At 46.2% G+C, this 57,671-nt stretch carries 55 protein-coding genes and 1 CRISPR repeat array (2 of these 56 only partly in view); of the genes, 51 read left to right on the top strand and 4 right to left on the bottom strand.

Annotation, left to right across the window (positions count from 1 at the left end):
• From cutD to L3Q72_RS10685, 10 genes are all read left to right on the top strand, one after another.
• Window positions 1–506: the 3' portion of a choline TMA-lyase-activating enzyme gene (gene cutD, locus L3Q72_RS10730; protein WP_275129944.1), read on the top strand. 421 nt of this gene lie to the left of the window's left edge; only the last 506 of its 927 coding nucleotides appear in the window; the start codon falls outside the window, past its left edge; it ends in the stop codon at window positions 504–506.
• 29 nt (window positions 507–535) lie between these two features.
• A complete protein-coding gene (locus tag L3Q72_RS10725; protein WP_275129943.1) occupies window positions 536–1,111 on the top strand; it encodes a BMC domain-containing protein in 576 nt (191 codons plus the stop codon).
• On the top strand, window positions 1,111–3,126 hold the full coding sequence (locus L3Q72_RS10720) for an acetaldehyde dehydrogenase (acetylating) (protein ID WP_275129942.1): 2,016 nt from the start codon (window positions 1,111–1,113) through the stop codon (window positions 3,124–3,126). The genes L3Q72_RS10725 and L3Q72_RS10720 overlap by 1 nt, the downstream gene beginning before the upstream one ends.
• Window positions 3,127–3,149: 23 nt before the next feature.
• The gene (locus L3Q72_RS10715) at window positions 3,150–3,752 is read left to right on the top strand and encodes a hypothetical protein (RefSeq protein WP_275129941.1); all 603 of its coding nucleotides are present in this window, start codon (window positions 3,150–3,152) and stop codon (window positions 3,750–3,752) included.
• An 11-nt stretch (window positions 3,753–3,763) separates the two neighbouring features.
• Entirely contained in the window at window positions 3,764–4,036 is a 273-nt protein-coding gene (locus L3Q72_RS10710) for a EutN/CcmL family microcompartment protein (RefSeq protein WP_275129940.1), read from the top strand.
• A 3-nt stretch (window positions 4,037–4,039) separates the two neighbouring features.
• Complete coding sequence (locus L3Q72_RS10705; RefSeq protein WP_275129939.1) at window positions 4,040–4,582, top strand: BMC domain-containing protein; 543 nt, start codon at window positions 4,040–4,042, stop codon at window positions 4,580–4,582.
• 2 nt (window positions 4,583–4,584) lie between these two features.
• Window positions 4,585–4,926 (top strand): hypothetical protein, encoded by a 342-nt coding sequence (locus L3Q72_RS10700; RefSeq protein WP_275129938.1) that lies wholly within the window; start codon window positions 4,585–4,587, stop codon window positions 4,924–4,926.
• Window positions 4,927–4,977: 51 nt separating this feature from the next.
• Window positions 4,978–5,253: a propanediol utilization microcompartment protein PduA gene (gene pduA / locus L3Q72_RS10695; RefSeq protein WP_275129937.1), complete on the top strand. Its 276-nt coding sequence runs from the start codon at window positions 4,978–4,980 to the stop codon at window positions 5,251–5,253.
• 136 nt (window positions 5,254–5,389) lie between these two features.
• Window positions 5,390–6,496 (top strand): 1-propanol dehydrogenase PduQ, encoded by a 1,107-nt coding sequence (locus tag L3Q72_RS10690; RefSeq protein ID WP_275129936.1) that lies wholly within the window; start codon window positions 5,390–5,392, stop codon window positions 6,494–6,496.
• 235 nt (window positions 6,497–6,731) lie between these two features.
• Window positions 6,732–8,702 (top strand): methyl-accepting chemotaxis protein, encoded by a 1,971-nt coding sequence (locus L3Q72_RS10685; protein ID WP_275129935.1) that lies wholly within the window; start codon window positions 6,732–6,734, stop codon window positions 8,700–8,702.
• Window positions 8,703–8,765: 63 nt separating this feature from the next.
• Here L3Q72_RS10685 and L3Q72_RS10680 read toward each other — a convergent pair whose 3' ends face one another.
• Window positions 8,766–9,902, bottom strand: coding sequence for a flagellar assembly protein FlgT (locus tag L3Q72_RS10680; protein ID WP_275129934.1), 1,137 nt, complete (start codon window positions 9,900–9,902; stop codon window positions 8,766–8,768).
• A 169-nt stretch (window positions 9,903–10,071) separates the two neighbouring features.
• Here L3Q72_RS10680 and L3Q72_RS10675 point away from each other — a divergent pair, with 169 nt between their 5' ends.
• Together L3Q72_RS10675 and flgP are read left to right on the top strand one after the other, a co-directional pair.
• Window positions 10,072–10,707, top strand: coding sequence for a FlgO family outer membrane protein (locus L3Q72_RS10675; RefSeq protein ID WP_275129933.1), 636 nt, complete (start codon window positions 10,072–10,074; stop codon window positions 10,705–10,707).
• A 19-nt stretch (window positions 10,708–10,726) separates the two neighbouring features.
• On the top strand, window positions 10,727–11,158 hold the full coding sequence (flgP, locus tag L3Q72_RS10670; protein ID WP_275129932.1) for a flagellar assembly lipoprotein FlgP: 432 nt from the start codon (window positions 10,727–10,729) through the stop codon (window positions 11,156–11,158).
• A 65-nt stretch (window positions 11,159–11,223) separates the two neighbouring features.
• Here flgP and flgN read toward each other — a convergent pair whose 3' ends face one another.
• The 3 genes from flgN to flgA all read right to left on the bottom strand — a co-directional run bounded on the left by flgN (window position 11,224) and on the right by flgA (window position 12,761).
• Window positions 11,224–11,649, bottom strand: coding sequence for a flagellar export chaperone FlgN (gene flgN, locus L3Q72_RS10665; RefSeq protein ID WP_275129931.1), 426 nt, complete (start codon window positions 11,647–11,649; stop codon window positions 11,224–11,226).
• A gap of 18 nt (window positions 11,650–11,667) precedes the next feature.
• Window positions 11,668–11,982 carry a flagellar biosynthesis anti-sigma factor FlgM gene (gene flgM, locus L3Q72_RS10660; RefSeq protein WP_275129930.1) on the bottom strand — a complete coding sequence of 105 codons (315 nt, stop codon included), beginning with the start codon at window positions 11,980–11,982 and terminating at the stop codon, window positions 11,668–11,670.
• A 128-nt stretch (window positions 11,983–12,110) separates the two neighbouring features.
• Window positions 12,111–12,761, bottom strand: coding sequence for a flagellar basal body P-ring formation chaperone FlgA (gene flgA, locus L3Q72_RS10655; protein ID WP_342752128.1), 651 nt, complete (start codon window positions 12,759–12,761; stop codon window positions 12,111–12,113).
• 173 nt (window positions 12,762–12,934) lie between these two features.
• Here flgA and L3Q72_RS10650 point away from each other — a divergent pair, with 173 nt between their 5' ends.
• The 39 genes from L3Q72_RS10650 to fliM form a co-directional block, all read left to right on the top strand.
• Window positions 12,935–13,867 (top strand): chemotaxis protein CheV, encoded by a 933-nt coding sequence (locus L3Q72_RS10650; RefSeq protein ID WP_275129928.1) that lies wholly within the window; start codon window positions 12,935–12,937, stop codon window positions 13,865–13,867.
• A gap of 15 nt (window positions 13,868–13,882) precedes the next feature.
• On the top strand, window positions 13,883–14,710 hold the full coding sequence (locus tag L3Q72_RS10645; protein ID WP_275129927.1) for a protein-glutamate O-methyltransferase: 828 nt from the start codon (window positions 13,883–13,885) through the stop codon (window positions 14,708–14,710).
• 346 nt (window positions 14,711–15,056) lie between these two features.
• Window positions 15,057–15,452 carry a flagellar basal body rod protein FlgB gene (gene flgB, locus L3Q72_RS10640; RefSeq protein WP_275129926.1) on the top strand — a complete coding sequence of 132 codons (396 nt, stop codon included), beginning with the start codon at window positions 15,057–15,059 and terminating at the stop codon, window positions 15,450–15,452.
• 4 nt (window positions 15,453–15,456) lie between these two features.
• Window positions 15,457–15,873, top strand: a complete 417-nt coding sequence (gene flgC / locus L3Q72_RS10635; RefSeq protein ID WP_275129925.1) for a flagellar basal body rod protein FlgC — start codon at window positions 15,457–15,459, stop codon at window positions 15,871–15,873.
• Window positions 15,874–15,885: 12 nt separating this feature from the next.
• A complete protein-coding gene (locus tag L3Q72_RS10630; protein ID WP_275129924.1) occupies window positions 15,886–16,593 on the top strand; it encodes a flagellar hook assembly protein FlgD in 708 nt (235 codons plus the stop codon).
• A 31-nt stretch (window positions 16,594–16,624) separates the two neighbouring features.
• Window positions 16,625–17,929, top strand: a complete 1,305-nt coding sequence (flgE, locus tag L3Q72_RS10625; protein WP_275129923.1) for a flagellar hook protein FlgE — start codon at window positions 16,625–16,627, stop codon at window positions 17,927–17,929.
• A 239-nt stretch (window positions 17,930–18,168) separates the two neighbouring features.
• Window positions 18,169–18,918: a flagellar basal body rod protein FlgF gene (locus L3Q72_RS10620; protein WP_275129922.1), complete on the top strand. Its 750-nt coding sequence runs from the start codon at window positions 18,169–18,171 to the stop codon at window positions 18,916–18,918.
• Window positions 18,919–18,934: 16 nt separating this feature from the next.
• Window positions 18,935–19,723 (top strand): flagellar basal-body rod protein FlgG, encoded by a 789-nt coding sequence (gene flgG, locus L3Q72_RS10615; protein WP_275129921.1) that lies wholly within the window; start codon window positions 18,935–18,937, stop codon window positions 19,721–19,723.
• A gap of 51 nt (window positions 19,724–19,774) precedes the next feature.
• Entirely contained in the window at window positions 19,775–20,560 is a 786-nt protein-coding gene (gene flgH / locus L3Q72_RS10610) for a flagellar basal body L-ring protein FlgH (protein ID WP_275129920.1), read from the top strand.
• Between the two features lie 47 nt (window positions 20,561–20,607).
• A complete protein-coding gene (locus tag L3Q72_RS10605) occupies window positions 20,608–21,699 on the top strand; it encodes a flagellar basal body P-ring protein FlgI (protein WP_275129919.1) in 1,092 nt (363 codons plus the stop codon).
• 11 nt (window positions 21,700–21,710) lie between these two features.
• Window positions 21,711–22,637: a flagellar assembly peptidoglycan hydrolase FlgJ gene (gene flgJ / locus L3Q72_RS10600; RefSeq protein WP_275129918.1), complete on the top strand. Its 927-nt coding sequence runs from the start codon at window positions 21,711–21,713 to the stop codon at window positions 22,635–22,637.
• 257 nt (window positions 22,638–22,894) lie between these two features.
• Complete coding sequence (gene flgK, locus L3Q72_RS10595; protein WP_275129917.1) at window positions 22,895–24,769, top strand: flagellar hook-associated protein FlgK; 1,875 nt, start codon at window positions 22,895–22,897, stop codon at window positions 24,767–24,769.
• 9 nt (window positions 24,770–24,778) lie between these two features.
• Window positions 24,779–25,972: a flagellar hook-associated protein FlgL gene (flgL, locus tag L3Q72_RS10590; protein WP_275129916.1), complete on the top strand. Its 1,194-nt coding sequence runs from the start codon at window positions 24,779–24,781 to the stop codon at window positions 25,970–25,972.
• A gap of 403 nt (window positions 25,973–26,375) precedes the next feature.
• On the top strand, window positions 26,376–27,530 hold the full coding sequence (locus L3Q72_RS10585; RefSeq protein ID WP_275129915.1) for a flagellin: 1,155 nt from the start codon (window positions 26,376–26,378) through the stop codon (window positions 27,528–27,530).
• 781 nt (window positions 27,531–28,311) lie between these two features.
• Window positions 28,312–32,505 carry a type II-B CRISPR-associated RNA-guided endonuclease Cas9/Csx12 gene (gene cas9, locus L3Q72_RS10580; RefSeq protein ID WP_275129914.1) on the top strand — a complete coding sequence of 1,398 codons (4,194 nt, stop codon included), beginning with the start codon at window positions 28,312–28,314 and terminating at the stop codon, window positions 32,503–32,505.
• A 5-nt stretch (window positions 32,506–32,510) separates the two neighbouring features.
• A complete protein-coding gene (cas1, locus tag L3Q72_RS10575) occupies window positions 32,511–33,503 on the top strand; it encodes a CRISPR-associated endonuclease Cas1 (RefSeq protein WP_275129913.1) in 993 nt (330 codons plus the stop codon).
• 2 nt (window positions 33,504–33,505) lie between these two features.
• The gene (gene cas2, locus L3Q72_RS10570; RefSeq protein ID WP_275129912.1) at window positions 33,506–33,805 is read left to right on the top strand and encodes a CRISPR-associated endonuclease Cas2; all 300 of its coding nucleotides are present in this window, start codon (window positions 33,506–33,508) and stop codon (window positions 33,803–33,805) included.
• Complete coding sequence (cas4, locus tag L3Q72_RS10565) at window positions 33,802–34,374, top strand: CRISPR-associated protein Cas4 (protein ID WP_275129911.1); 573 nt, start codon at window positions 33,802–33,804, stop codon at window positions 34,372–34,374. Before cas2 ends, cas4 begins: the two co-directional genes overlap by 4 nt.
• A 232-nt stretch (window positions 34,375–34,606) precedes the next feature.
• Window positions 34,607–36,567: direct repeats of the CRISPR family, unit length 37 nt; unit sequence CCTTCAATACTGTATCAGACATATGCAGCAATGAAAC.
• 162 nt (window positions 36,568–36,729) lie between these two features.
• Window positions 36,730–36,978 (top strand): type II toxin-antitoxin system HicA family toxin, encoded by a 249-nt coding sequence (locus tag L3Q72_RS10560; protein WP_275129910.1) that lies wholly within the window; start codon window positions 36,730–36,732, stop codon window positions 36,976–36,978.
• Window positions 36,978–37,439, top strand: coding sequence for a type II toxin-antitoxin system HicB family antitoxin (locus L3Q72_RS10555; RefSeq protein ID WP_275129909.1), 462 nt, complete (start codon window positions 36,978–36,980; stop codon window positions 37,437–37,439). Before L3Q72_RS10560 ends, L3Q72_RS10555 begins: the two co-directional genes overlap by 1 nt.
• Window positions 37,440–37,451: 12 nt before the next feature.
• Window positions 37,452–37,889, top strand: coding sequence for a hypothetical protein (locus L3Q72_RS10550; RefSeq protein WP_275129908.1), 438 nt, complete (start codon window positions 37,452–37,454; stop codon window positions 37,887–37,889).
• Window positions 37,890–38,144: 255 nt separating this feature from the next.
• Window positions 38,145–39,275, top strand: a complete 1,131-nt coding sequence (locus L3Q72_RS10545) for a flagellin (protein ID WP_275129907.1) — start codon at window positions 38,145–38,147, stop codon at window positions 39,273–39,275.
• Between the two features lie 261 nt (window positions 39,276–39,536).
• A complete protein-coding gene (locus L3Q72_RS10540; RefSeq protein WP_275129906.1) occupies window positions 39,537–40,673 on the top strand; it encodes a flagellin in 1,137 nt (378 codons plus the stop codon).
• A gap of 76 nt (window positions 40,674–40,749) precedes the next feature.
• On the top strand, window positions 40,750–41,187 hold the full coding sequence (flaG, locus tag L3Q72_RS10535; protein WP_275129905.1) for a flagellar protein FlaG: 438 nt from the start codon (window positions 40,750–40,752) through the stop codon (window positions 41,185–41,187).
• Between the two features lie 20 nt (window positions 41,188–41,207).
• A complete protein-coding gene (gene fliD, locus L3Q72_RS10530) occupies window positions 41,208–43,217 on the top strand; it encodes a flagellar filament capping protein FliD (RefSeq protein ID WP_275129904.1) in 2,010 nt (669 codons plus the stop codon).
• Between the two features lie 5 nt (window positions 43,218–43,222).
• Window positions 43,223–43,528, top strand: coding sequence for a flagellar protein FliT (locus tag L3Q72_RS10525; protein WP_275129903.1), 306 nt, complete (start codon window positions 43,223–43,225; stop codon window positions 43,526–43,528).
• A gap of 13 nt (window positions 43,529–43,541) precedes the next feature.
• Window positions 43,542–43,952, top strand: a complete 411-nt coding sequence (gene fliS, locus L3Q72_RS10520; RefSeq protein ID WP_275129902.1) for a flagellar export chaperone FliS — start codon at window positions 43,542–43,544, stop codon at window positions 43,950–43,952.
• A 294-nt stretch (window positions 43,953–44,246) separates the two neighbouring features.
• Window positions 44,247–45,707 carry a sigma-54 dependent transcriptional regulator gene (locus L3Q72_RS10515; RefSeq protein ID WP_275129901.1) on the top strand — a complete coding sequence of 487 codons (1,461 nt, stop codon included), beginning with the start codon at window positions 44,247–44,249 and terminating at the stop codon, window positions 45,705–45,707.
• Window positions 45,708–45,816: 109 nt separating this feature from the next.
• Window positions 45,817–46,857 (top strand): ATP-binding protein, encoded by a 1,041-nt coding sequence (locus L3Q72_RS10510; protein ID WP_275129900.1) that lies wholly within the window; start codon window positions 45,817–45,819, stop codon window positions 46,855–46,857.
• Window positions 46,857–48,290: a sigma-54 dependent transcriptional regulator gene (locus L3Q72_RS10505; protein ID WP_275129899.1), complete on the top strand. Its 1,434-nt coding sequence runs from the start codon at window positions 46,857–46,859 to the stop codon at window positions 48,288–48,290. The genes L3Q72_RS10510 and L3Q72_RS10505 overlap by 1 nt, the downstream gene beginning before the upstream one ends.
• A 103-nt stretch (window positions 48,291–48,393) precedes the next feature.
• Window positions 48,394–48,705, top strand: a complete 312-nt coding sequence (gene fliE, locus L3Q72_RS10500; protein WP_275129898.1) for a flagellar hook-basal body complex protein FliE — start codon at window positions 48,394–48,396, stop codon at window positions 48,703–48,705.
• Window positions 48,706–48,717: 12 nt separating this feature from the next.
• Window positions 48,718–50,466, top strand: a complete 1,749-nt coding sequence (gene fliF, locus L3Q72_RS10495; RefSeq protein ID WP_275129897.1) for a flagellar basal-body MS-ring/collar protein FliF — start codon at window positions 48,718–48,720, stop codon at window positions 50,464–50,466.
• Window positions 50,459–51,523 (top strand): flagellar motor switch protein FliG, encoded by a 1,065-nt coding sequence (gene fliG / locus L3Q72_RS10490; RefSeq protein ID WP_275129896.1) that lies wholly within the window; start codon window positions 50,459–50,461, stop codon window positions 51,521–51,523. The genes fliF and fliG overlap by 8 nt, the downstream gene beginning before the upstream one ends.
• A 21-nt stretch (window positions 51,524–51,544) precedes the next feature.
• On the top strand, window positions 51,545–52,348 hold the full coding sequence (gene fliH, locus L3Q72_RS10485) for a flagellar assembly protein FliH (RefSeq protein ID WP_275129895.1): 804 nt from the start codon (window positions 51,545–51,547) through the stop codon (window positions 52,346–52,348).
• The gene (gene fliI, locus L3Q72_RS10480; protein ID WP_275129894.1) at window positions 52,348–53,673 is read left to right on the top strand and encodes a flagellar protein export ATPase FliI; all 1,326 of its coding nucleotides are present in this window, start codon (window positions 52,348–52,350) and stop codon (window positions 53,671–53,673) included. Before fliH ends, fliI begins: the two co-directional genes overlap by 1 nt.
• 6 nt (window positions 53,674–53,679) lie before the next feature.
• A complete protein-coding gene (fliJ, locus tag L3Q72_RS10475; RefSeq protein ID WP_275129893.1) occupies window positions 53,680–54,123 on the top strand; it encodes a flagellar export protein FliJ in 444 nt (147 codons plus the stop codon).
• A 393-nt stretch (window positions 54,124–54,516) separates the two neighbouring features.
• Complete coding sequence (locus tag L3Q72_RS10470; RefSeq protein WP_275129892.1) at window positions 54,517–56,535, top strand: flagellar hook-length control protein FliK; 2,019 nt, start codon at window positions 54,517–54,519, stop codon at window positions 56,533–56,535.
• A gap of 105 nt (window positions 56,536–56,640) precedes the next feature.
• Entirely contained in the window at window positions 56,641–57,150 is a 510-nt protein-coding gene (gene fliL / locus L3Q72_RS10465) for a flagellar basal body-associated protein FliL (protein WP_275129891.1), read from the top strand.
• A gap of 7 nt (window positions 57,151–57,157) precedes the next feature.
• Window positions 57,158–57,671, top strand: the beginning of a protein-coding gene (gene fliM / locus L3Q72_RS10460) for a flagellar motor switch protein FliM (RefSeq protein ID WP_275129890.1). It continues 539 nt past the right edge of the window; 514 of the gene's 1,053 nt are visible here — the first part of the coding sequence; its start codon is at window positions 57,158–57,160; the stop codon falls past the right edge of the window.

The following is a 57,671-nucleotide window of genomic DNA, read 5'->3' as shown; positions in this document are numbered from 1 at the left end:
CGCAGCCAGAAGCCGCGATTAACTTGCTCGCGATGTGTAAATATTCAGGTATCAATACAGCTATTGAGACGTGTGGTTACGCAAAAAGAGAAGTAATCGAGAAAGTGGCTGAACATACAGATCTGTTTCTGTATGACATTAAACATATGGTATCCGAAGAGCATTATCGTTTTACCGGTGTTCACAATGAGTTGATATTGGACAACTTGAGGTGGCTTCTGGATAACAAGCAAAACGTAAAGGTTCGATTCCCCTTAATTAAAGGCGTAAATGATAGCGAAGAAAACTTACGCTTATTAGTTGAGCTTTTATCTCCTTATAAAGATTTTAAAAATTTCCAAGGAATAGATTTATTACCTTATCACAAGATGGGCGTACATAAATATGCTCAATTGGGCCGGGAATATGCTTTCGATGACTATTCCAGATTAACACAAGAAGAATTAGTAAAAGTAGAGCGCTATTTGCAACAGAGTGCTATCCCTGTGTCGATTATTGCGCACTAACGACCAAGTAAGCCTTAAAGGAAAGAGTGATGAATGCTATCGGAATGATTGAAACAAAGGGATTTTTGGCAGCGGTTGAAGGTGCCGACTCTATGCTCAAAGCTGCGGATGTCGCTTTGTTGAATAAGAGTTCTGCAACTGGTGGTCTGATTACGATTACCGTTACTGGCGAAGTATCCGCAGTCCAGACGGCCGTTGAGGTTGCAGCAAATTCAATTTGTCGACTTGGACAAAACTTATTGATATCAAATCATGTTATTGCCAGACCGAGCTCGACATTAGAAACTATCATTCCATCAGTAATACAAGCCGACAACATAGAAGACATTGAGCAGTCACTTTCTCCTGTAGTGGAAACACTTGCTGCAGAACCATCTATTGCAGAAGAAACAGAGGTGAAAGATGAAACATCAGAACCGAAATCTGTTGAAGAAACGCAGCCTAACTATAGCGAATCCAGATTAAAAAGGATGAAGCTAAATCATCTGCGAAAGATAGTTAGTGAACTGCCAGATACAAATATAAATATAGATTTAGAAAAAGCGACGAAAAAAGAATTAATTAAGGCTATCTGTGATAGCCAAATAATAAAAGGGCATAAATAATGGTAGATAAAGATCTATTATCAATTCAAGAAGCGAGAGCGTTAGTTCACTCTGCTCGCTCCGCTCAAAATGAATTTGCTCAGCTAAGCCAGGAGCGTGTAGATAGTATTATTAAAGCCATTGCTGAAGCAGCGACTAAAAAAGCGAACGAACTCGCTCAACTGGCTGTTGAGGAAACCGGGTTTGGTAAGGTAGAAGATAAAACCACTAAAAACTTGTTGGCAAGTGAAAAACTGTACGAAGCCATCAAAGATATGAAAACTATCGGGGTTATCAACAACGATATCTCTAAGAAAATAATTGAAATCGCAGTCCCTACCGGGGTTATTGCCGGTATTGTTCCTTCAACAAACCCGACGTCTACAACTATTTATAAGTCGCTGATTTCATTGAAATCAGGAAATGCCATCGTATTTACCCCTCACCCTAGTGCAAGCAAATGTATAGGGAAAACCGTCACTCTTATCCGTGAAACTCTCCGTTCATGCGGAGTGAACGAAGACATGGTTAGCGTCATGAATATCCCTACTATTGAAGGCAGCGGTGAACTGATGCGAAAAGTGGACCTTATTCTGGCAACCGGTGGCCCTGGTATGGTTAAAGCCGCCTACAGCTCAGGAACTCCGGCTCTTGGAGTGGGCGCTGGTAATGTTCCTGTTTATATCGAATGCACAGCGGATATCAATGACGCAGTAACCAAAATCATGGCAAGCAAGACGTTTGATAACGGGACAATTTGTGCCTCTGAGCAAGCCATTATTACCGATAAGGTGATTGATGCCGAGGTGAGAGCAACTCTGAAAGCTCAAGGCGGATATTTCCTTCAAAAGGCTGAACTTGAGAGCGTGAAGAGAGTCATGGAACGCCCTAACGGCTCTATGAACCCGGCTATCGTGGGCAGAGATGCGAAGTATATTGCGGATTTAGCGGGTATTACGGTGCCATCTGACACTCGTCTTATTATAGGAGAAGAGTCTGGTGTGGGTCCCTCCTATCCATTCTCTAAAGAAAAGCTTACCGCTTTAATCGGATACTACATCGTAGAAGATTGGAATGAAGCGTGTGAGCTATCGATTCAGCTCCTTCATAACGGTGGCGTAGGTCACTCTTTAGCGATTCACTCTAAGGATGAGTCAGTTATCTGTGCTTTTGGCCTGAAGAAGCCGGTTTCGCGTATGTTGGTGAACACACCTTCAACGCACGGGGCCGTGGGCCTGTCCACGAATCTCTTCCCGTCCTTTACTTTAGGTTGTGGCGCTGTTGGTGGAAGCTCTACTTCAGACAATGTTACACCAGAGCATCTTTTTGATATTCGGCGTGTAGCCTACGATACAGAACAACTGCTTCATAAAGCGATACAGGCTCATTCTCCGTCAGCATCCTCCCTATTCATGCACGACGCATCGGTATCAACAATTAACAGCGTTGATACTATCCCTGTCGAAATTTCGGCAAGACACGTTCATTTAAGCGAACAGGATGCCCAGGCACTCTTTGGAGGACCTTTAACGAAGGTACGTGAACTATCTCAGCCCGGGCAATTCTTATGTAAAGAACGTATCCGTCTAATTGGACCAAAAGGCGTTATCGACAACGTTGCTGTTCTTGGCCCGAGCCGAAACAGTTCACAAGTTGAGATCTCGAAAGCAGATGCTCGTATTTTAGGAATCAAAACACCTCTTCGTCAGTCTGGTGATACGGAAGGTACCCCGGGAATTATTCTCGCATCACAGAACAATATCGTAGGCCTTGAAGAAGGGGTCATTATTGCCGCTCGTCATATCCATATGCATACCAAAGATGCAGAACGTTTTGGTGTTGTTGATAAAGACGTAGTGAGTGTTCACCTTCAGGGAGAGCGCGCATTAATACTGGAAGAGGTTCTGGTACGTGTAAACGATGATTTTGCGCTATCCATGCATATTGATATTGATGAAGGAAATAGCGTGTGTTGGAACAAAGACACAACTGGTCGAATTGTCGCTAAAAAAGCAAGTCAGTCAAGTGTGCATTAACGGTATCACCACAAGGCAATGTTATGGATCCAGATACTTTAATACAAACGATTGTTGAACGTGTAATTACTCAGCTGCAAGAAAGCTCCAATAAAAACACCACCCAGGTTCTGGTTTTTGGCGCTTACTCTCAGCAGGTGGAACAGCACATTCTCAAGTGTGTTTGCGCCACAGATGTCGAACTTTGTTATTGGGATACCAATGACCAGTACAAGGAAGCAGAGCGTTACATCATACCCCAGTTGTCATGTAGAGATATGGCTGATCTCGCATTGGGCAAAGCAAAAGGACCAATGGCTGAAATGGTCTTACGTCTCCTACTTGAAGGAAAGGCTGTTGAAGTTATTGATTATGAGTACAAAGCGTATGAAAAAACCGCTTCGCCAGCTTTATATAAGTTGTATCTGCAACATGAAAGCACATTGAGTTCGTTTGGTCTGAAGTGTCTCAAACCAGATCCAGAACCCGTTCTTCGATTCTGGCAGAAACTGATTACTGAGAAAGATGTGGAGCGAGCAGCACAAAATAGTGTGAAAGAAATACAGGTGGCAAAAGACTGTGTGATAACCCCCCTCGCTGCGGATCAAGCAAAGTCTAACCGTATTGATATCAAAAAAGAGCTATAAGCGAGTTCATTATGATTGTAGGTAAAGTGATTGGTAATGTTTGGGCTACTCGAAAAGAGAATACGCTAAGCGGCCTCAAGTTTATGGTTGTTCGATATCAAGACCCGGTTGCAGCAGAAAACAAAAATAGCTTTGTGGCTGTTGATTGCGTTGGTGCTGGTATTGGTGAGCAAGTGCTGGTGGTTACCGGGAGCTCTGCACGTATGGCGATACAAAATGCAGATGCCCCTGTAGACGCAGCAATTGTTGGCATCGTTGATGAAGTGCAAGTGAGTGCGGAGTGATAGATGGATACGCTTGGGGTCGTTGAAACAAAAACTATTGCATCAGGTGTAAAACTCGCTGATGAGATGCTCAAGATTGCAGACGTAACACTTGTTAGAGCCTCCACTATTTGCTCCGGCAGGTATCTGATTTTTGTATCGGGTACGCAATCTGATGTTGATATGGCTGTGGGTCATGCTCGTTTAACAAATAAATTAACCGGAAATTTTGTGATTTCCGGTATTTCACCAGAGCTGGTTGCGGTTCTGAAAAAAAGGCTATCAGTCAAAACTGTTCAGGCTATAGGTCTGGTTGAATCGAGTACGGTTTCTTCTGGTGTTGCAGCAGCGGATATTGCCGTAAAAAGTGCTGATATTGACTTGATTCGCTTTATTAGCGGGTTGGGAATATGCGGAAAATCTTATTTTATATTCAGTGGTGAGTTAGCTGCCGTTGAAGAGGCCAGCAAGATGGCCAAAGAATTTTTGGGGACGAAATACATCGAATCAACAGTGATTGCACGCCCGGAACATGACGTGGTTAAAGCAATAATAGGTGTGAGATAAATATGAAAAAAACACTGGTAGAAGTAAAGACTCTCGACAAGCATATTTGTGTCAAGGATAACGCTATCTATCTGGATGGGAGCATCATTTTAACGCCAAGTGCGAGAGATGAGTTAAACAAACGAGGTGTATCTATTTTACATGGTTCACCAGCGGAGTCCGAAGTGGTCGAGTGCGCTGCAGATTGCACGTGTGAAGCTTGTATTGAGCAGGCTGCGACAGGTAGTACAGAAAAGTTCTTTTACTCTGTAGCCGCGATATTGAAACAAGATTTTGGTGTTGAAGATATTAAACAGCTGCAAGAGATGAGCTGTCGAATAGTAAAAGCTATCAACAAACAATGATATAGAAAATATTTGCCACAGTCCGGCAAATAATATGATGGAGATAGAAATATGAACGCATTAGGTATGGTTGAAACAAAAGGTCTGGTTGGCGCAATTGAAGCGGCTGATGCAATGGTTAAATCTGCAAATGTTGAGCTGGTTGGTCGTGAGCAAGTTGGCAGTGGCCTGGTGACTGTAATGGTACGCGGTGATGTAGGTGCAGTAAAAGCCGCAACGGACGCAGGTGCTGCGGCGGCTGGTAATGTTGGTGAGGTTGTTAGTGTGCACGTTATTCCACGACCACATCATGAAGTGGAAAACGTACTGCCTAAAGTTAATAAGTAATTTTGGTAATTGCCTAGCCGATATCATTTAAGCTACGACGGTTTATATTGTCTTAAGACTGTTTGTCCTTCCACGATGGATATGCAGTCTTTATTTTCATATTTGCATTCCGTCAGAGAAGTTTTGGGAACAATGTATGACACAGTTTTATGGAAAAACAAAAGTTTGCTACGGCAAAAATGCCATGGATAACCTTCATAAGTTACCAGGAAAAGATGTTTTTATTGTCACAGATGGTTTTATCGCTAAAACAGGCTTTGTTGATCAGGTAAAAAGTCACTTATCAAAAGGTGTTACAAGCACGATTTTCGATAAAGTTGAAGCTGATCCTTCCTTAGATACGATAACAGCTGCTACACATCTCTTTATGAAAAGTGGCTCAAATGCAATTATTGCTATCGGTGGAGGCTCTGCGATTGATGCAGCTAAAGCGGTTGCTTACTTTGCAACTCAGGCCGATTCGGTACGTCAACCGCCTTACCTTGTTGCTATTCCTACGACGAGTGGTACAGGTTCAGAAGTGACCTCAATTTCTGTTGTCACGGACAAAAAAAAAGGTATCAAAATCCCTCTTCAGGATGAAACTCTTACCCCTGATCTTGCCATTTTAGATGCGCGGTTTACACGAACAATGCCACCGTCTATTACCGCAGCAACAGGTATGGATGTGTTAACTCATGCAATTGAAGCATACGTCTCAAACCGGGCAAATCTCTTTACCTCGATTTATGCGGAAAATGCCATCAAGATTGTTTTCAAGTATTTGCCTCGTGCCTATGCAAGCGGCGAAGATATGGAAGCACGTGAGCAACTGCTTCTGGCTTCCTGTATGGCAGGAATGGCCTTTAATAATAGTGGATTAGGAATAACTCATAGTGTTGCTCATAGCCTTGGAGGTCTATTTCATATTCCTCATGGCATTGCAAATGCGGTGTTATTGCCTTCTGTTATCGAGTTCAACAGCTTTGATGCATGTATACAATATCAAAAGCTTGCGAGCTTTTTAGGGCTACCGGCTTCATCGATGGATGAAGGTACGAGTTCATTTTTAGAGGCGATACGTCAACTTAATGCATCTTTGGATATTCCATGTCGAATCAGCGGATTGGATATTAATGAAAATGAATATGTTAGCAATATACCAACGATGACCAATAATATTCTTCATGATATCTGTACAGTAACTAATCCTAAAAAAGCTTCCTATGACGACGTGATTCAGTTGTTAAGAAAAGCGTGGTGACGAATTCTTATACGTGAAATCTCAGTATTGGCATAAATAGTCTAAACTGTGACTAAGGTGCTGACGTTACTACCAAAGTATTATGGGTGTGCACTTTTGAGTAAATTATAATTTTCGCCTGATTTTTCCTGTTTTATACAAAATGGACGACGCTGCTGATGGTTGTAAGTATGCACTTATCAAGGATGAAAATTAAATCGATATGTGATGATAATTTCCTGAATAAAGGTGCCATATGCAACTGAGTGTCAGACAAAAGCTGCTTGCTGTTGTACTTCCTTTGCTTGTTACACTTCTCTATTTTTCCGGTAGCCTGATTTATGATTCGCTGAATAAGAAAACGTCAGCGCAGTCTATTTATCAGTTCGTGGAGCTGTCGGCCTATAACAGCCGGCTGGTTCATGAGCTTCAGAAAGAACGGGGTATGTCGGCTGGATATTTAGGCTCCAAAGGTAAAAAATTTAAGGACAAGCTGAGTCAGCAGAGAAAGCAGACCGATAGCCGCCTTGCCGATCTTAAAAAATACCTTTCAGAACATGGTGAGACCCTTGAGAAGTACCCTGAACTCTGGATAGTGATTGATACAGCAAACAATATGCTGAAAAAAATTACGTCAATGAGGCAGGGGATTACCACCCAAATTACCCCTCTGGGCGAGGCGTTGAAATACTATACGACACTGAACGGACATCTGTTATCCGTTCCCGGGCTGGCGGTAAGTGTTTCCGAGGTGGCGGATATCAGCCGCTCGCTTGCGGCATACTATGAATATTTGCAGGGCAAAGAGAGGGCCGGTATTGAGCGGGCAGTATTAAGCAATACATTCGGTGGTGGTAAATTTGGACCGGGCATGTTTAAGAAGTTTGTCACTCTGGTGAGTGAGCAGAACAGTTACTTCTCTACTTTTCAGGTTTATGCCTTCGCTGATCAGGTTGCTTCTTATACCAGGATGATCCAGCAGGCTCCTTTTTCTGAAGTGGATGGATACAGACAAAAAGCCTTTTCAGGTGATTTAAATCAGAATGCGGAAGAGTGGTTTGCCGCATCAACCCGGCGGATTAATCTTCTGAAAGAGAAGGAAGAGATTCTGACTGAGCAGATTCTGTCTCTTTCGTCCGGCATAGTATCAAAGCAGCAGACGGCATTTTTATGTTATTTGTCGATTTCTGTTGCCCTTCTTATTGCTACCGGATTGTTAAGTTACAGGCTGATTCGCGGGGTCAGTGCCCAGGTGGAAGAGCTTAATGACACCATGAAACTTGCGTCCAATAAGATTCTGACCTCTCGCTGCAGCGTTGTAAGCCAGGATGAGCTTGGTGATATAGCGAATAACCTGAACCGCATGCTTGATGAATTTACGCTTGCGATACAGGTGATTTCTCAGTCCAGTGAGCAGCTCGCCACTGCATCTGAAGAATCAACGCTTACGGTGAAAGCGAGCGCCGACCAGCTAAAATCCGAACAGGCTCAGGTACTTCAGGTAGTGGCTGCGATAGAACAGATGAGCGCTTCGGTTAAAGAAGTGGCCGGCCACATTCAGGCGACATCAGATGAAGCCGGCAACGCAAATCAGCTGGTGTCGGAAAGCAGTAGCTCAGTAGATGACTCTGCTGTTGCCATTGATACGGTTTCCAGAACGATTGAGTCCACATCCGGAACAATTAGCGACCTTCATGAAAGCAGTGGCAAGATCTCCGGATTTGTTGGTGTGATACAGGGAATTGCTGAGCAGACTAATTTGTTGGCCCTGAATGCTGCCATCGAAGCGGCAAGGGCAGGAGATGCGGGACGGGGTTTTGCCGTTGTGGCTGATGAAGTCCGCTCGCTTGCACAGAGAACGCAGGAGTCGACGCAGGAAATTGAGAATATGGTAGGCAAGTTACAGGAATACAGTAACAGCGCCTATGCTCAGGTTAATGATGCAAAATCTCTGGCCTTTGACAGTGTGGGAAAAACACAGGATGTAAAGGCGAAGCTTGAGGATGTTGTTTCGGCAATAGACAATATTTCACGAATGGCGGTTCAGATAGCCGCGGCGGCAGAGCAGCAGGTTGCGGCAACACAGGAAATTTCGTCCAATGCTCAGGGTATTAGTGACAGTGTGAAGACCTCTGCCGAAAGTGGCGAGCAAATTGCGATAGCAGCGCAGGAGCAGGCAGGACTTGCGGATAAACTTCAGAACCTGGCTGCTGAGTTTAAAGTTTGATTACTCACTGTTTTCAATGAAAAACGGGGATGCAATTGCATCCCCGTTTTGATCTTAAGTCTGCTAATAAATCTCTTTATGCAGCACATCGCCAATCTGTACGCTGCTGGCAAGGTGCGGCTGGTCAATCACAAGCTCTGACTCCTGATCATAGGTTCTGGTCACAGTGTAAGTCACTTCACTCTGAGAAACCTTATTCCTTGGTATGCCGTGCTGGTCAATAAAAGAACCTGTGTGCCAGAGTTGCAGCTTATCGCCGACTTTGACGCCATGAATACGGCCAAGGTCTATGGTGACCATATCGCCATGAACGGCAACCACTTCCGGCAGCGTAATTTTGCACGACAGCTCTGTTTCCATATCCAGCATAATATTGCGGCTGACTCTTAACAGCATCTCACCGTATGTGGAAGCCCAGAAACGGGCGCTTCGGGTATCAACCTTACTGGTCTTCGGAAACGGCCAGTTAGCCACTTCACGGTAGGCCCGGCTATAAACCTCATGGCCGGTCTTGCCGTCATAAATCTGCATTTCCAGCGCAAACTGTCGGTTGATGGAGTCTTTACCCAGAACTTTCTGCTCTATAGTTGCTGTCATATCGGTAATTACGCCGCCGATGATGTACTGGGCGTTGGTATCTTCAGCGATCATCTGCAGCGTGGCAGGCTGATTTCTGTCAATCTGGTAATCGGTTGTACCCACGGAGACAAAGCTGACCGATTCCTGATCCAACTGACGGTTAACGACATGGCTAAAGTCATCGCCAATGCTGTAAATCTGTCCCATTACCGCCTGCTGAGGAGAGGCAAGGTCAACATTACCGACCAGAAATGTCTTCTTATACTGGTCCACATGGCAACCTCTTGCCGACGGGTAAATATCCATCTGGGCTCTGAGCGTCATTTTTCCATCACTTGCATTGGATTCTACAACCCGGATGTAGCGGACCTCATGGTTGGTGAACTGGTATTCAGACTTGGCCACGCTAAGAAAGGGGCTAAGATTGCTAATGGTGCCAATATCGGCACCTGAATACTTCATCGCCTTATATAGCGCATCTTCCAGAGCGTGTACCCTTGCCGTCTCTTCTGATGAAACATAGGTTGTGCTGCCAGTGACTTCGTACCATTCAGAATGTGCTAAGGCACTGAATAGTAGCGAAAACAGAGCTGGAATTAATGTGAAAATCATTTTTTTCATTGATGCCTTACCATTTGGGTATAGTTTTTGCTTCGATATCGGGTAACTGATTCAGGTGTTGTTTTTCCGTTTAGTGCATTTACAGAAAAGCAAAGATTGTTCCAACACGGTAAAAGAGAGATTACCAAATGGAGCAGTAACACCGAAAGTATATCTGGAGATCAAACTAATGAAAAAATGGTTTATAGCTGCAATGACGATGTTTCTGGCATCCTGCGCTTATTCCCCGATTTATAACGGTAAAGAGCCGTATGAGGGAAGCCGCTTTATGCTGTATGAGAATCCGCGCCATACACTGGACTTCTTTATTGAAAGTATGACCGAGGACCTTATCGTCACCAATACCAGCGTATCCGCCAGAACACCCATTGCTGTTACCTCGTTTGTCGATGTACAGCATATGGATTCGACTAACTGGCTGGGTAACTCTGTATCAGAAGCTTTTATTCACCAGCTGCAGCAGCGTGGATTTAAGGTGGTTGATTTTAAAACCACCGGCTCAATCCGTGTAACCCAGCAGGGCGACTTTGCTATCAGTCGCGACTGGAGCGATTTGATGCAGGAGCAGGAAATTCAGTATGTGCTGACAGGCACTATGCTGCGTCAGGAAGGCGGCGTTATTGTTAATGCACGAGTTGTTGGCCTGAGAAGCCGCGTGGTAGTAGCTACGGCGCAGGGTTTCCTTCCGGCTGACCGCATTGGTCTGGATCTGGATACTATGAATACCATCAGAACTCAGGATGGACTGATTATCCGCTCTGATCCGAGCAAAACATCCCGCAATACCATTATTTTGCGTCAGTAATTTCGCAGGAGTGAGAGTGATGAAAAAACTACTAGTACTGGCATTTGTTTTAATTGCCGCGGGATGTCAGCCACTTCAGACGATTGAAGAAGACACCGTGTTAAGAGCCGTTGGTTATGCAAGCATCAGCGAACAGAAAGGCAGCAACGACGAAGAGAAGCGTGTCCGCGCCATGAGAGCGTCAAAAATCGACGCTTACCGTGAACTGGCTGAGCAAATCTACGGAATGCGGGTAAGTGGTCGTGCAGACCTTCAGGACCAGCGTCTGGGCCTTGAATCAACAACGGGTGCCGTTGACGGTGTTATCCGTGGTGCAGAAGTGGTTCGCAGCTACCCGGTTGGTGACAGCTATGTGACTGAGCTGGAGCTGGACATCAACAAAATGGACAGGCTACGCAACTACGGTGAAGTTCAGCAGGTGCCTTCTAAGAGGCAGCAGACACTGTTCTAAACTTCTCCCTGATCTCCAGAACGAAAAAAGCGGCAAATATTGCCGCTTTTTCTATTCTTGTCTTTCTATGCCTTGATGTCAGTACCAAGGGTTGAGACAGAGGTCGTCTGACCGCCGGCATTATATGTCATGCCAAACTTACCACGGCTTTGCTGCATCAGGTTATTCAGCTTGTTGTAGCTTAACTGAGCTCTCTGCAGAGCCTGACCGTTAATTTCATTTGCCTGTTTGCAATCGTGCATCACAGAGCGTATCTGGGTAACAATTTCTTTCAGCTGCTCATCTTCTTCAAGAAGCTTTGTATCGTGATTTTCCGCAATTCGCTGATCGGTCTGCTGCAACTGAGTGATCAGTGTCAGCTTCTCTTTCGCTAAAGCTTCAATATCAGAAGATACACGCTTAGCAATCGCCACTTTCTCCTTTTCCAGCAGATCGGAAAGAGAGCGTGCGTTTTTTAACTGAAATTCCAGTAAGTCAACAAGTTTTGCCATGGTACAAGTTGCAGTCTGTTAAGACAGACCGCCTAATTCATCTTCAAACTTCATCATGTTGTCAGCCAGTTTTTCGGCATCAACACGGTATGAACCGTTTGCAATTGCTTCCTTGATAGCGGCGACCTTAGCGCTGTCAAAGCTTGGCTGTGAAGCCATTGTCTGTTGCAGTTGTCCCATAGCTTTACCCTGCTGGCTCAAAGATACAGAATCAGAACTGGTTTTTGACCCGGATACAGAGCCTGAATCAGGTTTGGTGTTCGATTCTGTACGCGCCTGGCTGCGACTTGTTGTCATAGTCTGACCAGTGCGAATATTATCAATGCCTGCCATAATAAAAGCCTTTTCGCTTATAAAGTGAACTTCGTACCCAAAGTATCGACTGAAGGGGTCATTACTTTAGAGCTTTTTCACATAATTTCTAAAAAATTTCTCTTCCAGTTAGTTTGCGTTAAAAAAGATTAAAAATACACTGTTATTTCAGCTACGCCGGTCACAATGCCCTCAACAATTCGCTTGGATTTGTCGTTTTTTACTCTGATTTGCTCCCCTCTGGAGCCGTCGGTTAGTGCCGTCCCTTTGGTTGTGATCGTCATTTCTCCTTTTACGGCTTTAATGACAACTTTTTCGTTTCGGCAAACGACGCAGACATCATTACGTTCCAGCACTTCACCGACACGAATGTTCTTTTTCAGCTTTGCTCCGATAACGTGTTCCGGCTGGGTAAAGCCCTCTCTGCGGTACGCGTTTTGTTCAATCATGGAAAGAGTCAGGTCCTGTCTGCTAATAATTTCTCCTCTGGTGAGTGAAATGCGGGCAGTGACCAGAGGAAGTGAAAGAGTTGTTCTTACGGGAACATACACTCGCCAGTTATCTTCGCTACACTCTATAAGGACGGTAACATTGCTGGTGCGTTTTCCCTTGGATGATGAAGAGGCAAGCAGAGGAGAAGGGCAGCTGGTGACTTTTAATCGTGAGTCTAAATTGGCGGCATGTGCAATCAGTTCACCACCTTGCGGAACTTCGATTATACTTTTTACGTGAGCTTCCGCCGCTTTTTGAATAATTTCAAGCTGCTCTTGTGTTGCGGCATGGCAACATAAAGAAAACAAAAATATGAAAAAACCGATAGATTTATCAAGTTTTTTATATAAAGCTTTATACTTAGAGTTAAAATACATATTTGGTACAACCTGTAGTATGAAGCACATTTTGTGCGACCTCTTTAACATAGCCTAGTAAGGTTATCATTTTTTATACAGAAGTTTGAGATGGAGTTGAAGTTATGACCGGTATTCTGGATTCAGTTAACCAGCGAACGCAACTGGTAGGTCAAAACAGACTAGAGCTGTTAACATTTCGTCTGATGGGGCGTCAGCGTTATGGGATTAACGTATTTAAAGTAAAAGAAGTGCTTCAGTGTCCTCAATTAACTTCTATGCCTAACTTGAATCCAATGGTTATTGGCGTAGCGCATATTCGCGGACAAACTATTTCGGTTATCGATTTAAGCCTGGCTATCGGTGGCAGACCAACGCCTAACCCGGAAAACTGCTTTGTGGTTATTTCTGAGTTTAACCGTACCGTTCAGGGCTTTTTGGTGACATCGGTTGAAAGAATCGTGAACATGCACTGGGAATCTATTCTTCCGCCACCGGAAGGTACAGGTAAGGCAAACTACCTGACAGCCGTTACCAATATTGATAACGAGCTGGTAGAAATTCTGGATGTAGAAAAGATCCTTGCTGAGATCGCACCAGTTGAAGAGCAGATGAGCACAGAGATCGCAGAAGAGATTGCCGTCGTTGAACAAGAGAAAGAAAAGCCGATTGTTCGTACTATTCTGATTGCTGATGATTCCACCGTTGCCCGTAAACAGGTTCAAAGAGCTATTGAATCCATCGGATTTGAAGGTATCCTAGTTAAGGATGGTAAGGAAGCATACGATAAACTGGTGGAACTGGCTGCCGACGGAAGTATCTTCGACCACATTTCTTTGGTGATATCAGATATCGAAATGCCCGAGATGGACGGGTATACTCTTACTGCAGAGATCCGTCGTAACCCGGATCTGAAAGATTTACACGTTATTTTGCATACTTCCCTGAGTGGGGTATTCAACCAGGCCATGGTTGAGCGGGTAGGCGCTAACGAGTTTATCGCGAAGTTTAACCCGGATGAACTGGGTGCTGCTGTAAAAGCTGCGGTAAGTAAATAATAAAAAGAGAGTTGAATGACAGCTATCACAATAAATGATCAGGAATACAGAGAGTTTTGTCGCTTCCTGGAGTCTCAATGCGGAATTGTTCTTGGAGACAGCAAACAGTACTTAGTACGCAGTCGCCTGAGCCCGCTTGTTAGCAAATATAAGCTGACCTCACTTTCTGATCTGTTAAAAACCGTTGTAAGTGGACGCAACCGTGACCTTAGGGTCGCGGCAGTGGACGCTATGACAACGAATGAAACCCTGTGGTTTCGTGATAGCTACCCTTTCACTGTGCTTGCCGACAAACTATTGCCGGAAATGGCGGCAAAGAAACGCCCGATAAAAATCTGGTCAGCGGCAAGCTCCTCCGGTCAGGAGCCATATTCAATGGCAATGACCATTCTGGAAACTCAGTCTAAAAAGCCGGGCATGCTGCCTGGCGTGTCTATTACCGCGACAGATATCTCCTCCAGCATGCTTGATATGTGCCGTGCCGGTGTCTATGACAACCTGGCTCTTGGCCGTGGTCTTTCTCCTGAACGCCGCCGTATCTTCTTTGAAGATGCAGGAGACGGCAAAATGAAGGTAAAAGACAATGTTAAGCGCCTGGTCAATTTCCGCCCTCAGAACCTGATGGAAAGTTACGCTCTGCTGGGTAAGTTCGATATCGTTTTCTGCCGCAACGTACTGATTTACTTCTCACCTGATATGAAATCTCAGGTACTGAACTCTATCGCTAACACTCTGAACCCAGGCGGATATTTGCTTCTGGGCGCTTCCGAATCTTTAACTGGCCTGACGGACAAGTTTGAAATGGTGCGGTGTAATCCGGGGATTATATATAAGCTGAAATAAGGGATATGGTTATGGGACGGACTTCGTCCTTGAGGGAAATAAGGCTATGGGGAAAAGCTAAAAAAGCTTGACATCATGTGCAATCGAATCAAATCTTGCATAACCCCATAACCCCATAACCCCATAACCCCATAACCCCATAACCCCATAACCCCATAACCCCATACCGTGCATTTCCCCCCCATCTAAGCTAAGATCAACCCGACACTTTAAATCCTATTCCTTCATGGCGTAGATATTGCAAACAAACCAAGGACAACAAAGTAATCCGAAGTTCGTGAGAAGTTGGCACACAGATTGCTTTGTTTATCTTAGTAAGTCACTTAAGAAGTAATTGAGGCAGCATATGGCCATTTCTTTCAACAATGCTTTAGGAATCCACCAGCACACGGTGGGACTGCGTGAGCGCAATGCAGAGACTATCTCTACTAACATTGCGCAGGCGAACACTCCTGGGTTTAAGGCGAAGGGAATGGACTTTCAAAGAGCGCTACAGGCGGCAACGTCGGAGGCAAACTTTGGGCTACGTCGTACCAATGATCGGCATATTGCTGCCGCTGCTTCTGTGACCGGGGAAAGTATGTACCGCCTCCCGACTCAGCCGGATACCGGTGATGGCAATACGGTAGATGTGGATCTGGAGCGTAACCTGTTTATGCAAAACCAGATTCGTCATCAGGCATCACTGGATTTCTTAGGAAGTAAATTCAAAAACTTAACTAAGGCAATCAAAGGGGAATAATTAGATGAGCTTATTTAATGTATTCAATGTAACTGGTTCTGCGATGAGTGCTGAATCTGTTCGTCTAAATACCACTTCGAGCAACCTGGCAAATGCCGAAAGTGTGAGTGGTTCCGCTAAGGAAACCTACAAAGCTCGCCATGCAGTATTCGGAGCCGAGTTAAGTAAAGCGAAGTACAACCAGGATCATAACATTCCGGTAAAAGTAATGGGGATTGTCGAGAGTGATAAACCTCTGCAGGCGGAATATAACCCGGATCACCCACTCGCTAACGAAGAGGGTTATATCTATAAGCCGAACGTTAACGTGATGGAAGAGATGGCTAACATGATTTCTGCTTCCCGTTCATATCAGACGAATGTTCAGGTAGCGGATGCGAGTAAACAAATGCTGCTGCGTACGCTGCAGATGGGTCGATAAGGAGATAGCGTAATGGCAATCAACAACGTTGGTCAGAGCGGTTTATCTTACCTTGATCAGCTTAAAGAGCTGCAAAAAGAGCAAACCCAGCCTAGTGAAACCACAGGTAAGCAGGATCTTAAACAAGAAGACTTCTTATCTCTGCTCACTAAGCAACTTGCTCAGCAGGACCCTTTTAAGCCGGTCAGTAATGACCAGATGATTGCGCAAATGGCTTCATTTGCGACCGTTGACGGCATCAACAAGATGAACGGGCAGTTTGAAAGCCTTAACTCATCGATGACCTCAAATCAGGCTCTTCAGGCATCTTCGCTTGTTGGACGTGATGTGCTGGTTCCTGGTGCCGCAGGCATTAAAGCCGATAACGCAGGTATGGCTGCTATGGTTAAGCTTCCTCAAAATGTCGACAACCTGTTTGTCCGTGTTGAAGACCAGCTTGGTCAGCTTGTTCGGACCCTTGATATGGGTGCGAAGCCTTCCGGTGATAATCGGATTGAATGGGACGGAAAAGATGAAAACGGTAATCCATTGCCGGCTGGCAAATATAATGTAAAAGCTGCTGGCCTGCTTGACGGACAAAGCACAGAGTTTGAAGTTTCGACTTATGCGAATGTGAACAGCGTCCTTCTTGGTAAAGGTGATGGTAATGTACTGCTCAATCTGGCTGGTTTTGATTCACCAGTTCGACTTGCTGAAGTACTAGAAGTTGGCAAAGCGTAATTAATTCGCTGGCTGGATTAGGAGATTTAAAATGTCATATGTAGCTTTAAGTGGTCTTTCTGCCGCGCAGTTGGACTTGAACACAACCAGTAACAACATTGCTAACGCCAACACGTACGGCTTTAAAGAGTCCCGTGCTGAGTTTGGTGATGTTTACTCAAGCTCGATTTTTACTAACGCGAAGACCACTCCTGGTGGTGGTGCGCAGGCAAGTAAAGTCGCGCAGCAGTTCCATGAAGGTTCCAGTATTTATACCAACAACCCAATGGATTTGCGTATCGGTGGTACGGGCTTCTTTGCAGTATCTAAAGACCGTATGGTACCTCAGCAGAACGAACTAACCCGTAATGGTGCGTTCCATCTGAACAAAGATAACTACATGGTTACTTCTAACGATGAGTTCCTGCTTGGTTACCAGATGAACCCGGATACCGGTGAAGTGCTTTCCTATGAACCAACACCTCTGAGCGTTCCGCCTGAGTTTGGTAAGCCAAAGCAGACGGCAAATATTGATGTTGGCGTAAACTTGCCGGCAAATGGTGACCTGAAGGATCCGGCTCTGTTTGACTTTACAGACCAGGAAACATACAACCGTTCGACTTCGTCAACGATTTATGACTCCATGGGTCAGTCTTACAAGATGACCACTTATTACCTGAAGGATATGACTCAGCCAAACACCTGGCAGACTTATTACACAGTGACGGATGAAGCTGGTGAGAAACCACTTAACATCACTGGCGGTGATGCAACTAATGCAACCGGTCATATTGGTCATACTCTGAAGTTTAACAACGACGGTACACTGGCAAGCCTGAACAGCGGCAACCCAATCGTATCTGACCAGCTGGGTGCGGGTACACCACCAATCGATCTGAATGGTGCCGATCCGACTCAGATGGTAAGTATTAAACTGGATGGCGCAACTCAGTTTGCCGCACCATTTGAATTGGTTAAGTTTGATGAAGACGGTGCTACAACCGGTTTCCTGACTAAGCTGGACTTTGATGAGAATGGTACTGTTCTGGGTACTTATTCAAACGGTGAAAACGTATCGCTTGGCCGTGTTGCTCTGGTTCGTGTTGCTAACGAGCAGGGACTGGACAAGAAAGGCGGAACACAGTGGGATTCGACTCAGTTCTCCGGTGCGAAAATTTGGGGTGAATCTAACAAAGGTTCCTTCGGTGGCATCACCAACGGTACGCTTGAGCAGTCAAACATTGATATGACTCAGGAGCTGGTGGACCTGATTTCAGCGCAGCGTAACTTCCAGGCGAACTCACGTTCACTTGAAGTTCACAACCAGACTCAGCAGACTATTCTGCAGATTCGCTAAATTACATATGACATTTTAATCTCGCAATCATCTGAGATACCAGGCTGTGGTTTGCCGTATTACATTGCCGCAGTCTGGTCTTATTGCCGCCTTAACCGGCAATCTCTCCCTTCAAAAAATTGCCGCCTGGGCAAAACGCTTGCTGTGACAAGTGCTATCCTCCTGTTTTTCATATTGTTCTAAAAACTGGCACGCAGATTGCTTTAACTGATCCAGAAGAGTTTTTTGGAGCAAATGTTATGGATCGTGCACTGTTTCTTGCCATGAGTGGCGCTAAACAAAATATGCAAGAGATGCAGCTAAGAGCGAACAACCTGGCGAACGTAAGTACCACAGGTTTCCGCGCTGACCTTGCACAAGCCCGCTCAATGCAGGCTTATGGTGAAGGTTTGCCATCGCGCGTATTTAGCATGACAGAGCGTCCGGGCCATAGCTTTGCTCAGGGAAGTGTGATCACCACCGGCCGTGATTTAGATATCACAGTAGAAGGCGAAGGCTGGATTTCCGTGTTGGATAAAACCGGGGCTGAAGGTCTGACCCGAAACGGCAACCTGCATATTGATGAAACAGGGCTTTTATCAAATGGCAGCGGCCATCTGATTCTGGATGACCGGGGTGCACCGATAACACTTCCGGTTCCTTTGGCAAAAGTCGAAATCGGCCGTGACGGTACTATCTCCGTGTTGCCGCAGGGTGCGCCTGCAGAGGCAATGGAAGAGGTAGGGCGCATTAAGCTGTCCCGTCCGGATAACCGTTCACTGTTTAAAGACACCAATGGTCTGTTCCGCTCCAAGAATCCGGACCAGGGCTTCGAGGCTGATGCCGGCGTGCGTATTATGACGGGCGCAATGGAAGGCAGTAACGTGAACGCCATTGGTGAAATGACAAGTTTAATTGATTTACAGCGCCAGTTTGAAATGCAAGTCAAACTGATGAGCAGTGCAGAAGAGATGGACAAATCGTCCGATTCGCTGCTGAGAATGAGCTAAGAGAAGGGGATTATTTATGCATCCGGCACTATGGGTAAGTAAAACAGGTTTAGATGCTCAGCAGACCAATATTGCGACCATCTCCAACAACCTGGCGAACGCATCGACAGTGGGCTACAAAAAAAGCCGCGCTGTTTTTGAAGACCTTTTTTATCAGAATATTAACCAGGCGGGTGGTCAGTCATCCCAGAACACCGAACTGCCAAGCGGCCTGATGCTGGGTGCCGGTTCGAAAGTGGTGGCAACCCAGAAAATCCACACCAATGGTAACGCGCAGACAACCAGTAACAGTCTGGACATGATGATCGAAGGTGACGGTTTCTTCCAGATTATGCTGCCGGACGGCAATATCGGTTATAGCCGCAACGGTCAGTTCACCCTGAACGATGAAGGTGTGATTGTTACTTCAGGTTCGGGTTACGCACTTGAGCCGGAAATTGCCATCCCTGATGACGCAATCTCAGTGACTATTGGTACTGACGGTGAAGTGTCAGTACGTGTTCGTGGCCAGACTGATAACCAGGTAGTTGGTGCTATCACAACGGTAGACTTTATTAACCCGGGCGGTCTTGAGCCGATTGGTCAGAACCTTTACCTGCCGACGGGCGCAAGTGGTGAACCGACAGAAGGGGTTCCGGGGTTAGAAGGTTTAGGCCAGATTCGCCAGTCTATGCTGGAAACATCAAATGTGAACGTAACAGAAGAGCTGGTCAATATGATTGAAGCTCAGCGCGTTTACGAGATGAATTCTAAAGTCATTTCAGCGGTTGATAAGATGCAGTCATTCGTTAACCAGCAGCTTTAACTGAGATAGTTGCGTAAGTGAGCTAGTTGCATAAGTGAGAGAGTGAGAGCTATGAAACGTATATTTGGAGTTTTGCTGGTATCGGTTATGTCGGGTTGCACAATGCTGACTGAGCCTGTAACTGAAACCACTGATATTGAAGCGGCAACCACGATTGTAGATGCGGTAGAAGGTGACCGCTCTGAGGTGGAAGATACCAGTCCTATTACAGATACACTTCGTAACCGCGTGGACCCGGTAGCGGATGATCCTGCGTGGGCGCCTATCCATCCGGCACAAAAGCCTCAGCATTACGCTGCGGCAACCGGTTCACTCTTTAACTCGAATGCGACTAACGATCTGTATAACGACTCAAAACCGCGCGGTGTGGGTGACATCATCACAGTCACTCTGGATGAAAGTACCAATGCAACGAAAAGTGCCGATGCGGACCTGTCTAAGACTAACGATGCCACCATGGATCCACTGGCTGTCGGTGGCCAGAACCTGAACCTTGGTGATTACGATTTCTCTTACAACCTGAGCAACGACAATAAATTCTCAGGCAACTCCAGCGCTAACCAGAGCAACAGCCTGTCTGGTTCCATTACCGTTGAAGTGGTAGAGGTACTGGCAAACGGCAACCTGGTGATCCGTGGTGAAAAATGGCTGACCCTGAATACCGGTGACGAGTATATCCGCCTGAGCGGCACGATTCGTCCGGATGATATTGCCTTTGACAACACCATTGCTTCAAATCGTGTATCTAATGCCAGAATCCGCTACTCAGGTACGGGAACTCAGCAGGATATGCAAGAGCCTGGATTCTTGGCACGATTCTTTAATGTATCTCTGTAAGCAAACATAATTGTCGATGTTTTGACGAGTGAAAGAAGGCCTGTGTAATGAAGAAATTAATGGTGTTGATATTCTCTGCTGTAGCGCTGATAAGCAGTGCACAGGCGGCAAGAATCAAAGATGTTGCAGAAGTTGCCGGTGTTCGTAGTAACCAGTTAGTGGGTTATGGATTGGTAACCGGTCTGCCGGGCACAGGTGAGTCAACACCATTCACCGAGCAGAGCTTTAACGCCATGCTGCAGAACTTTGGTATTCAGTTGCCGCAGGGCACCAAGCCAAAAACCAAAAACGTGGCCGCAGTGATTGTTACCGCAGAGCTACCGCCATTTTCCAAGCAGGGTCAAAAAGTCGACGTTACGGTCTCTTCTATCGGTTCAGCGAAAAGCCTGAGAGGCGGCACACTGCTTCAGACATTCCTGAAAGGTCTGGATGGTGAGATTTATGCCGTTGCTCAGGGGAATCTTGTAGTCAGCGGATTTTCAGCAGAAGGTGCTGACGGCTCTAAGCTGGTTGGTAACAACCCGACCGTTGGCCTGATCTCCAGCGGTGCTATGGTGGAAAGAGAAATCCCAAGCCCGTTCACCCGTGGCGACTATATTACCTTTAATTTGATTGAGTCCGATTTCACTACTGCTCAGCGCATGGCGGATGCAATAAATAATTTCCTTGGCCCACAGATGGCAAATGCTACCGATATGACCTCTGTAAAGGTCAGAGCGCCGCGTGATGCCAGTCAGCGTGTGGCATTTCTTTCTGCTATCGAAAACCTGGAATTTAACCCGGCTGATGGTGCGGCAAAAATCATTGTTAACTCGCGTACCGGTACCATTGTTGTGGGTCAGCATGTAAAACTGAAACCGGCTGCAGTTACTCATGGTGGTATGACTGTGGCGATCAAAGAGAATTTAAGCGTCAGCCAGCCAAATGCGTTCGCTGGTGGCGAAACGGTTGTTGTGCCTGATACGGATATTCAGGTAACCGAAGAAGACGGTAAGATGTTTAAGTTTGAACCAGGCCTGACATTAGACGATCTGGTTCGGGCGGTAAACGAAGTGGGCGCGGCTCCTTCAGATTTAATGGCAATTTTGCAGGCTCTTAAGCAGGCAGGTGCCATCGAAGGTCAGTTGATCATTATCTAAGGAGTAAAGCTGTGATTAATAACGGAAATGACATCGGCTTTATTCATGATATCGCCAGCCTGGATAACCTGCGTAAAGACGCAGTGGGCGGCGATGACAGTGATCAGAAGGCAGCGCTTAAGGCTGCGGCAAAGCAGTTTGAATCTATCTTTACCAATATGTTGTTCAAGTCCATGCGTGATGCTAATGCCACGTTTGAATCGGATTTGATGAAGAGTCAGAATCAGGACTTCTATCGTCAGATGTTGGATGAGCAGATGGCCAGTGAGCTTAGTTCCTCTGGATCATTGGGACTCGCCGACATGATAGTCGCCCAGCTAAGTGCCGGTACCGATATGCAGGATGATACTGAAGTGGTGATGCGTAATGCCGCCATGGATACCTCTCTGCGCCTGCCGGTTGACCAGTCCAAAGCGAGAAAAGTAGCAGACGATGCCATTAACGTTATGGCTGCTAACAAGGTGAAAGAGCCTTCAACCTTTGAAAGCCCTGAGCAGTTTGTTGAGTCCATGAAGCCGTATGCAGAACGTGCAGCCAAAGCCCTTGGCATTGAGCCGTCACTGCTTATTGCTCAGGCCGCACTGGAAACCGGCTGGGGTAAAAAGGTTATCAAGAACTCGCTGGGCAGCAGCAACAACCTGTTTAACATCAAAGCCGACAGAAGCTGGAAAGGCGATAAAGTGGCAACCCAGACCCTGGAATTCCACGATAACGTCCCTGTTAAAGAAAATGCTTCTTTCCGTGCCTACAACAGCTACGAAGAGAGCTTCAGCGACTTCGTCCGCTTCCTGAACCAGAACCCGAGATACCACGAAACCCTGGCACAGAACAGCGGTTCTGAGTCCTTTATCCACGGGATTCATAAGGCGGGATATGCGACGGATCCTAAGTACGCGGAGAAGGTGCTGGATGTTAAGGCGCGGATAGATAGGATGTGATTTTGGATTTTGGATTTTGGATTTTGGGGCCCTGGGTTTCTAGGCCCTGGGCCCTGGGAAGAGCGGCAATAATCCTTAATTAACTTGATTAAACATAGATAAGTAAGACCAATAACCTGGCTTTCTGTTTTTTTTCTACCTAAAAACCCAGGGCCCTTTCTACCCAAATCAACCATTTACCCCTAGCGTTAACTTCCTGGCACACAACTTGCAACTATTCCCCCGAGTCTATTTTTTAAGTTTTCCCCGGGGGCATTATGGCATCGGATTTGTTGAATGTTGGTACTCAGAGCGTTTTGACCGCTCAGAGACAACTCAACACCACAGGTCATAACATTTCGAATGCTAATACTGAAGGTTATAGCCGTCAGTCTGTCATTCAGGGGACTAATATGCCTCGCCAATATGGCGGCGAAACCTACGGCATGGGCGTGCATGTGGAAAATGTTCGCCGCTCCTGGGATCAGTTTGCCGTTCGTGAACTGAATGTTTCTGAAACTAATCTGTCAAACAGCGCGGAAATAGAAGAGAGCCTTGAAACTCTGACAGGAATGCTTTCTTCTCTGGCTTCTAAGAAAATCCCTGAAAACCTGAATGAATGGTTTGATTCAGTTAAGACTCTGGCGGACTCACCCAACGATATGGGCGCGAGAAAGGTTGTACTGGAAAAAGCAGGCCTTATCAGCCAGAACCTGAATACCTTCTACGAAACCGTTCGGCAGCAGTCATCCAATGTGAATAAGAAGCTGGACCTTGCCGTTGAGCGCATGAACGAAATTGCCGTTGAGATCCGCGACCTTCACCGCCTGATGATGAAAACACCGGGGCCGCATAACGATTTGATGGATACCCATGAAAGACTGGTTAAAGAGCTTTCAGAGTACACAAAAGTGACGGTAACACCACGTAAGAACAACGAAGGCTTTAACGTTCATATCGGCAATGGTCACACTCTGGTTTCAGGTACTGAAGCAAGTACTCTGGTTATGGTTGACGGTGAGCCGGATGCCCAGCAACGCCAACTTGCCATGATCGAAGGTAAAGGTCTTAAACAGATTAAACATGACGGCATTGACGGCAAAATGGCTGCTCTGTTCAGAACCCGTGATGAACTGGTTCCCAATGTGCAGGATGAACTTGGCCGCCTGGCAACAGCTTTCTCATACGAAATTAACGAGCTTCAGGCGCACGGTCTGGATCTTCGCGGCGATGTGGGTGCCGATATCTTTACCGATGTGAATTCTGAGCGAATTGCTAAATCACGCGTTATCACCGGCAACAACTCACAGGCCGACCTGGCTGCATTTATTGAAGACACCAGCCAGCTACAGGGTGGCGATTATCATCTCCGTTATGATGGCAGTGATTACACCTTTATTAAGCCGGATGGCGAGATGGTGAAAGTGCCGGTTGAGGACTCATCGCTTTATATCGATGGTATGCGTATTGAGCTGAGAACGGCTCCGCAAGCCGGTGACAAAATCATTATCCGTCCGGTACGCCTTGGTGCTGAGCAGATCAAAGTGGTCATGGACGATGCGGCAAAAATTACCGCACAGAGCTATGAAAGCTCACTGACATCAGAAAACGGCGATGCGGACTTCAGAGTCCTGGTTGCCGGTGAATTGAAAGAGTTTCAGGTACTGGTTTCTCCTACCGGCGACAAGTTTGCCGTGCTGGATACAAAAGGTAATGTGCTGCTTCAGCCACAGGAATATCCGCCTTCAGGCCCGGTAACTGTTCAGGGAACCACATTCAGCCTGAGCGCCGGAGCGGCAGCCGATGACCGCTTTGCCGCGAACCTGACTCCGGCAGAAGGTGATAACGGCAACCTGAGAAAAATGCAGGATCTGCAGACAGAAAGAAAACTGGACGACGGCAACTCCAGCCTTCTTGAGGTTTACCATAACCTGAATACGGATATGGGGCTGAAAATGTCCACGGCTATCCGCCTGACAGATGTTGCCCGTCTTGAGAACGAAGCTTCTCTTGAGCGTGTTGCCTCCGTGTCCGGAGTTAACATGGATGAAGAAGCGGCGAATATGATGAAGTTCCAGCAGGCATATATGGCTTCATCCCGAATCATGCAAGTGGCGAACGACACGTTCGACACTATTCTGGCTTTAAGGTAGGAGGCGTAAATGGTTAGTCGTATTTCAAGCTTCCACAATTACCAGTCGGTTCAGAATGATCTGAGAAGACAAGAAGCCAAAGTTATTCACAATCAGGCCCAACTGGCATCAGGTAAAAAACTGATGAAGTCCAGTGATGACCCGCTGGCGACACACTATATCCAGTCGATTGGTCAGCAGAGCGAACAGCTTAGCCAGTATATGGATGCCATTGTTCTGGTGAGAAACCGTCTTGAGCATCATGAAGTTCTGATTGCGAACTCTGAAGAATACGTTGATGAAGCAAAACGAACCGTTATGGAAATGATCAACGGTTCGCACTCCCAGGCTGACCGCGAGGCAAAAGCACGCGAGCTGCAGGAAGTTTTCGCCAATCTGCTTAATCTGGCCAACAGCCAGGATGAGTCCGGCAACTATATCTTTGCCGGTACCAAGCCAAAGAATCAGCCGTTTTTCAGAGACAACGCGGGTAACGTGACTTATGCCGGTGACAGCTACCACCGTAAGATGAAGATTTCTAATCAGCTGGAAATGCCGATTAACGATCCCGGTAATCAGGTGTATACCGAGATTGAAAACCCGTTTGGAGATTACTCTCCGACTTATCAGCTTCAGGAAGCGTCTGAGCTGCTTCTGGAGCGGGCAAATAACACGGATTACTTTGACGAGTCAGTTTATAAGATCACCTTTGTTGATATGGGGGCCGGCAACTACGGGTATCAGCTTGAGCAGAACGGCAGTGTGGTTGCCGCTCAGGAGTTTGACCCTAAAGTTGGTATTCAGTACGAAGGGCTAAACATCGATATTAAGGGGCAGATTACTGCCGGTGACAGTATCACGCTTGAACCTCAGAAGACTATCAGCGTTTTTGACAGCTTTAAGAACGCCATTGCGCTGCAGGAAAAGCCGGTTTCTGATGCTGATGCCACGGCCTTTTTGCACCGAATCACCAAAGAGTTTAATGCGGCGTTTATCCATCTTGGCAAAACCCGTACAGATGTGGGTGCCAGACTGGAAACCCTGGATATCCAGGAAGATCTGCACGAAGACTTTAAGCTGACACTGGCAAAATCAAAGAGTGCCTTTGAAGATCTGGATTATTCCCAGGCTGTCATCGATTTTAATGAGAATTCATTAGCGCTGGAGGCTTCACAAAAAGCCTTCGGTAAAGTGAAAGACCTGACTCTGTTTAACTACCTGTAAATTAGCCAACGCCTTATGTGCCTATGCCATATGTGCGGTTAATTTGACGGCAATTTATACAAAGCAGGCAATACGGAAAAAAGCGGCAACGGCAATTGGCGCCTTGCCACCCGGTAATTGCCGGATTTTCCGGAAAAATCTCTTAGAGATTTAAATGAGGAAAAAGTCTTAGCGATTTAACCTTATGTAATTTAAAGAGTTATAAGTTTTTTTTAGAAAATGGTATTGAGTTGTAAAAAGTTGGCACGTTGCTTGTATACATAATAAGTAGAGAATGAATTATGTTTTGAACCAGGTGATTACACCAGGTTCTGCAAGTGACACCACGGTCAGTGCTTATCCAAATGAGACCTAAGCTGGCCGCTTCGCAAAGAGCTTGCGAACTCAACAGGAGAGCAAAAAGATGGCTGTAACAGTAAGTACTAACGTCGCGGCAATGACGTCTCAGCGTTACCTTAATAAGGCAACAGATAACCTGAATACCTCAATGGAGCGTTTGTCTTCAGGTCACAAGATTAACAGTGCGAAAGATGATGCTGCAGGTATGCAGATCTCTAACCGATTAAACGCACAGTCTCGTGGTCTGGACGTGGCAATGCGAAACGCTAACGATGGTATTTCGATTGCACAAACCGCTGAAGGTGCAATGAACGAGTCCACTGCCATACTTGTACGTATGCGTGACCTGTCCTTGCAGTCAGCTAACGGTTCAAACTCAATGTCTGAACGTCAGGCGATTCATGAAGAGGTTACCGCTCTTCAGGACGAGCTAAACCGTATTGCAGAAACCACTTCCTTCGGTGGACGCAGACTACTAAACGGAACCTTCGGTGAAGCGGCATTCCAGATTGGTGCTAACTCAGGTGAAGCCATGATTATGGGCCTGACCAGTATCCGTGCCGATGATTACCGCATGGGTGGCGAGACATACTACTCTGAGCTTCCGGAAGGTCAGTCAATTGGTAAAGACTGGGGTGTACCAGCTGATGCCAACACCATGACCCTGACACTTAAGGGTGTTAATGAAGGTGAAGACGAGATCATCAACATCAACGCAAAAGCGGGTGATGATATCGAAGAGCTGGCAACCTACATTAACGGTCAGACAGATATGCTGACAGCATCAGTCGGCGAGAACGGTCTGCTACAGATATTCGTTGCAGAGCCTAATGCCGGAGACGGTCTTGATATCGCAGGTCCTTTGGCTGGTCAGATTGGTCTTGGCGGTGCAGAAGCTGTGAATACAACCGCTCAGGATATTGACGTAAGATCGGTGAAAGGCGCTCAGAACGCGGTAGGTATCCTTGATGCTGCATTGAAATATGTAGACAGTCAGCGAGCAGACCTTGGTGCGAAGCAAAACCGTCTAAGTCACAGTATTAACAACCTGGCGAACATCCAGGAAAACGTTGAATCCTCGAAGAGCCGTATCAAAGATACCGACTTTGCGAAGGAAACAACCGAACTTACCAAAAACCAGATTTTGCAACAGGCAGGTACTTCCATTCTTGCTCAAGCAAAACAATTGCCGAACTCTGCGATGTCATTACTTCAGTAATCGATATAACAGAATTAGCGCCACGCTGCATTAGCCGGTTCAGACGTGAATTAATGCAGCACGGCGTTAAATTGGCAATCGCATTTTTAACCGGAAGGCCCGAGGCTCTCTCACTCTCACTGCCAAAGGTCGGAAAGTTTAAAATGCACGCTCAGCCGGTTATGTGATCATTTCTCTCGATCTCCGCATGGCATCTGGCTAGCAACCAGCCCCAGTTCTCTCAAAGGATAGGGGCTTTTTCTTTTCTGTTGAAAAGTAATTAAAAACCTCTTTTCAAAACTATTTCCCAACGCTCTGATACATGTGCATTAAAGCCGCAGTCTCGTTTTGTTGCTCAAAATTTCTTGGATTAAATACTTCCGTTCTGAACATATGTGAATGAGGCGGCAAGAAGGGTAATAACTCAATGTACTGCAACAGAAGGCAGCCCACTAACGAAGTAGTTATTCTTTACCGCAAGCTGATCGTAGTTTGGTCAGCAGTTTTGTGCAAGCATTATCTGGTTAAGTTCTTTACGAGTTATGTAAACCAGTAGGGTGGACGTCCCAATCCGGTTCGAAATCTATTTATCTGTTCTATAACAAGTTTTGTGAACTACTTCTAATAAAATTTTATAAAAATCGTATCATATGAAGGAACGCAATCAGAAAAGCGACCTAAAATGTAAAAGATGCTTCTGTGCTTGAAGAATTGTCTTTCAATCAGAGTATTTAAGAACGGCTAGGTAAATGGTTGGCCTTATATGATGGCTTTCCTAAATAATAATTATGAGAATTAACTTATGAAAACAATATCGCCAATTGCGCTTGATATGGGGGCTAAATATACCGGGGTTTATCTTTCTCAGTATCAGCAGGGAGATACCCCGGAATGTGCAGAAAAAACAGGTATGGTCGTGATGCATAGCGATGCCATGACCTATTCTCAGGTTGACCGTACAGCCAGAAGACATCAGAGCAGAACGGCTAAGCGAAGAAAGATGGCAAAACGTCTTTTATGGCTGTTACTGGACAAATGTTATCAGATCCAATTCCATTCTCTGGGACGTACAGAGCGTGAAGCAATAAACAGTTTGCTTAACCGGCGGGGATTTACCTACCTGTCGGAAAACGTGGATGAAGCTTTGTTAGCAGTATTACCTGCTGAACCTTATGCTCTTTACTATCATGCAGACTTACCAAGAACAGGTAATTTATTGGAAGCTTATCAGGTTATTACTTCTGTGGTAGATACAGCCAAAGCGTTCAAGAATTCAGAGCAGTATAGTTTGAATGCAAAAGAGTTTGAGAAAGTTTTGCCTGATGATTACAAAGAAAACAAGAAACAGCTTTCAAATGGTTTAAAAGCCTTGAGGCAAGGAGTTGATAGCTTTATCAAGGCTGAGTTGGACGGGCATAAAATCCGTTCTGCTTATCTGGATAACATTCGTGCAGATATTGTTAATCATGCTGATTACCAGTTTCTACGTGACCTTTTGCCAGTACCACCTGAACAGTTTGCAAACCTGGTAGGACATATCAGCAATATGCAACTTCGTGTGCTTCGCCGTTACTTTAACGATGAAGCAATGAAAACAAATGATATTTGGTTGCCTGAAAAACTGCACAAAGTTTTCTATCGAAATTTAAGTGCCTTTCATTGCAAAACAGAGCTAGATAAAGCCAATCAGATCGCTCTATTTGAAAAGCGTTCCATACCCATTCTCACACTATTTGAAACCGTGGTTCCCGCGTTGTCGATTCCTCCCTTTGAAGATCAAAATAATCGTCGCCCGCCAAAATGTCAGAGTCTTTTGATATCAGTTGACGCAATGGAGGCGCACCTTCCTTTATGGTCTGCCATTGTTTCTAAACTGGCGGATGAATTGGAGCGTCAAGGTGTAGTTGTCAAAAAAGGACTGGAGTTAGCGAACATTCAAAATAAAGAAGCATGGGCACAAGTACTGCAAAGAATACTGGAGCTTAGCCGCGCTCATGACCCATTTCAGCTAAGGGCCTGGATAGCTAAAGAAGAGAAGAGTGGTGAGTTTATCCAGCGAAGTAAAGATGCTTTAGGAAGGGTTATTCAGGGGCAAGCTTTGGAGTCCTTCATTCAATTTGCCATTAAGTTCTATCAAGAAACAGCAGATGCCCGTCATGCACTATGGTTTGAAGCCCCGGGTCGGATATTAAAAGTGTGTGGTCAAAAACCTCCTCATAAAGCTAACCAGCTTCGCGAACTGTTGTCCGGTGCATTTAGCCATAACTTGACAGAAGGGCAGGAGGAGAGCTTTAAATACTTATGGAGAGAAAACCCTCGAATTGGCAGGCGAGGTATCAAGGGGTGGTGTCAGCTTGCAGCAGAGTCACAGAAAGAGTTTGGCAATGCGCTTAATCACCATATTCAGCGCAATGTATGGCTAAAAGAACAAGGTAAAAAAGTTGAAGATAAGAACCTTATTGAGATTAGTGAGGTAGTACCAAAGGTTGCCGAGAGTATTGCGAAGCAGCTTGGTATCCCTGCACAGAGATTCAGCAATGTTTTTGATTTAGCTAAGCTCTATAACCTGATGGAGCAGGATCAGAAAGGCTTTAGTCGTAACTGCCGTAGCTGTACCAAAGAGAACAACTGGCGCGGCGAAATCGTGCCGGACAGAGAAGATAATGAGGCTGCAGTTGGACTTCGATTACCTGCGGATACCACTCGTCCATTTGATGGTCTGCTTGCCCGCCTGTTGGATAAGCAAGCCTATCAGATTGCCTTGGCTAAAATTCAGCAACTGCCAAAGGAGAAGCAGGAAGAAGGAATTTCTATACCAATTATTGTGGAAGAGAACCGCTTTCGGTTCACTGCATCGCTAAGTGAGATAAAGCGAAATGCCAAAAGCAAGAATGACAATCTGAAGAGGGCAGAACGAGCAGAAGCGCAATGGCTGGATAAAGACGAAAGAATAAAAGTGGCGTCAAAAGGTATATGTCCTTACACCGGAGAGGTTTTGGAATTAGGCGGAGAGATTGACCATATCATTCCAAGAGCAGAATCAAAAGGACGCAATAAAGGGGTATTTAACCATGAAGCGAACCTGATTTACTGCTCTTCAACAGGGAACAGCACAAAAGATCGCAGCTTTTATACACTGCAAAACCTGCATCCCGCCTATCTTGAGACTCAGTTCGGTCATAGTGACAGAGATGCGATTAAACAGGAACTTATCCGACTTTGTAGCGCTTTTATAGAAAAGGGAAGCTTAATCAGTTTTACTGAAATAGAAGCTCCTGAGCTGAGGCAAGCTATCCGGCACGGGTTGTTTGTTGAAGAGCTCAGATTCGATCTTATGCGTTTGCTTTATCAGTCAACCAAAACAAGAGTAAACGGAACGCAGGCTTATCTTGCAAAGTTGATCATGCAGAAAATTCGACAGAACTACACAGTGAATACGGTAGATTTTTCTGTCGGGTATATTGAAGCAGAAAAAGGGCAGTCACAGCGTTCCCGGTTAGCAGAGAAACATCCTCAGTTTGCCAAAGTCGAATATCAACCAGTTGCCAGCCATATGGTTGATGCTGCTATGGTAATGGCAGAAGCTCTAAGGCAACCTCATACCAGAGATATGTTACAAACGGCCGGACTGGATGATTCTGACTGGCTGTTCTCCATTTTGCCAAAAGAGGCTCAGATAAAACGAATTGAGCCTAAACTAAAATTCGAAAAAGCGTCGGTTCAAAGTCAGCGCCTGTTTAAAGATGGTTTGTATGCGGAGCATTTTATTCCACTGATCGTGACTCAAGACAAGCTGGGTGTTGGGTTTAACAATAGGAACGTAATATGGGTGGATGGTCAGGCTCAGGCCCACGAGTTGTGGTGGCAGGCACTAAGGCCATATCTGAACGGTGCGCGTGATAAGACTATTTATGATGTAAAGCAACAGGCCGGAACGAGCTTTAAGGCTTATAGCATTAATAAACCAGCGGCATTTGAGTTATTACACAGAGTGGCAAAAGAGAACTGCAGTGATGAAGATCATCTTGCTGCAGATCTACTTGAATCCCTTCACTACGCCACTCAGAAGGTGAGTTTACGTTCGGCGCTGTTTAATGATCAGACAAAAACCTTTACAGCCAACAGTAAGTTGCTGGATGAAAAAGGTTTTAGTATCAAAGTGGAAGTAAAGAGCCGATTTTTAAAAGCCAAGCAAAGAAAGTTGGACGGTAAGCAGTTGCAGTACCCAGGCAGGCATCAGTGGTTAAAGTTAACAGAGCATGAGTTTGTATGCCAGAATCAGGGGCGAAAACTTGGGAAAGAGGAGTTTTTTGATGAGTCTGGATATCAGTCTATGCTGGAAGAACTCTTTCCCCGGCACATTACAAATACCCGTCAGCATAAAAAGGTAAGGAAAGAATGGTCGTTACCAAAAATAGACTCACCATCAGGTGGTTATCGGGTAAAACGTAAAAATGCAGACAAAAGTGATGTGTGGCAACTATTTGGTGTGGAGGGTTTATCTGCTTCAGGCTTTAAGAGAAGTGGTGAAGAAATTGATTTCTCTGAAGATGTGCCTATTCAGGGTATTGAACAGAGCAGGAATCTTATTGCTGTTGGTTCCAGGCACCAAGTTAAGGCCGATGCAGAGTGTTTTAATAATTGGCGTAAAGTTCCGGCTGAATTACTTGGTGATGTTCCTGTGCAGGGCTTAATGCTATCTCCCAACTCAAAATCCCGATTCAGACATAGAGTATTCGTATCGGTTAAAGATTTTATGGAAAACGTTATTCCTCTTGTTCAGGGAGGAGAGGAGATAAAGCACTGGAGCCAATTACCTGCAGAAATTAAGTTAATAACGCCTAAGAGCTGGTTAGAATTATTTGGAGACTTGTTTGGTAAGCCTCGTTCTAATCTATTTGTAACTCAGGTCGGTGATGTAGTTTCGCTGGAGTATATTGTTGAAAGCTCAAATAAAGCGATGAGGCAGGTTTATCAGTTAGGGGAGCCAGTCTAGGATATATGAAGCATATTACCGTCAATGAGTTCGGCCATTTTATTGGTGTTACCAGTGAGCGGTTGACCGTCAAGGAGGATGGTCAACTTATTGCTGAGTATCCGTTAAGCCGGATTAAAACGGTCACTATTACAAAAAAGGGTGTGAGCTTTTCGAGTAATGTAATAGTTCAGTGTGCGATGCGTGGGATTAAGTTTTTCGTGCTTGATCCTTATACTCATACTATGGCGTGTATCAGCGGCGGTCAGCTTCATGCTGTAAGTAAGGTCAGGGAGCAGCAGTTTCAATTTCTCCAAACTCAAGAAGCAACAGTGTTAGCCCGAAAATTAGTCGTTGGTAAACTGAAGAATCAAAGAGTTATTCTCAACTACTTTTCTAAATACCAGAAGCGACCGGATCAATCCTATCAGTGCCAACTGGCATCAAAAGATCTTAAATTACATATTGATAAAGTGCAGCGTTTGCGAATAGAAAATTACTCTGATTGGCGTGAAGTTTTATTAGGTTATGAAGGAAGTGGAGCGGCAATTTACTGGAAGTGTTTATATCAGTCAGGGCTATTTCCTGAAACCTTTCCGGGCAGAAGTGGTCGGGGAGCAAAAGACCCGATAAATTCAGCGTTGAATTATGGTTATAGCATCCTCAGCACCTATGTATGGCATTGTCTGATTAATGCTGGGCTTGAGATTTATCAGGGATTTTTACATACACAGCGAGCGGGAAAACCTTCACTGGTTTTGGATATTATGGAAATATACCGGGCGTGGACAGTTGACCGGAACGTAATAAAAATTGCCGATAAGCTGCATAAGGCCGGAGAGTTAACCCCGAAATTAAAGAAACAACTGATAGCGTCTATCCATAAAACCTTCTCAACGCACTACTTGTACAAAGGGAAGCGCCTGCGCCTGGAAACAATTCTCCAGCGTCAAATTTACAGATTGTCAGGAAGCTTTTATGGTGAAAAAAACTACAAACCTTATATATTCCGGTGGTAACTATGAACCGAGAGCTTAGATATGAAGTACTGGTTGCTTACGATGTGGAAGATAACAAGCAGCGGAAAAAACTGTTTGAGCAATTGAAGGATATCGGGTTGGATCCGATTCAAAAATCTGTTTTTTGGGGTTTTGTAAACCGGGCTGAGGAGCGTGCAGTTTACCGGTTGTTTTCGAAACTTGATAAAGAGTCGGATAAAGCTTTTCTGGTCAGGGCAAAACTGGGGGACATTATTGCCCGGTATGGATTTGGCTATAAAGCAGAAGAGTTTAAAAGACCTGAACGTTTTGAGGTTCTATGACTGTACCCGCCAGTTTATTTCGTCAGTACTGTTTTTGCCCTCGAATTGTTTTTTATCAATATGTTCTGGGATTAAAAGTACCTTCTCCTTTATGGGTCAAACAGGGGCTTGAATACCATCAGCGTGAGACTATGCTGAGTCAGTCCAGAACCTTGAGCAGATATAAGGCTTCTGAGGGAAAGCTACAGTTCGATGTTGTTTTAAAGTCAGAAAAAATGGGTATTCATGGCTTAGCTGATGCTGTATTGTTTTGTCAGGATCAAAGTTATGTTGTGGAATTTAAGCTGGATTGCATTAAGCCAACTCGGGGACAAATCCTGCAATTAACGGCTTATGCATCGATGGTCGAGGAATTCTTTGGAGTTACTGTCTCTAAAGGTTTTATTTCTTACGGTACTAAAGGGAAGGTTCATCAGATAAATTTTGCGCCTGAAAATTACAGGCAATTGAAAGTCGCGCTAGAACACATTCAGCAAATGCAGAACACACAACTAATGCCTGACACCAGTGCCAGCTACGCGCAGTGCGAACAGTGTGAATATCTTAACTTTTGCAATGACAGAGGCTAAAAAACACTAAAAGCCTCAAAAAGAGGCTATTAGTGTGAAATAATCGCCCATGTTAACACAGAGGGACAACCAATCTTGATTTTTGATGATTTCATTACATCATATGTCTGATAATATTCAGCGTAGTGTCTTTTCGAAAAAATACAACGTTTCTGAGGCGTTGGTATATTTTCGAGAATTCACAATTTTGAACTGTATCACAAGCCACACCCCACCTGGGATTTGAGAGTGACCTTCAATACTGTATCAGACATATGCAGCAATGAAACTGCATCTGTTGGCCTTGGTTCATTGGCTGGCCGCCCTTCAATACTGTATCAGACATATGCAGCAATGAAACTAGTGTCCTCGATATGGAACACGTGCGATTGAGCCTTCAATACTGTATCAGACATATGCAGCAATGAAACAAATAATTGTTCGCTAGTTGAAGTGATCATAAGGGCCTTCAATACTGTATCAGACATATGCAGCAATGAAACGTCTGCTCTTATCGTTCCATGTCCGGGAATTAACCTTCAATACTGTATCAGACATATGCAGCAATGAAACTCCAGCTTGTCATCTCTATTATTTATCTGATCTTCCTTCAATACTGTATCAGACATATGCAGCAATGAAACACCAAACAGCAACAGTGCTTGAGAATCCAGTGCTCCTTCAATACTGTATCAGACATATGCAGCAATGAAACACATCAACCATGCCAGGACAGTTATTAGTGATCCTTCAATACTGTATCAGACATATGCAGCAATGAAACAGAAGAAGTTGAGTCCGATGAAAAAGAGTCTGACCCTTCAATACTGTATCAGACATATGCAGCAATGAAACAGCTGGCCCTTCTTTATCTTCCGGCGCTCTTGGGCCTTCAATACTGTATCAGACATATGCAGCAATGAAACATTAGATAAAGTAATAATCTCCTGCTCAACTTGACCTTCAATACTGTATCAGACATATGCAGCAATGAAACTCTACTAGGCCGTCTGTGGTTTCAACAATTCTAACCTTCAATACTGTATCAGACATATGCAGCAATGAAACAGTACTCGCCGGGATTAGGAGTTGGCTTACTCATGCCTTCAATACTGTATCAGACATATGCAGCAATGAAACTTAACGCTTCTGAACTTCCCTCATTTGAATCCAACCTTCAATACTGTATCAGACATATGCAGCAATGAAACATAAACCCAACGCCAAAGACGGCTGGCCGCATTCTACCTTCAATACTGTATCAGACATATGCAGCAATGAAACGGGGAAATTAGGCGCGGTACGGAAGCCTTCGAACACCTTCAATACTGTATCAGACATATGCAGCAATGAAACGATTTAGGCTCGGTGAAGTTCATGTTGGCAGTAACCTTCAATACTGTATCAGACATATGCAGCAATGAAACTAATGAGTTTGATGCTATGCACGGCAAATGGGGAAACCTTCAATACTGTATCAGACATATGCAGCAATGAAACTAGTTACATATTGTTCGTAACGCTTTTCTATAACACCTTCAATACTGTATCAGACATATGCAGCAATGAAACATCATTTTCAGGTATTGTTCTCCAAATCTCTGTCCTTCAATACTGTATCAGACATATGCAGCAATGAAACGGGAAATTATCAGGGGTAAATGTAGTTGTTCTGACCTTCAATACTGTATCAGACATATGCAGCAATGAAACAAACACTCCGGTATACCTTCCCCTGGCCTGAATGCCTTCAATACTGTATCAGACATATGCAGCAATGAAACGTAGCGGTAGCAAAACAAACCGTAACCACGTCTTCTCCTTCAATACTGTATCAGACATATGCAGCAATGAAACATCATAAGCGCTCTATCATCAATCGCCCCGTCAATCCCTTCAATACTGTATCAGACATATGCAGCAATGAAACTCTTCCATTTCTTCAAAATACAGAGGCGCTTTAACCTTCAATACTGTATCAGACATATGCAGCAATGAAACGACGATCAATAACGGTGCTGCCGGTGCTGGATTTCCTTCAATACTGTATCAGACATATGCAGCAATGAAACAAAGGAGCGGTTGAATTTTCTGTTACTCCAGCTAACCTTCAATACTGTATCAGACATATGCAGCAATGAAACGTAATACAAAATCATTGCCCGAATACCACGTATCCTTCAATACTTAAATTGGCCTTCTTTCAACTTGATAAATACCTCCTTCCAGCAAAACCGTGATATTTCTCGGAGAGTATGGTGTTCATGGTAAAGAATTGAACCTCATATGCTTCGTGTTTGATATCTTGGTTAGTGTTTAGGTTCGGTTGCAACTGATTTTTAGTTGCAGTCTTCAAGGTGAGAGTTAAAATAGCAAATGAGTAAACAGGAAAAGCTCAAAGTACGGCTGTTAAGTAGACCTAAAGACTTTACGTGGAACGAGCTACAGTCCTTTTTAAGGGCCCTTGGATTTGAAGAGTTTAAGGGAAGTGGTTCCCGAAGAAAGTTTTTCAGGGGGGCTGACAAGGTCTTAATTAACTTGCATGAACCCCATCCAGACAAAGTTATAAAGCAGGTATACATAAAGCAAGTGGTTGAAAAACTAATAGAATCAGGTGATCTCTAATGTCAAAGTTTATGGATTATAAAGGGTACTTCGGTTCGGTTGAAGTTTCGCTGGATGACAATGTTTTGCACGGGAAAATCGAGTGCATTAATGACTTAGTTACATACGAAGCTGAGAATCCGGCAAAGTTACGCATGGCTTTTGAAGAAGCTGTTGAAGACTATTTGGAAACATGCGAGATGTTAGGTAAGGCACCAGACAAGACTATGTCGGGCACTTTCAATATTCGCATTGGTTCTGATATGCATAAGCAAGTTTATCTAAGAGCTAAGCAGGAGGGTGTCAGCATTAATGAGCTTATAAAAGTCGCTATAAATGAAAAGCTTGCTGACAAGAAAGAACTTCATATGCATTATCATCTATCAGAAACTTCTGTACATGCTGAAGAGTTCTACTTTGAAAAAGAGTTTTCACGGGTTCCAACACCAGGAGCCGGACTTAAACTACGTTTAGTAAATTAGTTAGGTAATATTGTGCATAGGGATTTAGTTTACATTGGTGCTGAAGCAACAAAAATTAACTTTGAGCTTGCAAGTAAAAGTCCAAACGGTTCTGGCTTCTATAAGTACTATATGAATTTAAATGATGAACTGGAGTTTGTGGTTTTCGATGAAACTAATGAAAGTTTTTTACTCATCGTTGGTAAGTGTGGTGTAGACGGCTTTTTAGGGAAAGAGCCTGATGAAAGCAAAGAGCGTGTATTTGAACTTGGCGTTGAATTTTTTCTTAAATTCAAGCTTGATGGAATCAAACCTTCTGATTTCTCTAAGCAGGAACTGGAAAGCAGTAACTGGTATTTCAATAGCCTAGCTCATGTTGAAGCTAAAAAAATCATAGAGTCGGTAATTGAAAATACTATGCTAAAAGGTACGGTTATTCCTGCTGATCCTCGTGAATATCGAGCTGAATAATTTCGATGTTCAAAGTCTCCAGAACTTAAACCAACACACTCTATCGGCAGCGGTCTTAATAACTTTAGGATGTTTATCCCATACTGAGCCTTCCATCACGATCACTGCCGTTTTCTGCCCTTTTTTAATTTTTTTTCCAATTTTTCCTAAAGGATTTTTTTTCCGAGCCGTTAATGAAAGTAACTTTGAGAGAACTACTTGGTTTTCCGAGACGTCGGAAACCGCTAAACCGGAAAATCAATTGGAGAAATCACCATGGCAGTTAATGTAAATACCAACGTAGCAGCAATGACAGCTCAACGGCACCTGAACAGTGCAGCTAACAACCTGAATGGTTCAATGGAACGTTTGTCTTCTGGCTTCAAAATCAACAGCGCAAAAGACGACGCAGCGGGTCTTCAAATCTCTAACCGTTTGAACGTACAGAGTCGCGGTCTGGATGTAGCGGTACGAAATGCAAACGACGGCATCTCGATTGCTCAGACAGCAGAAGGTGCGATGAAAGAGACCACCAACATCCTGCAACGTATGCGTGACCTTTCACTACAATCAGCGAATGGCTCTAACACTAAGGCAGACCGTGTAGCGATTCAGGAAGAGGTTGTGGCACTGAATGACGAACTGAACCGTATCGCAGAAACCACATCTTTCGGTGGTAACCGTCTGCTAAACGGTACTCACGGTACTAAGTCATTCCAGATTGGCGCAGACAACGGTGAAGCGGTAATGCTTCAGCTAAAAGACATGCGCTCTGATAACGCAATGATGGGTGGCGAAAGCTACAAAGCAGAAAATGGTCAGGGTAAAGACTGGAAAGTATCCCAGGACTCTACTTTCACCATGAGCATGACTGACAAGTTCGGTGACCTTCAGGAAATCACAGTAAACGCGAAAGCGGGTGACGATATTGAAGAGCTTGCGACTTACATCAACGGTCAGCAGGATCTGGTAAAAGCTTCAGTCGATGAAGAAGGCCGTCTGCAGGTATTTGCAGGTAACAACAAGGTTGAAGGCGATGTATCCTTCGGTGGCGATATTGCCGGTGAATTGGGCATGGGTGGTCCGACAGCAGTAACGGTTGATACTATCGATGTAACATCAGTAGGTGGTTCACAGGAAGCGGTAGCGATTGTGGATGCGGCCCTGAAATATGTAGACCAGCACCGTTCAGAGCTGGGTGCATTCCAGAACCGATTCGACCATGCGATTAACAACTTAGACAACATCAACGAAAACGTGAATGCGTCTAAGAGCCGAATCAAGGATACAGACTTCGCGAAGGAAACCACTTCGATGACCAAGTCTCAGATTCTGCAGCAGGCTTCTACTTCTGTGCTGGCACAGGCGAAGCAGGCACCAAACTCAGCACTAAGTCTTCTTGGCTAAAACTGAGTTGTAAAGCAAACCTAACAGAGCCCGGCGAAAGCCGGGTTTTCTTTTGTCTCAAAAATGATACGTTATTGCCTATAATTTGATCAGGTTCACGAAACATCTCACAAAATAGAAAATCCGAAAAAAAAATTAATTTTTCTCTAAAGGATCTATTTCTCTCGCCGTTAAGGGGAACGAGAGAAATGAAAAAAAAGGTGGTCCAAGCGAGGTGAGAGACGCAAAGGCCACCACCCTTAATGCCTTAGGAGATCTATTATGGCAATAAACGTAAACACGAACGTGTCTGCAATGACCGCTCAGCGCAACCTCTTGGGGGCGAATGAGGGTCTGAACAAATCTATGGAGCGCCTGTCTTCAGGCTACAAGATTAACAGCGCGAAAGACGACGCTGCCGGTCTTCAAATCTCCAACCGCTTAACTTCTCAAAGCCGTGGTTTAGACATGGCTGTTCGCAACGCTAACGACGGTATCTCTATTGCACAGACCGCTGAAGGCGCAATGAACGAGAGTACTAACCTCCTTCAACGCATGCGTGACCTTGCACTGCAATCTGCTAACGGTTCGAACAGTCGTTCAGAACGTGTGGCGATTCAGGAAGAAGTTGGCGCCCTTAACGATGAACTTAACCGTATTGCTGAAACAACCTCCTTTGGTGGTAACAGACTTCTGAATGGTACCTTTGGTGCCCAGTCTTTCCAGATTGGCGCTGACTCTGGTGAAGCTGTGGCTCTTGAAATCGGAAATATGCGTTCAGACACCTCTACAATGGGTGGTATGAGCTATGTTTCCCAGGAGTCTAAAGGTGGCGACTGGACAGTCTCAGAAGGTGCTACAGAGTTCACTGTGGCCTATACTGATAGAAGCGGGGATGCAAAAGAAATTACTGTAAATGCCAAAGCTGGCGATGATATCGAAGAAGTCGCGACCTATATTAACGGTCAAAATGACGATATCAAAGCTTCTGTTGGTGAAGACGGTACTCTTCAGGTATTTGCTTCTAACCAGGCTGTACAGGACGGTAGCGTTTCATTCAGTGGTTCTCTTGCTGGTGAGTTGAATTTAGCTGCAGGTGAAAACAAAACAGTTGATGATATCGATGTGACTACTGTGGCTGGTTCGCAGCAGGCAGTGTCGATTATTGATGGCGCATTGAAAGCGGTTGATAGTGAGCGTGCTTCGTTAGGTGCATTCCAGAATCGTTTCAACCACGCGATTAGCAACCTGGAAAACATTAACGAGAACGTGAATGCTTCCAGAAGCCGAATCAAGGATACTGACTTTGCAAAAGAGACTACTCAGATGACCAAATCTCAAATTCTTCAGAATGCGAGTACATCTGTTCTGGCTCAGGCAAAACAGACTCCTTCGGCTGCTTTGAGTTTATTGGGTTAAGTAGGATCGGGTTTTAGCCTGCCCTACTATCATAAGTGATTAAATCGCTAACCCAGAAGGTGGAGGGGAGATCGGTATGGAAATATCATCCTACACATCGAACATCCAGCCTTATGGCTATTCTGGTGGCATAAAACTTGCTTCGGATAGTGGCAACGCGACTAATAATTCGGTATCTACACAAACAACAACGACACGCGCTGAAGAAGCTGATAAGGTTCGGAAAGCGAAAGAGGCGGAAAAACCAAAACCTATTGATGATCTCGTTGAAAAACGTATCGAGAAAAACAAGAAGGAATTGGAACAATTAGTGGAAGAGATGGACGAGTTCGTTAACTCCATTAATAAAGGCCTGTCTTTCCGTGTCGATGAAGAAGCAGGGAGAGAAGTTGTCACGATATATGAAGCCAGTACTGGCGACATTATCAGACAGATCCCTGACGAAGAGATGCTAATTATACTTAGGCGTTTAGCAGCCCGGAACTCAGGATTGTTTGTTGAGGAAAAGGTGTAACTGTCTTTAAGGTGAGTTAAATGAGTTTGAACCCGCTGGGTACGTCTACTGGCATGGATATCAATTCGATGGTCAGCAAAATCGTCGATTCGGAGCGCATTCCAAAGCAGCAACGAATCGATCGTGAGCAGGCCAGGATTGATACCAGTATTAGTGCCTACGGAAGACTCAGAGAGTCACTGGATACAATGAAAAACCTGATGGCTGATTTCCGTCGGGAGGAGGCTTTCGCGGTTCGGAAAGTCGAGTCTACCGACGAGGAAGCAGTATCAGCTACAGCAACGACAGATGCTATCGCTGGTAAATATGCTATCGATGTGTTGCAGCTTGCTCAGAGTCACAAAGTAGCGTCAGACCCACTTGAGGATGACCTGCGCTTTGGGCCGGGTAAGCTGCAGATTCAGCTTGGTGAACGCAAGTTTGCCGTAGAAGTAAAAGAAAACTCCAGACTCATGGATGTTGTTCGTAACATCAATGAGGCTACAGGTAATCCAGGGGTCAGAGCGTCAGTAATCAATGATGCTGAGGGCCAGAGATTAATCCTTGCGTCTGATCGCTCAGGGGCAGAAAACCAAATCAAAATCGGTGTTGAGTCTGAGGCGGGGAATCCGCTGAAAAGACTTGAATACAAAACCCTCGAAGAGCGGGTTAACGCGCTTGAAGAGGCCAGAAATGCGGCAGCAGAAGCGCTGGCTGCACCTATCCCGGGGCAAGAAGTTGCCGATACAGAAGATTCGCAAGCGACTCAAATGGCTGATGAGGCAGAATCAGGCGATCCTGCAAGTCAGCAATCTATCACAGAGAGCATAACTGAAACCGGTACCGATGATGCTGCAACGGCAGCAGCGGCTGCCGCTGGCGCACTTGATGCTACCGATGCGGCGTTAGACGCGACATTAGATGGTACCGCGCAGTCCATTTTGCCGGAAGATACGATTCCGGGCTGGACCGGATCGGCTTCGGGAACTCTGCTTGATTCCTATACTCCGCCGGAAGCGGAGCTGGATACCTTCGCGCTTGAAAAAATGAGCGATGTTCCCGGCTGGTCAATGGCAGCATCGGGAACGCTGACCGATTCCTACGAAACGCCAAAAGAAGCCGAAGCGGCAAAACAGCAGCTGCTGGCTGAGCGAAAAGCCGCCATTGAAGCGGCTATCGAGGCAGGTGAAATCACCGAAGAAGAAGGACACCAGCTAGAGCTTGAGCAGATGGAACCGGCAGAGCGCGAGCGTCAGATAAAAATTGACGATACTCAGGCCGCGCTGGAAGCTGCCCAGCAGTCGGTTGAGTCCTATAGTGGCATGACCGAAATCCAGGCTGCCCAGGATTCTATGGTTATGCTGGATGGTATCGCTCAGCTAAGCAGCGAAAACAACGTGATTGAAGATGCGATTCAGGGAATCGACATCACGGTTAAGGGCGTAACAGACCCGGAGAAAAAGAAAACAGAAATCGGCGTTGAGTACGACAGACAGAGTGTTCGGGATGATATCGAGCAATTTGTTAGTTCTTATAACCAGTTTTACCAGCTTTCCCGTGAGCTGGCCGCTGCCGATCCGGCAACGGGTATGACCGGCCCTCTGGCGGGTGACAGCATAGTCCGCAGTGCAGAATCCAGACTGAAAACCGTATTTACTTCCAATATCAATGCGGCTCCTGAAGATCTGAAAACACTTTCATCTTTTGGTATTACCACCACAAGACAGGGGACACTGGAAATCAACTATAGTATGCTTGATAGACAGCTTACTAATAACTTTACCCGGTTGGGTGAGTTTTTTGGCGGCAAAGACGGTTTTGCCAAAAAGGTTGAAGATGCGATTCAGACCTTGACGGGAGCAACCGGAACCATACGTACCAGAGAGAACTCATTAAGAGATCAGACCTATCGTTTACAGGATGATCAGGTCGCATTAAACCGGCGAATGGAAAGCCTTGAAGAGAGGACCATGAAGAAGTTTAGTGCGATGCAGGATGTGACCGCTAAGATGCAGAGTCAGTTTTCCGGCATGATGAGTGCGTTGGGCTAACATAGATGGCAGACTATTTATCTGAATTGAGTGATCTTGATCATAATTTATTGTCTCAATTGCAAGAAGATGATTTAAAAGCTGAAGAAATCATTCTGCTTGTCGATAAGAGGGAACAGATTTTGCAGAATATCTATGAAGCACAAAAATCTGACCCTGATTTTAAAAATTCGTCACAGTGGCGTGAAGCATTAGGCAGAACAAAGCAAATTGTTGAACTAATGCAGAGCAAAACCAATGAAATTGGCGGACAATTAAGAAAGTTAAGACACGGTAGCAAGTCGGTTCAACGCTACCAGCAGTTTTTATAAGAAGAGGAATACCATGCGAGGTTCATTACAGGCATATAAGAAGGTATCTGTAGACAGTCAGCTTAGCGCGGCATCACCGCACAAAGTGATTCAGATGCTGATGGCAGGTGCGATTGAACGTTTAGTGCAGGGTAAAGCCGCCATGCAGCAGGGTAATGTTGCTGTAAAAGGTGAAAGGCTGGGTAAAGCTCTGGACATCGTTATCAGTCTGCGCGGCTGTTTGTCCATGAGTGACGGCGGAGAGATCGCCCAGAACCTTGATCAGCTGTACGACTTTATGATTTCGCAGATCACCATGGCAAATATCGAAAATAACGAGCAGGCCATTGATGACGTTATTCATATTATTCGTGAAATAAAGTCGGCTTGGGATCAGATTCCTGCGGAGTATCACAACCTGACTGCAGCGGAACTTGGCCAATAAGAAAGTAGTTTCTTATTGGCTGCATTACTTTTCAATATTGCTTCACATCTGGCGACGAGCAAGTTGCCTTATTCTGATAATTCCATAGAATAGACCTATTTAGGATAGAGCCCACTCATCTGGTGGGCTTTTGTTTGTTGTTCTGTACTCGCTCTGATTTAGACCACGAAAGACAAAAAAGATGAAAAGATCTTTATGCATATTGTCATAAATTGTCTATTGTTTATCTATGAGCTCAATGTCTATACAAAATCTTAATAGAACAACTAGTTAGAAAGGCACAATAATATTTTTATGCAGGGTTTGGCAAAATTGCTTGTAATTGAAGATAACAAAGAAAAAAGTCTTCAGTTAAGTACAATTCTTGAATTTGTTGGAGAGCATGCTGAGATTGTTGGCTCAGGCGAAATAGATAATGTAAACCTGTCAAAAGAATGGGCGGGGTGCATTGTCGGGTCTGTAGAAAATGATAAAAAGATCTCGCAAATCGAAAAAATATTAAGTGCAGCTATCCACATTCCACTTCTGAAACTTGATTGCAGCTCAATAAAGCTGGATGAATTTCCACAATACATCGGCGAGCTGGAACAGCCACTTAATTATCCTCAGTTAAGTAATGCCCTGCGACATTGTGCCTCGTTTCTGGGTAAACAAGCCGGCGCGGCATCCTCCAGAAAGAATACGCTGTTCAGAAGCCTTGTGGGGCAGAGTGATGGTGTTCGCGAAGTCAGGCACCTTATCGAACAGGTGGCCGGAACCGAAGCAAATGTACTGATTCTGGGTGAGTCAGGTACAGGTAAGGAAGTGGTTGCGCGCAATGTTCATTACCATTCAAGCAGACAAGGTGGTCCTTTTGTACCGATAAACTGTGGCGCGATCCCGCCGGATCTGCTTGAAAGTGAACTGTTCGGTCATGAGAAAGGGGCGTTTACCGGTGCCATTACCGCCCGGAAAGGCCGCTTTGAACTGGCAGAAGGCGGCACCATTTTCCTGGATGAAATCGGTGATATGCCAATGCCTATGCAGGTTAAACTGCTAAGGGTATTGCAGGAGCGCTCCTTTGAGCGTGTTGGCGGAAACAGCACCATCAAGGTGAATGTACGCATTGTTGCTGCGACCCACAGAAACCTTGAGACCATGATAGAAAATGAGAGCTTCCGGGAAGATCTCTTCTATCGTCTGAATGTATTTCCAATCGAAATGCCGGCTCTGAAAGAACGTACGGAAGATATTCCTCTGCTTATTCAGGAGCTGATGGCAAGAACTGAAGCTGAGGGCAGTCAGCCATTTTGCTTTACGCCAAGGGCGGTCAACTCCCTGATGGAACACAACTGGCCGGGTAATGTGCGTGAACTGGCTAACCTTGTTGAGAGAATGAATATTCTCTATCCGAACAGTTTGGTGGATGTGAATCAGCTTCCGACTAAATACCGCTATTCTGATATTCCTGAGTTCCAGCCGGAATATGATCCATCGGCTGGCGGAAGTATCGAAGAGCAGGAAAGAGACGCGCTAAATGGCATCTTCTCCGAAAACTTTCAGTTTGAAGATGAAGAGCTCAGCAACCACGGAGCATCACAGTCCCTGCCTCCAGAAGGTGTTAACCTGAAAGAGCTGCTGGCAGATTTAGAAGTGAATATGATCAATCAGGCACTGGATGCTCAGGATGGTGTTGTCGCGCGGGCCGCTGACATGCTGGGAATGCGAAGAACCACCCTGGTTGAAAAAATGAAGAAGTATAATTTACAAAGGTAGTCAACAAATTGACATTGCACTTACTTGTAACTCTTTGATTTAAATAAAATAATGACTTGGTGTGCTATTTGCATGTCAAGTCTTTGTTTTTTATGGCTGGAATTCCGACATGCCCCTACTGGATACACAAGAAAATCAGAGTCAACTAGGCACACTTGAAGAGCAGGTCGTGCGCTACAAGCAGGTGCTGGATGTTATGCCGGCAGGTGTAATCCTGCTGGATACTCAGGGGGAGATTGTTGAAGCGAACCCGGAAGCACACCGTCTGCTTGAAGTCTCTCTGGTTGGTGAAAAGTGGTTTTCGGTTATTCAGTCCGCTTTTGCACCTCAGGACGATGACGGGCATGAAATCTCGCTGAGAAACGGCCGTAAAGTCAGGCTGGCAATTTCAGCCTCGTCCACAGGTCAGCTTATTCTTATTACCGATCTCACCGAAACCCGGCTGCTGCAGTCCAGAGTGAGCGATCTGCAGAGACTTTCTTCACTGGGTAGAATGGTGGCATCACTGGCGCATCAGGTCAGAACACCGCTTTCCAGCGCTATGCTTTATGCATCAAACTTAGGCTCACCGAATCTGCCGGCTCCAACCCGGGAGAGATTTCAGGTAAAACTGATGGACAGGCTGCATGATCTGGAAAAGCAGGTTAACGATATGCTGCTGTTCGCCAAGGGTGGCGACAACAAAGTGGTGAAGCCTTTTACCATTGAAGATCTGGTTGCCGAATTCCAGCCTATGGTTGAAACTGCTATACAAAATAATCAGATAGACTACTTTCTTGAAGTGGAAGAAGAGAAAACCGAACTGCTGGGCAACGCCAATGCTATCGCTTCTGCTATCAGTAATCTGGTCATTAATGCGATACAGATTTCAGGAAAAGAGTCGCAGCTTGATGTCTTCTTCAGGCCGGTCGCCGGTGAACTGAAAATATCGGTTCAGGATAGCGGGCCGGGTGTACCAGAAGAGCTGCAAAGCAAGATTATGGAACCCTTTTTTACCACCCGCTCTCAGGGAACGGGGCTTGGCCTGGCGGTAGTACAGATGGTATGCCGGGCGCATAAAGGTAGACTAGAATTGATTTCAGAACCGGGGGATGGTGCCTGTTTTACCATGTGCCTGCCGCTGACAAAAGAACTATCCGGAGAAGAGTAATGGCTCAAAGTAAAGTACTCATTGTTGAAGATGATGAAGGCCTGCGCGAGGCGCTGGTTGATACCCTTGCCCTTGCCGGGTACGAGTGGATAGAAGCCGACTGCGCTGAAGACGCTTTAATTAAGCTTAAAGCGCAGGAAGTGGATATTGTGGTTTCCGATGTGCAGATGGCGGGAATGGGTGGCCTGGCGCTTCTCAGAAACATCAAACAGAACTGGCCGAATCTGCCTGTGCTGCTGATGACGGCCTACGCCAATATCGAAGACGCGGTGGCAGCAATGAAAGAGGGTGCCATTGACTATATGGCGAAACCTTTTGCGCCGGAAGTGCTTCTGAATATGGTCAGCCGCTATGCGCCGGTTAAGTCTGATGATGAAGGTGATGCGGTCGTTGCCGATGAAAAAAGCCTTAAATTGCTGGCTTTAGCAGACAAAGTGGCAAAAACCGATGCGAACGTGATGGTTCTTGGTCCGAGCGGCAGCGGTAAAGAGGTGATGTCCCGTTACATTCACAACGCTTCAAACCGTAAAGACGGCCCGTTTGTCGCCATTAACTGTGCGGCGATCCCTGACAATATGCTGGAAGCCACGCTGTTTGGTTATGAAAAAGGCGCTTTTACCGGTGCGGTTCAGGCGTGTCCGGGTAAGTTTGAGCAGGCTCAGGGCGGTACTATTCTTCTGGATGAGATCAGTGAAATGGATCTTAACCTGCAGGCCAAACTGCTGCGTGTGCTTCAGGAAAGGGAAGTGGAGCGTCTTGGCAGCCGTAAAAGTATTAATCTTGATGTCAGGGTTTTGGCGACCAGTAACCGTGACCTCAAGCAATACGTTAACGAAGGTAACTTCCGTGAAGATTTATACTACCGCCTTAACGTGTTCCCAATCTCCTGGCCTCCGCTGAAAGATCGTCAGGGTGACATTGAGCCGCTTGCCAAACATCTGGCTGAGCGCCACTGTCAGAAACTGGGACTTCCTGTTCCTGAGTTTTCTTCAAGTGCGGTTGGTAAGCTGCTGTCCTACACATGGCCGGGTAATGTGCGTGAACTGGATAACGTGGTTCAGCGTGCATTAATCCTGAGTGAGCAGGGCAATATTGATTCCGACCATATCCTTCTGGAAGGGGTGGACTGGCAGGATGCCGGCAGTCTTCAGAGCGCTGTTGAGTCAGGCGATCTGGCTCCGAGTGTCAGACCGGTGGCTGAGCCGGATTCCAGATACGAGCAGCCAGCGCAGGAGATGCCTAAGCCGCTTGTTTCATCATCGGGTGAAGGTCTGGGTGGTGAGCTGAGAGATCAGGAGTATGCGATTATTCTGGAAGCAGTCAAAGAGTGTAATGGCCGTCGGAAAGAAATTGCAGAAAAATTAGGTATTAGCCCGAGAACGCTACGCTATAAGCTGGCAAAAATGAGAGATGCTGGCATAGATATCCCTTAAATTCTTATCGCTGTAATTAAGCTATGCTCTAATGGCATGCTAATTGCAGCGTCAAGATAAGGTCGCATCAAGAAGTCAAGAAATTGGCTAAGGGTTAAGTAGAATGAATATCGGTGGAATACAGGCAGAAATGCAGGCAATGAGGCTTGAAGCGTTAAACACTTCAGCGCCTGCAACGGGTCAGCAGGTCGGTGCAGATTTTGGTGAGCTGTTTGCCTCAGCACTAAATAACGTGAATTCATTGCAAAAAACCTCAGGTAACCTTCAGATGCGATTTGACAGGGGTGACGAAGGCGTTTCACTTTCTGATGTTATGATCGCCAAAAATAAGTCTAGTGTTGCCTTCGAAGCGACAATACAGGTTCGTAATAAGCTGGTAGAAGCTTATAAAGAACTGATGAATATGCCTGTGTAATTTGGGTGGCGTATGGCTGAAGAAAATCAATCAACCGATCTGGCAGTAACCAACTCTGATACCAATGGTGGTGCGCTGACCACAGGTTCGGACGATGCAATGCAGAATCCGGATTTAGAGGAAAAGGCGTCATCAAAAATTGACCTTGCCATTGGTGACTTAGACCTTCTGAGACAAGTGGTTCTTGTCCTGTCCATTTCTATCTGTGTGGCGTTAATCGTCATGCTGTTCTTCTGGGTTAAAGAGCCTGAAATGCGTCCTTTAGGCACTTACGAAACAGAAGAGCTTATCCCCGTTCTGGATTACCTTGATCAGCAGAAGCTGGAGTACAAGTTAGATGGCAATACCATCAGCGTACCCGTTGCTGAATATGACTCCCTGAAACTGAACCTTGTCCGCGCCGGCCTTAATCAGCAAAAACAGGCGGGTGACGATATTCTGCTTAACGATATGGGCTTCGGTGTTTCCCAGCGACTGGAAACCGAGCGGTTAAAACTAAGCCGTGAACGTCAGCTTGCTAAAGCCATTGAGCAGATGCGCCAGGTTCGAAAAGCTTCCGTTCTTCTGGCTCTGCCAAAACAGAGTGTGTTTGTGCGTCAGAATCAGGAAGCCTCTGCAACGGTTTTTGTTACCCTGCGTACGGGTGCTTCTCTGAAGCAGGAAGAAGTGGACTCCATTGTCGATATGGTTGCCAGCGCTGTTCCGGGTATGAAACCAACGCGTGTTACTGTTACTGATCAGCACGGTCGTCTTCTGAGCTCCGGCTCTCAGGACCCGGTTTCCACAGCGCGCCGCAAAGAGCAGGAGCTTGAGCGTAAGCAGGAAGAAGAGCTGAGAACCAAGATTGATTCCGTTCTTATCCCGATTCTGGGTATCGGTAACTACACTGCTCAGGTGGATATTGAGCTGGATTTCAGTGCCATAGAACAGACGCGTAAAAGTTTCGACCCGAATACGGCCTCAACCCGAAGTGAATACAATCTGGAAGACTATAATAATGGTAACGTTGTTGCCGGTGTTCCGGGTGCGTTGAGTAACCAGCCGCCAGCCGATGCGTCTATCCCTCAGGATGTGGCGCAGATGAAAGACGGCTCGGTGCTTGGTCAGGGCTCAGTGCATAAAGAGTCCACCAAGAACTATGAACTGGATACCACCATCAGTCATGAGCGTCGTCAGACAGGTGTGATTGACCGCCAGACAGTCTCTGTTGCGATTAAACACCGCGCTGTGACCAATGCCGAAACCGGCGAGGTGACTTATGAACCGGTTTCGGATACAGAGCTAAATGCTATAAGACAGGTACTTGTGGGTACGGTTGGCTTCAACGATCGCCGTGGTGATTTGCTGAATGTGCTGAGCGTGAAGTTTGCTGAGCCGGAAGTGGAAGTTGTGCTTGAGACTCCAATCTGGGAGCACCCGAATTTCAACGACTGGGTTCGCTGGTTTGCCAGTGCACTGGTTATCATCATCGTTGTTCTGGTTCTGATCCGTCCAGCGATGAAGAAACTGCTTAACCCGAATGCGGACATCGAGGAAGAAGAAGGCCAGATGTATGGTCCCGATGGCCTGCCTATCGGTGGTGATGAGACCAGCCTGATTGGCAGTGACATCGAAAGCGGAGAAGCCTTTGAATTTGGTTCAGGTATTGAATTGCCTAACCTGCACAAAGATGAAGACGTGCTCAAAGCTGTTCGAGCACTGGTTGCAAATGAACCTGAGCTTGCAGCCCAGGTAGTGAAGAATTGGATAGCCGATGCCTGATGAAATTGTAAAACGCGAAGAAGGCGGACCAGTAGCCACAACGGAAGGAAACACCGTTGATATTGCTGAAATTGCCGGTGATGAGAGAGCCGCGATTCTGCTGCTGAGCCTGAGCGAAGAAGATGCCGCCGGAATTATCCGCCACCTTGAGCCTAAACAGGTTCAGCGTGTGGGTAGTGCCATGGCCCGTGCAGCGGATCTGAATAACGATAAAGTGGGTGCGGTACACCGCGCCTTTCTGGAAGATATTCAGAAATACACCAACATTGGTATGGGCAGTGAAGACTTTATGCGTAAGGCGCTGGTGACTGCTCTGGGTGAAGATAAGGCAAATAACCTTGTTGACCAGATCCTGCTTGGCACAGGTTCAAAAGGTCTGGATTCACTGAAATGGATGGACCCTCGTCAGGTGGCCACCATTATTATCAACGAACACCCGCAGATTCAGACTATTGTACTTTCTTACCTGGAAGCGGATCAGTCGGCCGAGATTCTTTCCCAGTTCCCTGAAAGGGTCCGTCTGGACCTTATGATGCGTATCGCCAACCTTGAAGAAGTTCAGCCTTCCGCACTGGCTGAGCTGAATGAAATCATGGAGAAACAGTTTGCCGGTCAGGCTGGTGCACAGGCTGCTAAGATTGGTGGTCTGAAGGCGGCTGCCGAGATTATGAACTTCATGGATAATAACATTGAAGGCGTGCTGATGGATCAAATCCGCGATCAGGATGAAGATATGGCAACCCAGATTCAGGATCTGATGTTCGTATTCGACAACCTTATCGAAGTGGACGATATGGGTATCCAGAAGCTGCTGCGTGATGTTGCTCAGGATGTTCTGCAGAAAGCACTCAAAGGTGCCGATGAAGGTCTGCGTGAGAAGATATTCAAGAATATGTCCAAGCGTGCTGCTGAGATGATGCGCGACGATATCGAAGCTATGCCACCGGTACGGGTTGCCGATGTAGAAGCGGCGCAGAAAGAGATTCTTGCAGTTGCCCGTAAACTGGCGGACAGCGGTGAAATTATGCTGGGCGGCGGTGCGGACGAGTTCCTGTAACAGATTTAAGAAGGTAACCCTATGTCTTTAGAGCGTAAACGCGGTTTTTTGCGTCCGGATGAGGACGGCTCAGATATTAAACCGGAGAAGTGGGGCGTACCTGACTACACCGCAGAAAGCCAGAAAAACGCCAAGCAGACGGCATTTAATTACGATCCCGGCTGGATTCCCGACTTCGAAGAGCCTCAGCATGTTGAAGAGGCGGTGGAGCTGACCGCTGAAGACGTTGAAGCAATCAAACAACAGGCCTATCAGGAAGGTTTGCAGCAGGGACAGGAAGCAGGCTTTAACCAGGGCTTTGAGAAAGGTAAAGCCAAAGGTCTGGAAGAGGGCCATGCTGAAGGCCTTGAAAAAGGCATGACTGATGGTGTGACTGCCGGTCAGGAGCATATCAATACTCAGGTTCAGCACTTTGTTGAACTTGCCAATCAGTTTGCCCAGCCTCTTGAGCTTATGAATTCTCAGGTTGAGCGTCAGCTTGTTGACATGGTTCTGGCTCTGACCAAAGAAGTGGTGCATGTAGAAGTGCAGACCAATCCTCAGATTATTCTCGATACCATCAAAGAGTCGGTAGAGGCTCTGCCAATTTCAGGCCATGACATTACTCTTAAACTGAATCCCGAAGATGCGGAAATTGTCCAGTCTGCTTATGGTAACGATGAGCTTGCTTTTCGCAACTGGACTCTGGTTAGTGAGCCTTCACTTAACCGTGGTGATGTACAGATAGAAGCGGGTGAATCCAGCGTAAGCTATAAAATGGAAGAACGTATCCGTTCGGTGCTCCACTCTTTTTGCGGTGTGAACCGCCATCAGGGGAGTGAGTAATGCTGGCGCTGGCTGACCGTCTTTCCCAGTACAAAACTACTGGCCTTAAAACCCGCGCTATTGCAGCCGGCAAACTGGTTCGAGTTGTGGGTCTGACACTGGAAGCGACAGGTTGTAAAGCGCCTATCGGCAGCTTGTGTAAGGTGGAAACTCTGTCCGGCGAGATGGAAGCGGAAGTAGTCGGCTTTTCCGGTGATAACCTGTTTTTGATGCCCAGCGAGCAGATCAGCGGCGTTCTTCCCGGCGCAAAAGTGACGCCTGTAACCGGCGAAGGCGGACTGCCTGTGGGTATGGAACTGCTTGGCCGGGTGATTGACGGTGTGGGTAATCCCATTGATGGTCTGGGCGATATCTATACCGAGCAAACCGCTTCTTTCAGTTCAGATCCAATGAACCCGTTGCTACGAAAGCCTATTTCTGAACCCCTTGATGTTGGTCTTAAGGCGATTAATGGCTTGCTTACCGTAGGCAAAGGCCAGCGTATAGGTCTGTTTGCCGGTTCAGGTGTGGGTAAATCGGTCACCCTTGGCATGATGACCAGAGGAACCACGGCTCAGGTCGTTGTTGTTGGCCTGATTGGTGAGCGTGGACGAGAAGTAAAAGAATTTATCGAAGAAATTTTGGGTGAAGATGGCAGAAGGCGCTCGGTGGTGGTTGCCGCTCCTGCGGACTCTTCACCTCTGATGCGGCTGAAAGGCTGCCAGACCGCCCTGACTATCGCTGAATATTTCCGTGATCAGGGACTGGATGTGCTTTTGTTAATGGATTCCCTGACCCGTTTTGCCCAGGCGCAGCGTGAAATTGCTCTGTCCGTGGGTGAGCCACCGGCAACCAAGGGTTATCCGCCTTCCGTATTTGCCAAACTGCCTGCTCTGGTGGAACGTGCCGGTAACGGCAGCCCGGATCAGGGCTCGATTACCGCCTTCTTTACGGTGCTGACAGAAGGTGATGACCTTCAGGACCCCATTGCCGACGCATCCCGTGCAATACTCGATGGTCACATTGTTCTTTCCCGTGAAATGGCAGATGCCGGCCACTATCCGGCAATCGATGTTGAGAAGTCTGTGAGCCGGGTTATGCCGCAGATCACCACCGATGAACATGTGCTTATGTCCAAAGCCGTTCGTCAGGTTCTTTCCATCTGCCGTAAAAATCAGGATCTGGTTTCTATCGGTGCCTACAAGCCGGGAACCGATCCGGCTATCGACAGCGCCTTTACCATAAAACCGACGCTGGACCAGTATCTGCAACAGAGCATGAAAGAGTCTGTTCCTTACGATATGTGCGTCAATATGCTCAAGAGTATATTGCAGCCGGGAGGATAATAGCGGATGGAGAATGCAATGGACTTCCTGCTTGAGCAGGCCAAAGAGAAGGAAGATCAGGCGGTTCTTGCGTTAAACAATGCCCGGGCTGAACTGGATAACTACTATGTACAGCTGAAACAGATTGAGCAGTACCGGCTTGATTACTGTAAGCAGCTGGTGGAAAGAGGTCAGAAGGGCCTGTCTGCCAGTGAGTACGGTCACCTTAACCGCTTTTTAACTCAGCTTGATGAGACCCTGAAAAAGCAGAAAGAAGCGGAAGGCCACTTTAAGTCTCAGGTGGAAAACTGTCAGGAATACTGGCTTGAAATGCGCAAGCAGCGCCGCTCCTATGAGTGGATGATAGAGAAGAAGAAAACCGAGAAGCAGAAGCTTTTGGATAAGCAGGAGCAGAAGCAGATGGATGAGTTTTCTACTTTGAGTTATGCAAGACGAAAAAGTCATCATTAAATCTCAGAAATATTGCAATGCAGATGGTCAGACAGCGACTTCATAGGGGAAGCTGATGGGTACCGATAAGCAGACCGTCCTCGCCATGGATGGCGAGATCGAGCTACATGGATGTACTTGCAGCGTGTCTGTGTTCGGTACCCATTGGCTTTCCCGGAGCCAAAAGAAAAGTGGAGAAGGCTCAGTTACTGACTCGCAATAAGTAGTGATATGCGTAAATATTCTACTACGGTATGCATTCCCACGCCGGAGCATGGGAACGAGATCATAAGTTACCCCAACAGCAGTATTCAAAATGGCTCGAAACTTGCAGATTCCTCATCAGGAGTATCAGAGCGGCAAAATCTGCCGGTTCTGCTGCGGTATAAATAAACCTGATGTGAGACTGATCTTATGAACCAAACTTCCCTTTCAGTTGCCGAGGTTGGCAAAACATCTGCTCTTTTACAGACGGGGGCAGGGAATACCCAATCATCAGGTGAAGCCTCTGAATCAGAGGGCTTTCTTAGTGTTTTAAGCTCTGTCTTCGGAGGTTCAGAAACGGAAGGCGGAGAAGAGGTTTCAGCCGAAGGGGCTGAAGTTTCTGAAGCTGAGCTTTCTAAATCTGAAGTCAAAGCCGAAAGTGTCGATGAACTGCTGGAGCTTGAAGGCGGTGAAGAGGGCGAGAAGCTTGAAGGCGAGTCCGTTGAAGGAGAAGACGCAGAGCTGGTTGCTAAGACATCAGGTGAGTCTGCTGAAACGAAGAAATCAGGCGCAGAGGTTTCGGCAGAGAAAAAGCCTGTTGATCCGGAAGTGACGAAAGCGATGAGTGAAGGCAGTGCTCTGCTGGAAAGACTGGATGAGTCCAGTCAGGCATTGCAAACTGAAAAACCGTCACAGACAGAAGTATCCGGCAAGGCGTTGCCACAGTCAGAAAGCAAGCTGGCAGAAACGTCCGGGCAGGAAGCTAAACAGACTACAGTAGAGAAACTGATTGAGTCAGATCCTCTGTTGTCGAAATACATTAAAGCGGTTGAGCAGGAAACTCCGGAAGAGTCAGATTTAAGCCCTGAAGAGCTGAAAGCAGCTCAGGCAGAGAAGATAGATAACCTGAAAGCCGTTTTCCAGTCTGCGATAGAAGATGGTAAGGCAATAGAAGGTGAAGTGCCTGAGCAGGAAGCGGCGCAACAGCTTAACAAAGAGCTGAGCAGCCTGAAGGTTGCGAAAGTGCTGGAGGAAAATCCGGAGCTTAAGGTTGCCGATCTGAGCGAAAGCGAAATTGCTGCTTTAAAACAGCTTCAGGCCGATCAGATAAAAAATGAAGGTGAGCAGCCACCAAATAGCAAGTTGGTCTGGGATACCGCCAAAACAGCAACAGCGGTCGGTGTGGGAGCGGCTCTGGCAACTGCAGCCCAGGACAGCCCGTCTGTGCAGTCAGCAGATGCATTAGCCGCTGGCCAGGTGATGCAGGAAGCGGTTCAGATAAACGAAGCCGTTGACCCTCAGATGCTGACAGAAGAAGAGCTGGCGGCAATGGCGCAGATAAACTGGGGAGCTGGCACGGCTGAGAATGCAGTTAAAGTCGCTCCTGAAATGGTGAAAGCGGCTCAGCCACAGGTGAATCATCTTCAGAATCAACAACTGCATCAGCAGTTGCAGCAGGCTCAGGCGCAGGCTTTAAGTCAGGGGGCAGAGAGAGCAGCAGTGCAAAATAACCTTCAGCATGTTTCTCCTGAGCTGAGCGCAGCAGCAATGCAGAATAACGCCATGGCACAAACGGTGCTTCAGCAGTCCCAGTCAGCGCCGCTGGCGGGCAAGGCAGCTGTTGATGCGTCTGCTCTGGCCCTGGGAGCGGCAGGAGGTCTGGCTGCCGCAAAAGGTTCATCAGACAAAGATAAAGATCTGTCCCAGCAACTTGCCGGACTGACTTCTCAGCAGGGCGTTCATCAGGCGCAGGTGAGAAGTGAGGTTCAGCAGGCAATCCAGCAGTCGCCATTGCAGTTAGCGACGAAAGAAGCCGGCGCAGAGCAGTTAGCGGAACGTGTTCAGATCATGCTGTCAAAGAACCTGAAAAACGTTGATATACGTCTGGACCCGCCGGAGCTGGGCAGAATGCAGATTCGTATGTCCATGAATGGTGATATGGCGTCGGTGCAGTTTACCGTATCCAACCAGCAGGCCCGTGAGATGATTGAACATGCGATGCCAAGGCTGAGAGAAATGCTGTCCCAGCAGGGTGTTCAGTTAGGTGATTCATCGGTTCATCAGCAGAATTCCGGTCAGCAGCAGAAGCAATATGCCATGGGAAATGGCTCATCCGGTAACGGTGGATCAGACGGTCTGACAGGCGGTGATGAGGCAAACCTTGATGAAAGCATCAATCTTGATGTGAATATTGCGGCAAAAGATGATGGAATCAGTTATTACGCTTAATATTTTTATATTCTAATTCCGTTATTCAGTGTATAAAACGTTTGAGGTTCGCCTTGGAGGGAACCTCCTGAATAACGAAACATTATTAATCAGTTAGGGAATATTATGGCTGAAGAAGAAAACAAAGAAGGCGGCGAAGGCGAAGCACCCAAAGGGAAAAGCAAACTTCTGATTATCATTATTGCTGTGGTGGTTTTACTTGCCGGTGGTGGCGGTGCGGCTTTCTTTCTGATGGGTTCCGATGAGCCGGAGGTGGCAGAAGAGGCTGAGGCCGGGCCAGCCAATGCGTTGCCAGAACCTGCTTCTTACGTAAATATCCCGCAGCCGTTTCTGTTTAATGCTCCCGGTAAGCAAAGAGACAGGCTGGTTCAGATAAAAGTGCAGTTGATGGTTCGGGGAACCGACAACGAAGATTTAGCAAGGCATCACTCACCATTGGTTGAAAGCACACTGTTAAATACCTTTGGTACCGCAACAGTGGAACAGCTAAGAACGCCGACAGGCCGGACTTTGCTGCGTGATCAGGCGACGGAAGATATCCGCGCTACCCTGAATGAGGTCGTGGGTCAGCCTGTGATTGAAAAAGTGCTCTTTACCGATTTTGTAATTCAATAGGAATCACGTGACTGATCTATTAACCCAGGACGAAATTGACGCGCTCTTACACGGTGTTGACGACGTCGATGAAGAAGAAGAGTTTCTGGAGGAATCCGAAGGTGCGGTCACCTTCGATTTCTCATCTCAGGACCGGATTGTCCGTGGTCGTATGCCGACCCTGGAGCTTATCAATGAACGCTTTGCGCGCCATATGCGTATCAGCCTGTTCAATATGCTGCGAAAAACGGCAGAGGTATCCATCAACGGCGTTCAGATGATGAAGTTCGGTGAATACCAGAATACTCTGTATGTACCGACCAGTCTGAACATGGTGAGATTCAGGCCGCTGAAAGGTACGGCGCTGATTACCATGGAAGCGCGTCTGGTCTTTATCCTGGTGGAGAACTTCTTTGGTGGTGACGGACGATTCCACGCTAAAATCGAAGGGCGGGAATTTACCCCAACAGAACGCCGGATTATCCAACTGCTGCTTAAGATTGTATTTGCTGACTACAAAGAGGCATGGTCGCCGGTAATGG

The organism is Vibrio sp. JC009 (genome assembly GCF_029016485.1).
Classification (GTDB): Bacteria; Pseudomonadota; Gammaproteobacteria; order Enterobacterales; family Vibrionaceae; genus Vibrio.
Note: the sequence above shows the minus strand (reverse complement) of the source record. Positions and strands in the feature narration are given on the sequence as shown.

What these genes read in the sequence shown, in the direction of transcription:
- fliH (WP_275129895.1), top strand. Translation starts at nt 51,545, where the DNA reads ATGTCTTTAGAGCGTAAACGCGGTTTTTTGCGTCCGGATGAGGACGGC.
- L3Q72_RS10620 (WP_275129922.1), top strand. Translation starts at nt 18,169, where the DNA reads ATGGATCGTGCACTGTTTCTTGCCATGAGTGGCGCTAAACAAAATATG.
- flgG (WP_275129921.1), top strand. Translation starts at nt 18,935, where the DNA reads ATGCATCCGGCACTATGGGTAAGTAAAACAGGTTTAGATGCTCAGCAG.
- flgM (WP_275129930.1), bottom strand. Translation starts at nt 11,982, where the DNA reads ATGGCAGGCATTGATAATATTCGCACTGGTCAGACTATGACAACAAGT.
- cas4 (WP_275129911.1), top strand. Translation starts at nt 33,802, where the DNA reads ATGACTGTACCCGCCAGTTTATTTCGTCAGTACTGTTTTTGCCCTCGA.
- L3Q72_RS10680 (WP_275129934.1), bottom strand. Translation starts at nt 9,902, where the DNA reads ATGAAAAAAATGATTTTCACATTAATTCCAGCTCTGTTTTCGCTACTA.
- L3Q72_RS10685 (WP_275129935.1), top strand. Translation starts at nt 6,732, where the DNA reads ATGCAACTGAGTGTCAGACAAAAGCTGCTTGCTGTTGTACTTCCTTTG.
- cas1 (WP_275129913.1), top strand. Translation starts at nt 32,511, where the DNA reads ATGAAGCATATTACCGTCAATGAGTTCGGCCATTTTATTGGTGTTACC.
- L3Q72_RS10710 (WP_275129940.1), top strand. Translation starts at nt 3,764, where the DNA reads ATGATTGTAGGTAAAGTGATTGGTAATGTTTGGGCTACTCGAAAAGAG.
- flgC (WP_275129925.1), top strand. Translation starts at nt 15,457, where the DNA reads ATGAGCTTATTTAATGTATTCAATGTAACTGGTTCTGCGATGAGTGCT.
- L3Q72_RS10705 (WP_275129939.1), top strand. Translation starts at nt 4,040, where the DNA reads ATGGATACGCTTGGGGTCGTTGAAACAAAAACTATTGCATCAGGTGTA.
- fliJ (WP_275129893.1), top strand. Translation starts at nt 53,680, where the DNA reads ATGGAGAATGCAATGGACTTCCTGCTTGAGCAGGCCAAAGAGAAGGAA.
- fliI (WP_275129894.1), top strand. Translation starts at nt 52,348, where the DNA reads ATGCTGGCGCTGGCTGACCGTCTTTCCCAGTACAAAACTACTGGCCTT.
- L3Q72_RS10650 (WP_275129928.1), top strand. Translation starts at nt 12,935, where the DNA reads ATGACCGGTATTCTGGATTCAGTTAACCAGCGAACGCAACTGGTAGGT.
- L3Q72_RS10545 (WP_275129907.1), top strand. Translation starts at nt 38,145, where the DNA reads ATGGCAGTTAATGTAAATACCAACGTAGCAGCAATGACAGCTCAACGG.
- L3Q72_RS10675 (WP_275129933.1), top strand. Translation starts at nt 10,072, where the DNA reads ATGAAAAAATGGTTTATAGCTGCAATGACGATGTTTCTGGCATCCTGC.
- L3Q72_RS10525 (WP_275129903.1), top strand. Translation starts at nt 43,223, where the DNA reads ATGGCAGACTATTTATCTGAATTGAGTGATCTTGATCATAATTTATTG.
- flgN (WP_275129931.1), bottom strand. Translation starts at nt 11,649, where the DNA reads ATGGCAAAACTTGTTGACTTACTGGAATTTCAGTTAAAAAACGCACGC.
- L3Q72_RS10690 (WP_275129936.1), top strand. Translation starts at nt 5,390, where the DNA reads ATGACACAGTTTTATGGAAAAACAAAAGTTTGCTACGGCAAAAATGCC.
- L3Q72_RS10560 (WP_275129910.1), top strand. Translation starts at nt 36,730, where the DNA reads ATGAGTAAACAGGAAAAGCTCAAAGTACGGCTGTTAAGTAGACCTAAA.
- fliS (WP_275129902.1), top strand. Translation starts at nt 43,542, where the DNA reads ATGCGAGGTTCATTACAGGCATATAAGAAGGTATCTGTAGACAGTCAG.
- L3Q72_RS10540 (WP_275129906.1), top strand. Translation starts at nt 39,537, where the DNA reads ATGGCAATAAACGTAAACACGAACGTGTCTGCAATGACCGCTCAGCGC.
- flaG (WP_275129905.1), top strand. Translation starts at nt 40,750, where the DNA reads ATGGAAATATCATCCTACACATCGAACATCCAGCCTTATGGCTATTCT.
- L3Q72_RS10720 (WP_275129942.1), top strand. Translation starts at nt 1,111, where the DNA reads ATGGTAGATAAAGATCTATTATCAATTCAAGAAGCGAGAGCGTTAGTT.
- flgE (WP_275129923.1), top strand. Translation starts at nt 16,625, where the DNA reads ATGTCATATGTAGCTTTAAGTGGTCTTTCTGCCGCGCAGTTGGACTTG.
- fliD (WP_275129904.1), top strand. Translation starts at nt 41,208, where the DNA reads ATGAGTTTGAACCCGCTGGGTACGTCTACTGGCATGGATATCAATTCG.
- fliL (WP_275129891.1), top strand. Translation starts at nt 56,641, where the DNA reads ATGGCTGAAGAAGAAAACAAAGAAGGCGGCGAAGGCGAAGCACCCAAA.
- L3Q72_RS10605 (WP_275129919.1), top strand. Translation starts at nt 20,608, where the DNA reads ATGAAGAAATTAATGGTGTTGATATTCTCTGCTGTAGCGCTGATAAGC.
- L3Q72_RS10700 (WP_275129938.1), top strand. Translation starts at nt 4,585, where the DNA reads ATGAAAAAAACACTGGTAGAAGTAAAGACTCTCGACAAGCATATTTGT.
- cas2 (WP_275129912.1), top strand. Translation starts at nt 33,506, where the DNA reads ATGAACCGAGAGCTTAGATATGAAGTACTGGTTGCTTACGATGTGGAA.
- L3Q72_RS10725 (WP_275129943.1), top strand. Translation starts at nt 536, where the DNA reads ATGAATGCTATCGGAATGATTGAAACAAAGGGATTTTTGGCAGCGGTT.
- L3Q72_RS10645 (WP_275129927.1), top strand. Translation starts at nt 13,883, where the DNA reads ATGACAGCTATCACAATAAATGATCAGGAATACAGAGAGTTTTGTCGC.
- flgP (WP_275129932.1), top strand. Translation starts at nt 10,727, where the DNA reads ATGAAAAAACTACTAGTACTGGCATTTGTTTTAATTGCCGCGGGATGT.
- L3Q72_RS10630 (WP_275129924.1), top strand. Translation starts at nt 15,886, where the DNA reads ATGGCAATCAACAACGTTGGTCAGAGCGGTTTATCTTACCTTGATCAG.
- L3Q72_RS10715 (WP_275129941.1), top strand. Translation starts at nt 3,150, where the DNA reads ATGGATCCAGATACTTTAATACAAACGATTGTTGAACGTGTAATTACT.
- L3Q72_RS10470 (WP_275129892.1), top strand. Translation starts at nt 54,517, where the DNA reads ATGAACCAAACTTCCCTTTCAGTTGCCGAGGTTGGCAAAACATCTGCT.
- L3Q72_RS10510 (WP_275129900.1), top strand. Translation starts at nt 45,817, where the DNA reads ATGCCCCTACTGGATACACAAGAAAATCAGAGTCAACTAGGCACACTT.
- L3Q72_RS10585 (WP_275129915.1), top strand. Translation starts at nt 26,376, where the DNA reads ATGGCTGTAACAGTAAGTACTAACGTCGCGGCAATGACGTCTCAGCGT.
- flgH (WP_275129920.1), top strand. Translation starts at nt 19,775, where the DNA reads ATGAAACGTATATTTGGAGTTTTGCTGGTATCGGTTATGTCGGGTTGC.
- L3Q72_RS10555 (WP_275129909.1), top strand. Translation starts at nt 36,978, where the DNA reads ATGTCAAAGTTTATGGATTATAAAGGGTACTTCGGTTCGGTTGAAGTT.
- flgL (WP_275129916.1), top strand. Translation starts at nt 24,779, where the DNA reads ATGGTTAGTCGTATTTCAAGCTTCCACAATTACCAGTCGGTTCAGAAT.
- pduA (WP_275129937.1), top strand. Translation starts at nt 4,978, where the DNA reads ATGAACGCATTAGGTATGGTTGAAACAAAAGGTCTGGTTGGCGCAATT.
- L3Q72_RS10515 (WP_275129901.1), top strand. Translation starts at nt 44,247, where the DNA reads ATGCAGGGTTTGGCAAAATTGCTTGTAATTGAAGATAACAAAGAAAAA.
- fliG (WP_275129896.1), top strand. Translation starts at nt 50,459, where the DNA reads ATGCCTGATGAAATTGTAAAACGCGAAGAAGGCGGACCAGTAGCCACA.
- flgB (WP_275129926.1), top strand. Translation starts at nt 15,057, where the DNA reads ATGGCCATTTCTTTCAACAATGCTTTAGGAATCCACCAGCACACGGTG.
- cas9 (WP_275129914.1), top strand. Translation starts at nt 28,312, where the DNA reads ATGAAAACAATATCGCCAATTGCGCTTGATATGGGGGCTAAATATACC.
- L3Q72_RS10505 (WP_275129899.1), top strand. Translation starts at nt 46,857, where the DNA reads ATGGCTCAAAGTAAAGTACTCATTGTTGAAGATGATGAAGGCCTGCGC.
- fliE (WP_275129898.1), top strand. Translation starts at nt 48,394, where the DNA reads ATGAATATCGGTGGAATACAGGCAGAAATGCAGGCAATGAGGCTTGAA.
- flgK (WP_275129917.1), top strand. Translation starts at nt 22,895, where the DNA reads ATGGCATCGGATTTGTTGAATGTTGGTACTCAGAGCGTTTTGACCGCT.
- fliF (WP_275129897.1), top strand. Translation starts at nt 48,718, where the DNA reads ATGGCTGAAGAAAATCAATCAACCGATCTGGCAGTAACCAACTCTGAT.